Consider the following 56871-nt stretch of genomic DNA (forward strand, 5'->3'; position numbering starts at 1 on the left):
CCCGCCGCGGCACTGGCAACGAGCGAAGCCCGAGGGCGACGAACCGACTCTCGTCAGTTGCGTCGTCACCCCGGGCTTCGACTTCGCGGACTTCCGGCTCTAGGCCCTCCGGGCCCGTGCGCCTTTTTGGTTGCTGCAGCAACCAGAAAGGCGCACGGGCGGCGGAGCCGCCTACGAGCCCAGCGTGTCCGGGTCGGGGCCGATGCGCCCGTCGGCCCGGGTCAGCGACCCGACCGTGTTGATCTCGTCGGGGGTCAGCTCGAAGTCGAAGACGTCAAAGTTGGCGGCGATGCGCTCCGGCGTCACGGACTTGGGGATGACCACGTTGCCGATCTGCAGGTGCCAGCGAATGATCACCTGTGCGGTCGTCTTACCGTGCGCTGCAGCGATCTTCGCGATGGACTCGTCCTCGAGGACGGTGCCCTGCCCGAGCGGGCTCCATGCCTCGGTCGCGATGCCCTTTCCGGTGTGGAAGGCGCGCAGGTCGGCCTGGTTGAACCGCGGGTGCAGCTCGACCTGGTTGATTGCGGGCACCTCGCCCGTCTCGGCGATCAGCCGGTCGAGGGTCTCGGGGGTGAAGTTGGAGACACCGATCGACCGCGCACGCCCGTCGGCCTTGATCTTCTGGAAGGCCTTGAACGTGTCCACGTAGCGGTCCGCGGACGGCACCGGCCAGTGGATGAGGTAGAGGTCGACGTAGTCGAGCCCGAGGCGGTTCAGGCTGGCGTCGAACGCGCGGAGCGTGGAGTCGTACCCCTGGTCCTCGTTCCACAGCTTGGTCGTGACGAACAGCTCGTCGCGGGCAATTCCGGAGTCCGCGAGCGCGCGGCCCACTCCGGTTTCGTTCTCGTAGATCTTGGCGGTGTCGATGCTGCGGTACCCGGCCTTCAGCGCCTCGGTGACCGCGGCGTGGCTCTCGTCGTCCGGCACCTGCCACACGCCGAAGCCGAGGGCAGGAATGCTGTTCCCGTCGTTGAGCGTGACCGTAGGTACAGGACTCTGTGCATTGTTGAAACCCATGAGACTGTCCAACCGGGGACCCGGACCAGATGTTCCCGCGTCTCAGGATGTGGACTTTCGCGTGTCGTTTCGGTGCGACCGGGTAATCCGACGGCATCGGCGTTCAGGTGGTGACGCGCCCGGTGGAAGGGGCGGACATGGGCCTCGGATACACATTGGCCTATCGGTTCAAGATCACGCCCTGGGTGAAAGCGGGCCGCGTGTTCGGAAGCCAGATCGAGACGTTGCTCGATCCCTTCGACGCCCCACCGGGAGAGGTCCTCGACATCGGATGCGGCACCGGCGACCATGCCATCGAGATGGCCCGGCGGGGGTGGCAGGTGACGGGGATCGACACCGTCCAGCTGGCCCTCGACAAGGCGCGGTCCAAGGCCCGGAAGGCGGGCGTCGACGTGCGTTTCATGCACGCGGACGCCACCGACCTCGAGCACGCCGTCGGTCGCGGGTACCACCTGATCCTGGATGTGGGGTGCTACCACGGGCTCAGCGACCACGACCGGGTCGCGTACGCCGAGAACGTCACGACCGTGAGCGAACCGCACGCCACCCTGCTGATGTTCGCGTTCGGGCCGGGGCATCGCGGCCCGCTGCCGCGCGGGGTCTCCCGCTCCGACGTGGAGCGGACGTTCGAGAAGTGGAAACTCGTGTCGGACGTCGACGCGGACACGACCGGCATGCCGGGACCGCTCAAGAAGGCCGACCCCCGCTGGTTCCGCCTCGTCAAGCGCTGAGTGGATAATCGCCGGGTGACTGCAACACTGCGCATCAGCGGACTGTCGGCTTCGCGCGGTGAGCGCACCCTCTTCTCCGGCCTCGATCTGACCGTCGCCCCGGGCGACGTGACCGGACTCGTGGGGGCGAACGGTGCCGGCAAGTCGACGCTGTTGACTGCGCTCGCGGGGGTCGGCTCGGCGGACGTCGAGGGCAGTATCGTGCTGAGCCCGCCCGACGCGGCCGTCGGCTACCTCGCCCAGGAACCCGACCGGATCTCCGGCGAGACGGTGCTCGACTTCCTCGGTCGCAGGACCGGCGTCACCGAGGCCGAGCACACCATGAATGCGGCCGCGGAAACGCTCGGCGAGTCGGATGAGGATCTCTACTCCCCCGCCCTGGAACGCTGGCTGGCGCTGGGCGGCGCCGATCTCGCCGAGCGCGCGGAGAAGGTCGTGAGCGAACTCGGGCTGGGAGTGCCGCTCGACGCGCACATGACGTCGCTGTCCGGTGGGCAGGCCGCGCGCGCCGGATTGGCGTCGCTGCTGCTGTCCCGGTACGACGTGCTGCTGCTCGACGAGCCGACCAACGACCTCGACCTCGTGGGGCTCGAGCAGCTCGAGCGTTTCGTCGCCGAGAGCCGGGCTGCGATGGTGGTGGTGAGTCACGATCGAGAATTCCTGGCGCGCACCGTGACCGGCATCGTGGAACTCGACCTGGTACAGCAGCAGATCGCGGTCTACGACGGCAGCTACGACTCGTACCTCACCGAACGGGAGATCGCGCGCAGGCATGCGCGGGAGGCGTACGAGGAGTACGCGGGGACCCGTTCGGACCTCGAGGACCGCGCGCAGATGCAGCGGAACTGGATGGAGCACGGCGTCCGGAACGCGCGGCGTAAGGCGAAGGACAACGACAAGATCGGCAAGGGCCTGCGCACCGAGTCCACCGAGAAGCAGGCCGCGAAGGCCCGGCAGACGCAACGCCGGATCGAGCGGCTCGAGGTGGTCGAGGAGCCGCGCAAGGAGTGGGAGCTGCGGATGGAGATCGCGGCAGCCCCACGCAGCGGATCGGTCGTGGCGACGGCGAACGGTGCCACCGTCGCATGGGGCGGGGACCGCGAATTCACGTTCGGTCCGGTCACCACTCAGGTGGACTGGGGTGACCGGATCCTCATCACCGGCGCCAACGGGTCCGGCAAGACGACCCTGCTGAAGGTGCTGCTCGGCAAGATCGCCCTGGACGCGGGCACCGCGTCACTCGGTTCGGGTGTGGCGATCGGCGAGATCGATCAGGCCCGCGGCCTGTTCGAGGGCGGCGAGAAGGTGGCCGACGCGTTCGCGGCGCAGATCCCGGACTGGCCGGACGCCGACGTGCGGACACTGCTCGCGAAGTTCGGGCTCAAGGGACACCACGTGCTGCGGCCGGCGGCGTCGCTGTCACCGGGCGAACGCACCCGCGCCGCCCTGGCCCTGCTGCAGGCGCGGGGCGTCAACCTGCTGGTGCTCGACGAGCCCACCAACCACCTGGACCTCCCCGCGATCGAACAGCTCGAGCAGGCCATGGAGAACTTCGACGGCACGCTGCTACTCGTCACCCACGACCGGCGGATGCTGGATTCGACTCGCAGCACGCGCCGGTGGCGGATGGACGGCGGCCGGCTGTCCGAGGAGTAGTCAGTCGCCTTCGGCCATCGGCGGCAACGCCTTGACGAACGGCGGGTCGTAGTCGACCTTGCCCAGCTTCGCCGCGCCTCCGGGGGAACCGAGGTCGTCGAAGAAGTCGGCGTTCGCCTTGGTGTACTCCACCCACTGGTCCGGGACGTCGTCCTCGTAGAAGATCGCCTCGACGGGGCAGACCGGCTCACAGGCGCCGCAATCGACGCATTCGTCGGGGTGGATGTAGAGCATCCGACCGCCCTCGTAAATGCAGTCGACAGGACATTCTTCGATGCATGCCTTGTCCAGAACGTCGACACAAGGCTCTGCGATGGTGTAGGTCACGTCAGTAATCCTGTCCTTTCCTGCCGTCCCGCGCGAATCGCCTCCACTCTGCCACTCAATTTCCCGAGGTCAACTTGTCGGCGTGCGGCCGGCGGCGAGGGGGGTGGACGGTGGTCTGCGACACCCACTCCGTTGTATCCCATTGACAAACTGTTGGGTTTTCACAACACTTTGTTGCATGAGCCCAGTACGGCGGGGGGACGCCCTCCCCATCTACAACCGCATCGGCGTCCTTCGCGCCGAACGCGGGATGAGCCGGGCTCAGCTGGCGGGACTCATCGACGTCAATCCCCAGACCGTCGGCGCGCTCGAACGGGGCGACCACTACCCCAGCCTCGACCTGGCGTTCCGTATCTCGTGGGTGTTCGAACTGCCCGTGGAGGCCATCTTCTCCCGCACCGAGTTCGGACCCCTGTCCACCGAGCTCTACCGCACCGACCGACCGCCGTCCACGACAGGAAACGGGGAGAGCCATGCCTGAGACCAATCTGATCGAGCGGTACCAGGGGTTCCGGACGCGCAGATTCCTCCAGAACGAACGCCGGTACCGGACGTGGCTACCGAGGTGGCGGACGCGCAGCCGCAGACGAATCCTGGTGATCGCTCTCGGGGTGACGTTCGTGTTCATGACCGCCGTCGGCATCGTGTGCCATTTCGACATGGTCGTCGGGCCGCTGCTGTGGTTGCCCGCGTGCCTGCTGTTCTTCCCGCTGTGGACGATGCTCCAGATCGTGTCCGGGCGGCAGGGCGACGCTCCGCGCGACGCTCTCGACGAGTGGGAGATCCAGCAGCGCAACAGTGCCCGGTCGATCGGACTCACGGTCACCCAGCTACTGACGCTCGTTCCCGCGCTCTACCTGATCTTCGTCGGCGCGCTGGACGGCGATCACGGCAACGTGCCGTACGCCGCGGGACTGCTCGTCGTCACCGCGCTGATGGTCGGGGGGTGCACGCCCGCCATGATCCTCGGCTGGACGCAACCCGATCCCGACCCCGACGACCTCGCTTCGTAGGAACACCCGCACTCGAGAACGGGAAGGACCCATGTCTCACACCCTCACGATCGACGGCATCTCCAAACGGTACGGCGAGGTCGTCGCACTCGACGACCTGTCCTTCGAAGTCCGCCCCGGTGAAATCTTCGGTTTCGTCGGCAGCAATGGTGCCGGCAAGACCACCACCATGCGCATCGCGCTGGGCGTCCTGTCCGCCGATTCCGGTGAGGTCCGGCTCGGCGGCAAGCCGGTGGACCTGGATGTGCGGCGCACCATCGGGTACATGCCGGAGGAACGCGGGCTGTACCCGAAGATGAAGGTGGGCAAACAACTCGAATACCTCGCCGAGCTGCACGGCATTTCCCGCTCGGCGGCGCGGGAGGCGGTCGGCCGCTGGACCGAACGCCTCGGCATCGCGGACCGTGTCGGCGACACCGTCGACGCACTCTCGCTCGGCAATCAGCAACGCGTCCAGCTGGCCGCCGCGCTCGTCCACGATCCGGCGGTGCTGGTCCTCGACGAACCCTTCTCCGGGCTCGACCCCGTCGCGGTGGACGTCATGAGCGAGGTGCTGGTGGAGAAGGCGAACACCGGGGTGCCGGTGATCTTCTCGAGCCATCAGCTCGAACTCGTCCAGCGCCTGTGCCACCGCGTCGGCATCATCAGCCACGGCCGGATGCGTGCCGTCGGCACCGTCGACGAACTCCGCGGCGGCGGCAACGCCCAACTCGAAGTCCACGCTCCGGAGGCGCCGGTCGGCTGGGCTCACCACCTCGAGGGCGTCACCACGATCAGTCACCTCGACGGCCGGACCCTGCTGTCGCTCGACACTGACGTGGACGACCAGCTGATCCTGCACACCGCCCTGAAGACCGGACCGGTGCACGAATTCTCGCTGCACCGGCCGACCCTGACCGATCTGTTCCGAGAGGTGGTCACGGCATGAGTGCCCCACTGAGCCCCGCCCGCGCGATCGGCCTCGTGGCCCGCCGCGAATTCCTGACGCAGGTGGCGAAGAAGAGCTTCGTCATCAGCAACGTGATCATCCTGCTGGCCATCGTGGGCGGCATCGTCGCGTACTCGCTGTTCTCGGGCGGCGACGACGAACGCGCCACCATCGGACTCGTCGGCGACCAGTCGCTCGCGCCGGCTCTCGTCGCCACCGGTGACGCGGTCGGGACGCCGGTCGACGTCGTCCCGGCCACGGACGAACAGGCCGCGCGGGACGAGGTGGGGAACGGTGACCTGGACGTCGCCCTGATTCCCGGCACCGACGGATCCGTCACGGCCGTCACCGAATCCGAGATCGGCTCCGGGCTTCGCACCGTGATCGACGCGGCCGTGGTGCAGCAGGCTCAGTCCGGTGCGCTCGCCGCGCAGGGCGTGGATCCCGCGCAACTCGCCGAAGCGACCGGCCGGGCGGTGGTCACCGTCGATGCACTCGATCCGCCCGACCCGGAGAAGGGCCAGCGCGTGGCCCTCTCGATCGCCGTGGTCGTCCTGCTGTACATGCAGATCATGATGTTCGGCATGTACGTGGCGATGGGTGTGGTGGAGGAGAAGTCGAGCCGCGTCGTGGAATTGCTCCTGTCGACCCTCCGTCCGCTGCAGCTGCTCTGGGGCAAGGTGATCGGCATCGGCGCGGTGGGTCTCGTCCAGTTGACCGCCTACGGTGTGGTGGGTGTCGCCGCCGGGCTCGCGACGGGCGCGCTCACCGTGACGGGGACGGCGATCGGGGTGCTGGCCGGAACGCTCGGCTGGTTCGTGCTCGGATTCGCGTTCTTCGCGGTCCTCTACGCCGCGGCCGGGTCGATGGTGTCGCGGCAGGAGGACGTCAACGCCACCGCGTCACCGCTGATGGTGCTGATCGTCATCATGTTCTTCAGCGCCTTCTCCTCGGTGAGCAACCCGGACGGCACCCTCAGCAACGTCCTCAGCTGGATTCCGCCGTTCTCGGCGATCCTGATGCCGCTGCGCATCGCCGCCGGCGTGGCGTCCCCGGTCCAGGTGGTCGTCACGGTCGCTCTGATGCTCGCGGTGACCGCCGCACTCAGCGTGCTGGCCGCGAAGATCTACCAGCGCTCGATCCTGCGTATCGGCAAGGTCGTGTCGTGGAAGGAGGCGCTCGGCAGGTAGCGAATTCCCAGCGCACGGCCAAGTTCCCTGTGTAGTCTTCGAATCGTCGATCGATGCTGCTCAGCTGCCGTCGTGGAACGGGGAACACCCATGGTCGTCCGTCGCGGGAAGCCGATCGTCGTCATCGCCGTCACCGTGGTCGCGTCCATGACGTTGATGCTGACGGCCTGCACGTCCGACGAGCCGGCCACTGCGCGCGGTGGCAACGCCGGCCCCGACGGCACCCCGGTCGCTTACCAGGAGCCGGTGAAGCTGTCGAGCGAGAACGGGGTGCTCGAGGTTCGGCTGTCGGCCCATCAGGGCACGGTCGACCTCGACACCGTCTCGGAGCCGGTGTCGGGCTTCCTGGTCTTCGGATACGAGGTTCTGCGGGGCACGAGTTCGGACGGTTCGACCACGGGCGACGACGTCTACCCGGCACCGACGTTGCGCGTCGACCCGGGTGAGCGCCTGATCATCCACTACGACAACGATCTCCGGAACCTGACGATCGAGGACTTCTACGACCCCGCGTTCACGCCGGCGGGCGGGGAGGTCCCGATCTATCCCCCGGCCCTCGACTCGGCGCCGCTGAACCTGCACACCCACGGTCTTCACGTGAGCCCGGACGGCAACGCCGACAACGTGCTGCTCGACATCCCCGCCGGGATGGGCAACGTCTACGACTACGCGGTGCCGAAGGACATGCCGAACGGCCTGTACTGGTACCACAGTCACCGTCACACGATGACGGCGCAGCAGACGTATGCGGGGCTCGCGGGACTGCTCGAGATCGGCAGGCCCGACGGCAACCTTCCGCTGGTGACGCAGAACGACGTTCCCATCCGTGACATGGCGTTGCAGTACAACTTCGTCTTCGACCGTAAAGGCAACGGCCACCAGCTGAACGACCCGAACTGGCCACAGTTCGTGAGCACATTGAAGCCGCCGGAGGGGACTCAGCTCGCCGACGGAACGTACGAGCCGAGCCTGGCGCCCGTGAACTTCTCGGAAACCACGGAGGGCTCCCAGTACGTCACCAACTGGTATGCCGGGCCGCTGTCGCCGGCGAATCATCGCGGGCAGAACCAGTTCGTGCCGGGCAATCTCCAGAGCTTCAGTAGTGATTCGACGAACATTCCCGCCGACCCGTCGCTGCCGGACAACGAACGCGACGTGCAGTACACCGTCAACGGGCAGTTCCAGCCGGAGCTGAAACTGAAGCCGGGCCAGACGGAGATGTGGTCGCTGGCGAACATCAGCGATTTCGCCTACATGCCGCTCAGGCTCACCGAGACCGCGACGGGCAACCACCCGAAGTTCGCCGTCGTCGGCCAGGACGGAAACCCCTTCACCCAGGTGCAGTTGCCCGTCGGTGGTGACGGCACCCGGCTCGTCATCCCGCCGGGGTCGCGGTACGCGATCGCCGTGACGATGCCGGACACCGGCGATCTGGTGCTCGACATGCCACCGCTGGACGGGGCGAAACCCGTCACCAATCCCGGCGTGCTCTACACCAACAACGGCACCGACAATCCGCCGGCCGAGCTGGGCACGGTGACGGTCGACCCGTCGGTGATCAGTTACGCCGACGGCTTCTTCACCTTCCCCACCCAGACCCTCCTCCACGTCACACCCGACAGCGGTGAAGGCCGGACCACGCCGTTCGAGCCCGGTCAGAACCTCGACGCGTACACGTCGTTCGTGGACACGTCGGTGATGACACCGGACGTGAAGCGCACCCTCACGGTCTCGGGCGGATTCGGCAACGAGAAGGCCAGCAACAGCGACCCGAAGGCCTTCACCTACGAGTTCGACGACAACACGTTCCCGAACATCCCGCTGATCCAGCCGCGCCTCAATTCGGTCGAGGAATGGTTGATCACGAACCTCAACAACGACGAACATCCGATGCACATCCACGTCAACGACTTCCAGGTGATGGAGATCGTCGATCCGATCGCGGGCACCCGGACCGGGGTGCAACCGTGGGGTGAGGACAACGTGAACGTGCCGGCGCCCGTCACCGACGCGAACGAGAACCCGCTCGTGCCCGCATCGGTGACGCTGCGCACGAAATTCACCGAGTACACGGGCACTTTCGTGATCCACTGCCATCGCCTCAACCACGAGGACAACGGACTGATGGCCACCGTCAACGTCATCCCCGAGGTGTCGACGTACGCGGTGGCGGTGCCGGGTTCGGCGGGCACCCCCGCGACCGTGCAGGTCCACGACGGCAACGGCGACAAGGTGATCGCCGCGGTCACACCGTTCCCGTCGTTCGAGGGCACCCCGACGGTGGCGATGGCCGACGTCAACGGCGACATGATCCTCGACCTCGTCGCCGGGACCGGTGCGGGCGTGTCGCCGGAGGTCGTCGCGTACGACGGCAACGATGTCGGCTCCGGCCCGTTCACCGCCGAGCTGACCCGGTTCGCCCCGTTCGACGACGGCTACCGCGGGGGCGTGAACGTCGCGGGTGCGGACATCGACGGAAACGCACTGGCCGACAACATCATCGCCGGAACCGGCCCCGGCACCGAATCGCAGGTGAAGGTGTTCTCGTCCACCCTGCCCACGGAGAAGGGCACGGCACCCGAGGTCTTCTCGAGCTTCACCCCCTACCCCGGATCGCAGTCCGGGGTCACCGTCGCCACCGGCTTGGTCGACGCCGGCTCGGGCCGGGCAAGTATCGTCACCGCCCCCGGCCCGGGAGAAGCGCCTCGCGTGAAGACGTTCCGCTACGACCTGTTCGAGCCGACCGCCGCCGCGGCGGCCGACGGCACCGCGGACGAACACGCCGGCCACACCGATGGACCGCGGATGACGTCGGAGTTCCTGGCGTTCGACGAGAGCTACGTCGGCGGTGTCTCACTCTCGACCGGGTGGGTGGCCGGCGCCGAAGGCGGAGCGAAGAGCATCGTCACCGGCATGCTGGGCGGCGACGGCACTGTTCGCGTGTGGTCGAGTGGTTCACGACTCGACGGTGAACCGGGCATGTATCTCGAGAGTCCGAATCACCACTCCGGCGACGTCGTGTTCACTCAGATCGCGTCGTTCGCACCGTTCGCCGGCGGCCCTCCCGGCAGCGGGGTCCAGGTGGGAACCACCAGCACCACAAGCGGCGCCGACCTGCTCGTCAGCGGCCCCGGGCCGGGCGGCACCGAGGTGCGCAAGTTCGGACTGGGCCGCGCCGAACCCCAATCCACCACGCTGGTGCCGCTGCCGTTGGGCGCCATCCCCGCCCTCCCCGCAGCGCAAGGGTCCGTGCCACTCGGCGGGCGGTAGGTGCAGTCGGTCAGCCGGCCCGCTTCTCGGCGGCGTCGGCGATGTCGTCGAGATCGCGCCGGATCGCCTTGGTGGTGGCCTTCAGCGCGAAGGAGCCGAACACTTTCATCATGAACTTCGACACTGCGCCGAGCCCAGTTGCTTCCGCTGAGAAGTGGAACGTCAGGGTGGTGCCGTCACCGGCAGGCTCCAAGGTGAACACCGTCGTGTAGTCCGCGCCGTGGGACGACGCCTTCACGACGGTGCGCTTCTCCGGGTCGATCTCCGTGACCCACATTTCCTCGGTCGACGACTTGCCGAACAGCACCCGCGTCTCGCGCCACCGCGTGCCGACTTCGTATTTCGTCGAGTCCAGCCTCTCGAGCTTCTCCACACCGCTCAGCACCGATTCCGCGTTGTCCAGATCGGTGACGACCGCCCAGACCGCGCCGACGGGCGCATCGATCGTTCGGCTCACGCGGATCTCCGAGGCTGACATGGGGCACCCATTTCTTTCTTCTCAGGGCAGGGTCCAGAATTGGCGGGTCATCAGGTAGAAGACGATGACCCAGAACACCATAACCCCGGCGACGATCGCGAGCCCTCGACGGTTCGTTGTCGCTTCCGGAACGTCCGGGGGTGGCCGCAGCCAGCGCCCCAGCACCCGGTTCACGTAGTACGGCATCGTCACGAAGCTCATGATGAAGCTGGACAGCAGGTTTCCGACGAGCAGACCGAGCCACAGCGGCATCTTCAGCGGCGACAACGCGAGGGTGAGAATCACGACGGTGGGATAGAGACCGACCCACACCGCGATCGACGTCTTGGTTTCGGACGGCGGCGGCGCCTCGTTGCCGTTTTCGTCGAACGCGAACCAGCTCCCGAAGGAGTTGTCGATGGTGCGCAATTCGAAGTCGTGGAACTTCTCCCCCTCGGCGAGAAGTTCCTGACGCTTCGCCGAGGTGAGCCACCTGTCGAGGTCGGCGGCGTTGTCGTAGCGGTACAGCGCTGTCCACTCGTCCTGGATTCCCTCGATGGGCCGGAAGAGTTCGCTGCCGCGGAAGCCGTCGAACTTGCTCTCTTCCAATCGCAGTCGATCCTGCCACGCGAGGAAATCGTCGACGTGCTCCGGACCGACACGGTGCGTCACGACGACCGTCACGAGTGGATCCGACTCGCGTGCGCCCCCGCTGATGACCTGCTGGGTGGCGGGGCCGTCGAAGTACTGCTGCCCCTCGTCCAGCCGCTGCTGCCGGGTGGCGCTGTTGATCCAGGCCTGCACGTGGGCGACGGAGTCGAAGCGGTAGACCACGACCCAGTCGGGTTGCACGGCGGTGGGCGCGGAGATCTCGGCGCCCAGGAACCCGGGGTAGTGGGACGCGGCGGTGTTCATGTCCTGCTGCCAGGCCTCGAACGCCTCCTCGGCTCCGGCGCGCACCTTCTGGCCGATGATGACCGTCGCGGCGTTGCCGGTGGACTTCTCGGTGGGCTTCTCGGTGTCCATCGCCCTCTCCTCACGGCTCAGGTCGTCGGAACCGATCGGTTCTCGCCGATTCGGTGGTAGATCCGCTCGGGGGTGAGCGGCAACTCGCGAAAACGCACGCCCGTCGCGTTTTCCAGGGCGTTGGCCAGCGCGGGCGCCACCGGGTTGATGCAGCACTCCGCCATTCCCTTCGCACGCATCGGTCCGACGGAATCCATCGAATCGACCAGCAGCACTTCGGTGCGGGGAATGTCGGCGTAGGTGGGGATGCGGTAGTTGCGCAGGCTGGGGTTGATCATCACGCCGTTGTCGTCGACGTGGAAGTTCTCGGTCAGCGCGAAGCCGATGCCCTGGGCGACGCCGCCCTCGATCTGGCCGCGGACCTGCACCGGGTTGATGATTACCCCGGCGTCCGTGGCGTGGACGCTGTAGAGGATGCGGATCTCGCCCGTCACGCGGTGGACGGCGATGCGGAAACCGTGGGTGTTGGAGACGACGCTGCGCGGCGACCCGTACGCCTTGCGCGCCTCGGTGAACCGGATGCCGCGCCGGCGGGCGGCGTCGAGGAGTTCGGTCAGCGGCACGCGCGTGCCGTCGCAGAGCACCCCGTCGTCGTCCATCGAGCAGGACGCGACGTCGACCCCGGTGTGCGCGGCGGCGAAGGCCAGGATGCGGTCGCGCAGGGCCTCCGACGCCCGCGACACGGCGTTGCCCGCGACGAAGAGGCCGGCGCTGGCGAACGCCCCCGTGTCGAAGCCCGTACGGTCGGTGTCGGACTGCACGAGACGCACCCGCGACGGGGTGGTGCCGAGGTGGGTGGCCGCGATCTGCACGTGTGCAGTCGACGTCCCCTCACCGAATTCGACGGTGCCGACGGCGAGTTCGTACACGCCGTCGTCGCCGAGCGTCGCCCACGCCTCGGAGATATGTTCGGTCGGGGGCGCCGTCTCGTGTAGCGAGCTCGCGGTGCCCTCGCCGACGAGCCAGTCGTCGCCCAGCACCTGCCCGTTCGCGGTCCGCCTCAGTGCGGCGTCGACGAGGTCGATGCACTGCCCGAGCCCGTCCTCCGCGAACACGACGTCGTCGGGACCGTCGTCGATCGCGACGAGTGAGTCACCGGGGCGGACGATGTTGCGGCGCCGCAACTCGAGCGGGTCGATGTCGAGCGCGACTGCCAGCTCGTGCATGGCGGACTCCACCGCGAAGGCGGGCTGGGTCATGCCGTACCCGCGCAGCGCTCCGCTGGGCACGCTGTTCGTGTAGACGGAATACCCATCGAACTTCTTGTTGAGACACCGGTACGCCGAGATGGCGGCACCGGCGGCGAACAACGTCTCGCCGCCGTGGTTGCCGTACGCGCCCGTGTTCGACACGTTGCGCACCTGGAATGCCGTGAGTGTGCCGTCGGCCCGGGCGCCGAGCGTGATCGTCAGCTTCATCGGGTGCCGCGGCGACGCCGTCGTGAACTCTTCCTCCCGAGTGAACTCGAAGCAGACGGGCCTGCCCGTGTCGAGGGTGGCGAGCGCGACCAGATCCTCCGAGATCACCTCCTGTTTGCCGCCGAAACCACCCCCGACGCGCATACAGAACACGCGCAACTGGTCGGGGCGCAGGTCGAACAGGTGAGCCAGCTTGACCTTCGCGATCGACGGCGACTGCGAACTCGTGCGCACGTGCAGGCGGCCGTCCTCCATCCAGGCGATCGACCCGTGCGTCTCGAGATGAGCGTGCTGCACGCGCGGGGTGAAGTAGGTGCCCTCGTGGATCACGTCGGCCTCGGCGAACCCCGCCTCGATGTCACCAACCTCCCCGTGGAGCTCGAGCAGGATGTTGTGCACGGGATCCCGCACGAACGGGTCGTCCGAACCGTGCAACTGCGGTGCACCGTCGGCCATCGCCTCCTCCGGGTCGAACACCGCGGGCAGCACGTCGTATTCGACCACCACCCTGCGGCACCCCTCCTCCGCGGCGCCGACCGTGTCGGCCAGCACCGCGACCACCCGCTGACCGACGAAGCGGACCGTGTCGTCGAGGATGTACGTGTCGTCGGGGTCGACGAGATGATCGGTGTGGATGGCGGTCGTGAACCGCTTCCGGGGCACGTCCTCCCACGTGTACACGCGGTGCACGCCGGGGACGGCGAGCGCCGCCGTCGTGTCGATCGACACGATGCGGGCGTGCGCATGCGGAGAATGCAGCACCTCGAGGTGCAGCATGCCCTCGATCTCGGTGTCCATGGTGAACTCGGCGCGGCCGGTCACCACATCGGTGGCCGCGGGTGCCCCGACGCTGGTGCCGACCGCGCGCCCCGGCTCGGCGACCTCCACCGCGGCGACACCGTTCACGGCATCTTCGATGGCCCGATAGCCGGTGCAGCGGCAGAGATTGCCCTTCAGCGCGCGTGGCAGGTCTTCCTTCTGGGCGTCGGTGAACGTCGCCGACGTCATGATCATGCCCGCGGTGCAAAATCCGCACTGGAACCCGGGGGCGTCACGGAACTGCCGCTGCAGCGGATGCAGGTCGTCCGGCGAACCGAGGCCCTCGATGGTGGTCACCTCCCGCCCCTCCGCGCGGAACGCGGGCGTGATGCAACTGTGCACGGGATCGCCGTCGAGCCACACCGTGCAGGCTCCGCAATCGCCTGCGTCGCAACCCTTCTTGACGCCGTGATGACCGAGCGACCGCACGAACGTGCGCAGACACTGCCCGGGATTCGGTTCCTCGTCGAACGCCCTGCCGTTCACGGTGTACGTCATTGCCGGTCTCCTGCGGTGAACTCGGTCCGGATCTCCTCGGCGAAGTGCTTCGTCAGGTGGCGACGGTGGTCGGGGGTGCCGTTGGGATCGTCGAACCACACGTCGTCGGGTATCGCGTCGATGCTGTGCTGGAGCGAGCCGGCGTCGGGTACGGCGTCGAAGGCCAGCCGGACCGGACGGGTGGTGCCCGCCGTGATCGTGAGCAGCAGGTCGTCGCCGCCGGGCGCCTGGGTGCCGATCATGAACACCGTCGAACGGCCGAGGCGCGTGAGGGTGAAGCGCCGATGCGTGTGACGCTTGCGGAGGGCACCGATCGGGATGTCGATGCGGCGCAGGATCTCACCCGGTGTGAGCACGTTCTCGCGGTTGCCCGTGACGAAGTCGGCGGCGTCGACGGTGCGCTCGGACCCGTCGGCGGCCCACAGTGTGTACGTCGCCTCGAGCGCGACCGCCATCGTGATCATCGGGCCCGCGGGAAGCGACATGCAGATGTTGCCGCCCACCGTCGCCGAATTCCAGACCTTGAACGACGCCAGGAAGGCCTCGCAACTCGTTCCGAACAGCGAGGCGGCTCTCCAGTCGTCCGGCGGCGCAAGCGCATACAGCTCACGAATCGTGCACGTCGCGCCGATCTCGAGGCCCGCGTCGCTCGGCAGCAGGGTCTCCCAGCCGAGCGTCGTGAGATCGACGAGACGGCGCAGGTCGGGCTGAGGCTCGGAGAACAGCCACGTTCCCCCGGCCAGCCACGCGTCGCCTTCCCGCCACGCCGCACCCGGACGGTCGGCTGGACGCCGAACGACATCGGTGATGGTGTTGAGGTCCATATGACTGCTCCACTCGGGAAATGTGTCGTCGTTCTCGTACCCGACCTGCGTCAACCCATCTGACTTTAGACACCGCGACAGCGGTCTCGGTGTCAATTGCCGGGTTCCACCCGGGCGCTGTTTGCGGTGTTCCGGCTGTGTGGGCGGCCGGGTGGGCGACCGTCACCCGCCGTAGCAGACATCTGCCGCCCCGGACCGACCGCTACTCTCAGGGCCATGGCCGCCAAGATTTCCGCCCACGACGTGCTCGAGTTGGTACTGGACGCAGGCAGCTTCGTCTCCTGGGACACCACACCCGTCGATGCGCGGCCGAACGAGAAGTACCGCGCCGACCTGCAGAAGGCCGCCGAGAAGTCGGGTGTCGACGAATCGGTGATCACCGGCGTCGGCACCGTTCGCGGGCGCCCGGTCGCGGTGATCGCGTGCGAGTTCGCGTTCCTGGCCGGTTCGATCGGCGTAGCCGCCGCCGAGCGGATCGTCTCCGCCATCGAACGCGCCACCCGTGAGGGTCTCCCCCTGCTCGCCTCGCCCACATCGGGCGGCACGCGCATGCAGGAGGGCACCGTCGCCTTCGTGCAGATGGTGAAGATCGCGGCGGCCGTCGCCACTCACAAGGCCGCCCATCTCCCCTACCTGGTGTACCTGCGGAACCCGACCACCGGCGGCGTGTTCGCGTCCTGGGGTTCCCTCGGGCACATCACGGTGGCCGAACCCGGTGCACTCGTGGGGTTCCTCGGACCCCGCGTCTACGAGGCCCTGTACGGCGAGAAGTTCCCCGAGGGCGTGCAGACGTCCGAGAACCTGTACCGCAACGGCGTCATCGACGGCGTCGTCCCCGCCACGCGCCTGCGCCGGCTCGTCCACCGGGCGTTGCGGGTGCTGATCGATCCGCCGACGTCGACCGCCACCGTCACCGAACCGGCGCCGGACGTCGACATTCCCGACGTGCCCGCGTGGCAGTCGGTGATGCTGTCGCGGCGCGCCGACCGGCCCGGCATCCGACACCTGCTACGGCACGCGGCCACCGAGCAGGTGCCCCTCAGCGGCACCGGTCAGGGCGAAACCGAGGGGACGGTGCTGCTGTCGCTGGCTCGTTTCCGAGGCGCGCCGTGCGTGTTGCTCGGCCAGGACCGCGCCGGGCAGTCGGCCCTGAACACAATGGGGCCCGCCGCCCTCCGCGAGGCCCGCCGCGGCATGCGGTTGGCCGAGGAGCTGCAGATCCCCCTGGTCCTGGTGATCGACACCCTCGGTGCAGCGCTGTCTCAGGAAGCGGAGGAACGCGGCCTGGCCCCTGAGATCGCCCGCTGCATCTCCGACCTCGTGACGTTGAAGACGCCGACCGTGTCCGTCCTGCTCGGTCAGGGCACGGGCGGCGGGGCGCTCGCCTTCCTCCCTGCCGACCGGGTGCTCGCCGCGCAGAACGGGTGGCTGGCCCCGCTTCCTCCCGAAGGCGCCAGCGCGATCGTCCACCGCGATACCTCGCACGCCCCCGAGATGGCGGCCGCGCAGGGCATCCGTTCGCTCGACCTGCTGCGCGACGGCGTCATCGACGCCATCATCCCCGAGCATCCGGACGCCGCCGACGAGGCCGTCGATTTCTCCAAGCGGGTCGGCGAGGCCATCTCCCGGGAACTCCGTGCCCTGACCGGGGTTCCCGAGAGCGAACGCTTCGCGGCCCGGCTCGCCCGCTACCGGAACCTCGGCCTGGACTAAGACAGTTTGATCGTCGGGTTGTACATGTCCATCCACAGCGCGAGGTCGAGCGTGCGCTCGAGTCCGCGACGCGACACCTGATTGATCTGCGGGGTGTCGACGGACACCGCCCGAGACAGCCAGTCCGCACTGACCAGGCCGAACACCGGGTGCGAGGGATCGCTGAGCAGGTCCTTGCCGTGCTGCTGCAACGCCACCGCATACTTCGGGTCCTGGGTGGACGGGTACGGCGACTTCACCCGGTCGATCACCGACTGCGGCAGCACATCCCTGGTCGCCGCCCGCAGCAACGATTTCTCCTTGCCGTCGAACGTCTTCAGCGACCACGGCGTGTTGTAGACATACTCGACCAGCCGGTGATCGCAGAACGGCACCCGGACCTCGAGTCCGACGGCCATGCTCGCGCGGTCCTTGCGGTCGAGCAGCACGCGGACGAAACGCGTCAGATGGAGGTAACAGATCTTGCGCATCCGCCACTCGAAGTCGGATTCGCCGTCCAGCCGGTCGATCCCGGACACGGCTGCGTCGTACGAGTCCTGCACGTAGTCGTCCATGTTCAGCCCCGCCGTGACCTCCGGGGTGAAGATGTTGCTCTCGTCGCCGAAGTGCTCGGCGACCTGCACGAGCCACGGGAAGGTGTTCGCCTGCTGCGCCTTCGGGTCGAAGAACTGCTTGTATCCGCCGAACACCTCGTCGGCCGACTCACCCGACAGCGCCACCGTGGAGTGCTGACGGATCGCCTTGAACAGCAGATACAGCGAGGCGTCCATGTCGCCGAGGCCCATGGGGATGTCGCGTGCCCGGATGACCTTCGCGCGCACGGCGGGGTCCGCGAGTGCGTCGGAGTCGAGGACGATGTCCTGGTGCGCGGTCCGGGACCGCCGGGCCACGTCGTGCACGTACGGAGTGTCCGGGGTGCCCCGCAGTTCGTCGGCCACGAAATGTTCGGTCTGACCGACGAAGTCGACGGCGAACGTGCGGACCGTCTCACCGACCTCGGCGAGCTGCTCGGCGGCGATGCCGGTCATCGCGGACGAGTCGAGACCACCGGACAGCAGGGTGCAGCGCGGCACGTCGGCGACCAGTTGCCTGCGCACGATGTCGTCGAGGAGTTCACGGACGTGCGCGACGGAGGTGTCCCGGTCGTCGGTGTGCGGACGGGTCTGCAGGGTCCAGTACCTGTGCGCCCGCAGTCCGGTGCGCGAGACGGTGACCACCGTGCCCGGTTCCACCTCACGCATGCCGTCCCACACGGCGTGTCCCGGTGTCTTCACGAACGCGAACAGTTCCCGGATCCCGTCCATCGTGACGGTCGACTCGGCGATCGGATTAGCAAGGATCGCTTTGGGTTCCGAACCGAACAGGACACCGTCTCGGGTCTCGTAGTAGTAGACCGGCTTGATGCCCATCCGGTCGCGGATCATCACGAGGGTGTCGGTCCGCGAATCCCAGATGGCGAAGGCATACATGCCGTTGAGCCGCTCCGCGACGGCCTCTCCCCACTCCAGGTATCCGTGGAGCACCACCTCGGTGTCGGAGTCGGTGGCGAATCGGTGACCGCGCCCGTACAGCTCCTCGCGCAGTTCACCGAAGTTGTACACCTCACCGGAGTAGACCATCGCAACGGTCCCGCCGGGGGTGTCCACGCTCATCGGCTGATGCCCACCCGGCAGATCGATGATCGCGAGCCTTCGATGCCCGAGCGCGGCGTGTTCGACGACCCAGGTGCCGCGATCGTCCGGCCCCCGGCAGTTCATCGTCTCGGCCATGACATCCACGGTGGACTGTTCGACGCGTAGATCGCGTTCGAACGAGATCCATCCGGCGATTCCGCACATGTGTTCCTCCGACTGTCGCTGGCGCCTTCCTTCAGCGCGTGGTCAGTTGCGAGGTGGCGAACCGAGTCGGAACCGTAGCAATCACATTGACAGTTCTTTACTCTTGCTAACCACCTACATTCCACGGTAACCCTTTTCGGCGCGCAGGCGGTGGGCCCGGAGCACCGCCGGTCAGAACGGCGCGGGTTCGTCGGTCGCGTAGGCCTCGGATGCACGTGCACCGGGCGACCGGTGCCGGACCGCATCCAGGTGCGCCTGCCGTCGGCGGCGCTCCGCCCGAATCCGGGCAGCGGTGTTCTGCGCACGGGTGCGGCGGCGGGCCGCGGTCTTGGCATGGCCACTCGCGGCCGCGGCCGGGTCACTTCCGGCACCCAGGAGACCCGACGGCCGCGGTCGGTATCGGTGACCGGTGGGCGCGACCAACTCGATTCCACCGCCAGCGGTCACCCTCCAGTGACCGGAATGTTTGAGCCGGTGGTGATTTCGACAGTAAGCAGTCATGTTCCCGGCCACTGTCGGACCTCCGGCCGCGGGATCGGAATGGTCGAACGGCCGATGATGATCGAGGTCCGTGTTCCAGGCCGCCACATCGCAGTGCAACCATTCGCACCCGCCGACCAGCACCCGCATCCAGGTGTCGAGCACGGTGCCGGGACGGTACATGGTCGGGACGACAGAGCTCGGTGCCCGCACCGGTTCGACTTCCGCGACGGCCGCGATCTCGCGTGCGTGCGCCGCGTCGACGATTCCGTAGCCGTCGAGGTAGGCCGGTTCGTCGTCGCCCGCAAGTGTGGAGTCGAGCATGATCAGGTGCACGAGGGGCTTGCGCGCGGTCGTCGCGATGCGGGAGTCCTGGCCGCAATCGACCCGCCCGCATTCACAGTGCACGAACCCGACCCCGTCGATGAGCGCGGACAATCCGTCGGCCCGCCTCTGTTCGTACGTTCGAAGGTCGTTCGGGCACACAGTGTTTGCCAGTTCACGCAATCTCGCGTCGAATGCGCGACCCTGCGCCGCAGGGATGGATCCGAGGATTCGGCACATGCCGTCCTCGGCCGCGCCGACTCCGACGAACCGGTCTGCCTGCGCCTTCTCCCGCTTGGCCTGCACCCCTGCCGGGTCGAGCCTTGCGATGATGCGGTTGGCGGCATTCGTCAGCCTGCGGCCGGTCAACCCGGTTCCACCGGAGCGTAGTGGGACCAGAACCTGTTCGAGGAGTTGATGTTCGACCTCGCCGATCTGGCCATCGCTGACGTTTGCCGTCGCGTCCTCGATCAGGCGCACCCGGTACATGTCGAGATCACCGCGCGCCATGGCCTCGCGTGTGGCGTGCAACCGGGTACGTAGCGACATACCCAGGCCGATCAGCCGACCCGCCGCCGCTCGGCCCATGGTGAGCGCGGCACCGATCTCGGCCTCGACAACTTCGTGCGCGGTCGACGTCCACGCCCCGTCGGACTCGACCTCGGCAGTGCGGCGCACGAAAAGCTCGGCGATGACCGCCAGCTTCCGTTCGGCCACCACCGATTCACTGCGATGCAGGTCGGTCATCAACTCGACCAGACCCACATCGGATTCCCCGTCGACGAGACAGCGCACCGTCTCGCGAACCCCCCGATCGAATACCCCCGTATCGAACATGTGTTCTATCCTAGCGAAATCCCTTGCGCTCCACAAGACCCCGAAGAAGAGCCCACCGCCTAGCCACTCCCCGCCACGATGACAGGCACGGTGGCGGCGACGATGATTGCGGCGTTGACGGCCTCGACCGACTTGCGCACGGCAGTGCCTGCCCAGTCCCCTTCGGCGATCTCCTTCGCCCGTTTCTTCACGGCGCGACGGTCGGCGTCCGGGAACAGCTTCGGGGCCGCGTCGACGGCGGACAGCAGCGAGACGAGCGCGGCGGTGCGTGGAGTGGGAGCGACCCCGTCGAGGAGCGCGGCGCCCAGTTCGGACCGCAGCGCGCGTTCGTGGCTGCCGTCGACCTCCGGCCACCGGGTGGTGGGGAAGATGCCCAGCACCTTGCCCTTCTCCTCGCGGACCCATCCCGCGTCGACGATGCGCTTCACGAGTTCGTCGCGCAGGTTCTTGGCGAGCTTCTCGATGGCTGCTTCCGGTTTCATCGGCTTGGCCGTACCGATGAGGTCGACGGCCCGGGCGAGCAGCGGATCCTGCGGGCGCGCTCCGTCCCGGACGACGAGACGCCCCTTCTTCACATCCTCGCCGGGTTCGGCCGGGGTGACGACGTCGCCCAGGGCCAGTTCCAGCAGAACGGCGCCGGCGAGGACGCGCGGCATCCGGGTCCCGTCGACGACGGGCTTTCCCGACGTGTCGTCGAGCAGCAGCAACAGCAGGTCTTCGGCGAGCAGCGTCATGCTTCCACGATAGGGCCGACGTCGCGACGAAGTCCGGTGTCCGTTCAGCCGCCCCGGGAATGTTTGCCGGTTACCGTGAAGGGGAAATGTTCTGAGTATTCACCGGACGGTTGTCGGGCACCGCAGTCAAAGCACGAGGAGCGGCTATGAGCGCGATCGGACACTGTCGGGCACTCCTGGCGGTCGCCGTCGTTGCGTCGTCGGCCATGTTCGGTCAGGTGGCAGCGGCGTCGGCGGACGAGTGGCGGGCCCTTCCCGCCGACAAGCCGGCGTCGGCAGACGGTTCCGTCCTCGACCACGTCGAGGAGATCGACGACCGTCAGCTGAACATGTACGTCTACTCGGCGGCGATGGAGAAAGTGATTCTCCTCGAGGTGATCCGCCCGGCCGACACGAGCGTGCCCCGGCCGACCCTGTATCTGCTCAACGGCGCCGGCGGCGGCGAGGATTCGGCAACCTGGCAGGCGAGGACCGACGTGGTCGACTTCTTCGCCGACAAGAACGTCAACGTCGTCACTCCCGTCGGCGGGGCGTACAGCTACTACACCGACTGGGAGAAGCCCGATCCCGTCCTCGGCGTGAACAAGTGGACCACCTTCCTCACCGAGGAACTTCCCCCGATCGTCGACGCCACACTCGGAACGAACGGTGAGAATGCCATCGCGGGTCTGTCGATGTCGGGCACATCCGTCCTGAGCCTGGCCGAGGCGGCCCCGTCGCTGTATCGCGCCGTCGGCGCGTTCAGCGGGTGCGCCGAGACGAGCACCAAACCGGGCCGGGACTACGTCACCTTCGTCGTCAGCTTCCGAGGCGGCGACGTCGAGAACATGTGGGGACCGCCCGACGACCCCGCGTGGGTGGCCAACGACCCCGTCGTCAACGCCGAGAAGCTGCGTGGCATCGACCTGTACATCAGCAACGCCACCGGGCTGCCCGGCGTCCACGAGAACCTCAACGGCCCGGACATCAACGGAGATGTAGGCACGCTGGCCAACCAGGTGATCATCGGCGGCATCATCGAGGCCGGAACCAACGAGTGCACCCATCGGCTGGCCGACAGGCTGAACGCTCTGGGAATCCCGGCCACGTACGACTTCCGGCCCACCGGCACCCACTCGTGGGGCTACTGGCAGGACGACCTGCACAACTCCTGGCCGATGATCGCCGGTTCCCTCGGCCTCTGACCGCATCATCGCGCGCCGACGTCGCATAGGGTGTTTCGGGTCACACGACGACGAGAGGACGTGCATCGATGAGCTCCCCGGGGACCCCGCCTTCGAGCGACAACCATGGCCAGAACTACGCCGAGGTGTACCGCCGGAGCACCGACAGTCCCGAGGACTTCTGGCTCGCCGCCGCCGAGGCCGTGGAGTGGGTGACGCCGCCGACGCAGGCGCTCGACGACTCCGCCGCCCCGATGTACCGGTGGTTTCCGGACGCGACGCTGAACACCTGCTTCAACGCCCTCGACCGGCACGTGCGGGACGGCAACGGGGACCGGGCGGCGTTGATCTACGACTCGGCGATGGCCCCCGCTGCATCCCGCACCTACACCTACGCAGAACTTCTCGACGAGGTGTCCCGGTTCGCCGGCGTCCTGAAGGACCAGGGTGTGGTGGCCGGTGACCGGGTGATCGTTTACATGCCGATGATCCCCGAGGCGGCGATCGCGATGCTGGCCTGCGCCCGCATCGGCGCCGTGCACTCGGTGGTGTTCGGTGGTTTCGCTGCGAAGGAACTCGCGACCCGCATCGACGACGCCGGGCCGGTGGTGCTGGTGACGGCGTCGGGTGGCCTCGAGCCGGGGCGCACCGTCGACTACCTGCCGATGGTGGCGAAGGCGCTGGAGTTGTCCGGAACCCCTCCGCACACGGTGATCGTCAAGGACCGGGAGCAGGTCCCCGGTTCGGCCGCCGACTACCGGGGTGACGGGGCTGCGTGGTTCGACTGGGATGCGCTGATGGCGGATGCGGCACCCGTGGAACCGGTTCCGGTGGCCGCGACGGACCCGCTGTACATCCTCTACACGTCCGGCACCACCGGGAAGCCGAAGGGCGTGATCCGCGACAACGGCGGGCACGCCGTCGCGCTCACGTGGTCGATGCGCAACATCTACGATATCGGCGCGGGCGACGTGTGGTGGACCGCGTCCGACGTGGGCTGGGTGGTCGGGCACTCGTACATCGTCTACGGGCCGCTGCTGGCCGGTGCCACGTCCGTGCTCTACGAGGGCAAGCCGGTCGGGACCCCGGATGCGGGCGCGTTCTGGCGGGTGATCTCCGATCACGGTGTGTCGGCGCTGTTCACCGCCCCGACCGCGATCCGCGCCGTCCGCAAGGCCGATCCCGACGCGAAGGAGATCGAGAAGTACGACATCTCCTCCCTGAAGACGCTGTTCGCGGCAGGCGAGCGCCTCGACCCCGACACGTACGCGTGGGCCACCCGCGTCCTCGGCCGTCCCGTCGTCGACCACTGGTGGCAGACCGAGACCGGCTGGGCGATCTGCTCCAACCTGCGCGGGCTCGAACCGATGCCGCTGAAGGCCGGCTCCCCCACCGTCCCGGTGCCCGGGTACCGGGTCCAGGTGGTCGACGCCGAAGGGAACACGGTTCCCGCCGGGGCCGAGGGCAACATCGTGATCGGACTGCCGCTGCCCCCGGGCACTCTAGCCGGGTTGTGGCGCGACCCTGAGCGGTACGTGCGGTCGTATCTCGCCACGTTCGAGGGCTACTACCTGACCGGCGACTCCGGTTACATCGACGAGGACGGGTACGTGTTCGTCCTCGGCCGCAGCGACGACGTCATCAACGTTGCCGGACATCGGCTTTCGACGGGCAGCATGGAGGCGGTGGTCGCGGGACACCCCGCGGTCGCCGAGTGCGCGGTGGTCGGGATCCGCGACGAACTCAAGGGCCAGCGGCCCAGCGGTTACGTGGTACTCAAGGCCGGGGTCGAGATCGACCCGGAGACACTCCGCAACGAACTGGTCGCGATGGTGCGCGAGCAGATCGGCGCCGTCGCCACGTTCCGCGACGTGACGGTCGTGCAGGCGCTGCCCAAGACCCGCTCGGGCAAGATCCTGCGCAAGACGATGCGGCAGATCGCCGACCACGAGGAGTACACGGTGCCCTCCACCATCGAGGACGTCGCCGTGCTCGACGCGCTGAAGAAGCAGCTGGGCGGCTGACCTCTCAGACCCGGACGGCCGCGTCGAGTGCGTGATCCACCAGTTCCTCGACGCGGTCCGGTTCGAGGGGGTCGAGGTCGAACAGGATGCGGTAGATGATCGGCGCCACGACGTGGTCGATCACGTGCTCGACCACGCCCTGCACGGGTTCGCCGCGTCCGAGGATCGTCTCGATCTGGGTGCGGCAGAACGTCGCGCACTTGAACTGATTGGTGCCGTCCTCGGACCTGAGGGTGTCGGCGCTCATCACGACGTCGCGCAGTGCCGCCCGCCCAACCGGCGAGGACATCTCCTCGAGGTAGTCCTGCGCCCAGGCGACGAGGTCGCCTCGCACACTGCCGGTTTCACGTGGGGGCGCGTCGGGATGCAGACGTTCGAGCGCGACGTCCGCGAACAATTCGGTGATGTCGCCCCAGCGCCGGTAGATGGTCGACGGGGTGACCCCGGCGTCGGCGGCGATCATCGGGACGGTGATGTCCGCACGGTCGCGCTCGTCGAGAAGTTTGCGCGTGGACGCGTGCACCGCCTGCTGGATGCGGGCGCTGCGACCACCGGGGCGTGGACCTGGAGCCGGACTCATGCCCCCATGCTAACGCAAAGACGTTGCATTAAGAATGGTGGCGGCGTAGCGTCCATTAACGCAAACCTTTTGCATTAATGTTTCCGGGAGTACGCCATGACGACGCTTGCCGCGCCCGAAGCACCACCGACGTCTCGACCCGCACTGCGCCGAGGAGCCGCCTTCACGCTCGTCGCGGTCGTGATCGCCACCCTGCTCGGCGCGTCTGCCGCACCCACCCCGCTGTACGAGGTGTACCAGTCGAACTGGGGTTTCTCGTCGCTGCAGTCGACCCTGGTCTTCGGCATCTACGCCGTGAGTCTGCTGCTGGCGCTGCTCACCGTCGGGTCGCTCTCGGACTACGTCGGCCGTCGGCCCGTGCTGATCACGGCACTCGTGGTCGAAGCCGCCTCGATGATCATGTTCGCGACGGCCGAAGGCATCGGCCTCCTGCTGTTCGCCCGGGTCGTGCAGGGTTTCGCCACCGGCGCCGCGATCAGCGCACTCGGTTCCACACTCCTCGACCTCGAACGCACGCCCGGACGCGGCGCCACCGTCAACAGCATCGCGCCCACCGTCGGCCTCGCACTGGGCGCCATCGGATCGAGCCTGATCAGCGAGCACCTTCCCCTGCCCACCAGCACCGTGTTCCTGGTGTTCTTCGCGCTGTTCCTCCTCGAGATCCTCGGCATCTGGGCCGCACCCGAGACTGCGGTCCGGCAGAGGGGGGCTCTGGCATCGATGCGGCCGACGCTCGCGGTCCCGTCCACCGCACTGGGCATGCTCGTCCTCACCGGACCCTGCCTGGTCGCCGTGTGGGCGCTGGGCGGCTTCTACCTGTCACTCGGACCTTCGCTCGCCCGCAACGCGCTCGACGTCCACACGTCGCTGATCGGCGCCGTCATGGTCGCGACGCTCACCGGGACCGGCGCATTCGCGGTGTTCCTGCTGCGTAACGTGGCGGCACGCCGCATCCTGTACGTCGGCGCGTCCGCCCTCGTCGCCGGCGTCGCCGTCACCCTGATCGGCGCCGAAACGTCCTCGGCGCTGTGGATTCTCGCGGGAACGGCGGTGGCGGGCATCGGGTTCGGCGCCGGCTTCCAGGGCACCATCCGCACCGTCATGCCGCTCGCCGAACCGCACGAGCGCGCGGGCCTGCTGTCGAGCATCTACGTGATCGCCTACCTCGCCAACAGCGTTCCGGCACTGATCGCCGGATATCTCGTCGGAAAGGTCGGCCTCGTCGACACCACCCGCATCTACGGCGGACTCGTCATCGTCCTCGCCGCGGCAGCGTTCCTCGGGCTCCTCATGCGCAAAGCGCCTGTGAGTACTTGTTAACCGCCCGCGGTTAATAAGTACTCACGGGGCCTTGATCTCGCCGTAGCGGGCGAGGGCCTCCTGCCGTTCGTGGGCGTGGTCGACGATCGGCGGCGGATAATCCTCGGGGCGACCGTCTTTCAGAGCGTGAACGGCCTTCCCCGGGATGCCACGCAGTTCGGGCACCCACCGCCGCACGTACTCGCCGTCGGGGTCGAACTTCTCCCCCTGCGTCGTCGGGTTGAACACCCGGAAGTACGGCGACGCGTCCGTCCCCGATCCCGCGGTCCACTGCCAGCCGTGCTGATTGTTCGCCAGATCCCCGTCGACGAGCTGGTTCATGAAGTAGCGGGCACCCCGCCACCACGGCAGGTGCAGATCCTTGACGAAGAACGACGCGACGATCATCCGCACCCGATTGTGCATCCAGGCTTCGGCCTTCAGCTGACGCATCCCGGCGTCGACGATCGGGAACCCTGTGCGGCCCTCGCACCACGCCGTGTACGCCTCCTCGGCGTCGGGACCGCTGTCGTAGCGGATGTGGTCGAAGCGGCGATCGTAGTTTCCGCGGGCGCTGTCGGGACGCTGGAAGAGGATGTCGGCGTAGAAGTCCCGCCACGCGAGCTGCCGCCGGTACTGCTCGGCGCTCTTGCTACGGCGGCGCGCGAGATCGCGGAGCATCGTCCGCGGATGAATGTTGCCGTACTTCAGGTACACCGACATCCGGCTGGTCGCGTCGAGACCGGGACGATCCCGCGCATCCTCGTAACCGGCGAGGTCGTCCTCGCAGAACTCCGCCCACCGCTGCAGCGCCGCCGCCTCACCCGCGGGGCACCCGTCGGATTCCGGTTCGGGGATCGTCACCCGCCGCGCCTTCACGTCGTCCGGGTCGACCCACTCCACCGTCGCAGGCCCGGTGTCGATCGGCGCGCGCCACCCGTGTTCGAGCCACTGCCGGAAGTACGGGGTGAACACGCGGTACGGCTCCCCGTCCGTCTTCGCCACCCGGCCGGGCGCCACCGCGTACGGCGAACCGGTGGCCACCAGATCGACATGCTCGGCGACGGCGGCATCGCGCTCGCGACCGTAGGGCCCGTAGTCCGCGCTCACGTGCACTTCTTCGGCGGATACCTTCTTCGCGACCCTCGGAACCACGTCGACGGGATCGCCCTTCACCACCAGCAACCGGCCGTCGAGTTGGTCGTCCAGTGCGGCGAGACTGCGGAACAGGAAGTCCCGGCGAGCACCGCCCGATGTTTTCAGCAGCCGGTCGTCGAGGACGAACAGCCCGAGCGCCCGCGCCCCCGACTCGGCCACCGTGTGAAGCGTCGGCAGATCACCGAGCCGGAGGTCGCGCCGGAACCAGACGAGTGCGGTGTCCATACCTGCCACGGTAACGAAGCGCGGGCCGATCAGTTGGTGGAGCGAGCAGACGACAGCACCGACAGGTACGGCGCGTCGATGTCGTAGTGCTCGAACGCCGACAGCGCCGCGCGGGCGAACGTCCGCTGCACCGCCCACTGCCTGCCGGGCTTGGTCCGCGCGGTGATCCGCAGTGTGACCGATTCCGCGGTCACCGAGTTGACGCCCAGCAGTTCCGGGGGTTCGAGTACGTCGGCCGCGATCGCCTCACCCTTCGCCGCCTCGGTGACGGCCTCCAGCGCCACCTCGCACGCCCGCTGCACGTTGGCGGCGTGCGCGATCGGCAGATCGACCACCGCGACCGCGTAACCCTGGCTCATGTTGCCGACGCGGACGATCTCACCGTTGCGGCAGTACCAGAGGGTGCCGTTGACGTCGCGGATCGTGGTGACCCGCAGACCCACCGTCTCGACCGTTCCCACGGCCTCGCCGAGGTCCACGACGTCCCCGACCCCGTACTGATCCTCGAGCAGCATGAAGATGCCCGACAGGAAGTCCCGGACGAGGTTCTGCGCACCGAAACCGAGTGCGACACCGATCACACCGGCCGACGCGATGAACGGGGCCACGTTGACGCCGAGGACGGCGAGAACCTGGAGCACCACCCAGATGAGCACCACGATCGATACCGTCGATTTGAGGACGGACCCGATCGTCCGGGCGCGTTGCGCGCGGCGCTCGTTGACCATTGCCTCCTTGACGCCGCGCGGGGCGCGTTCCCGCAGGGGTCGGAGCATGGCCGGTTTGTCGGAAGGCTCCCGGGGCCGCGTCATCCGGTCGATCATCCGGTGCAACGCGAAACGCAGCACGAGCGCCAGGACGACGTAGGTCGCGATCTCGGCCGGGCGGTGAATCAGCCAGTCACGGTTGGTTTCGGTCAGTTCGAATGCCTGCAGCGAAGAAAACATCTCCAACGAGTGTACGGACGAGACACGCTCCCACAACTGCCATCCGCACGCTCAGTGGTCGCGCTCACGGCACAATGCAGGAGTGACCGTCACCGACTCAGCCAGTGTCCTCGTGGTCGACGACGACGAGGACGTGCGGACGTCCCTCGAACGCGGCCTGCGGCTGTCCGGATTCACCGTCCTCACGGCCGTCGACGGCGCCGACGCGCTCCGGGTGGTCAGCGAACGACGTCCGGACGCGATGGTGCTCGACATGAACATGCCGGTCATCGACGGCACCGGCGTGGTGACCGCCCTGCGCGCGATGAACAACGACATCCCGATCTGCGTGCTCAGCGCCCGCGACACCGTCGACGACCGCATCTCCGGCCTCGAGTCGGGCGCCGACGACTACCTGGTCAAGCCGTTCGTCCTCGCCGAACTGATCGCTCGGATCCGGGCGATGCTGCGGCGGCACGGAACGACGGCCGCCGCGCCGGCCGACTCGCCCGCGACCCCACCGATCCGCGTCGGTGCGCTGGAGATCCGGACGTCCGCACGCAGGGTCTTCATGGCGGGCGAGGAGGTCACGCTGACCAAACGGGAATTCGAACTCCTCGAGGTTCTCGCCCGCAACGTCGGCATCGTCCTGAGCCGTGAGCGACTCCTCGAACTGGTGTGGGGTTACGACTTCGTCGCCGACACCAACGTGGTGGACGTGTTCGTCGGCTACCTGCGTCGCAAGTTCGAAGTCGGTGGTCAACCGCGCATCCTGCACACGGTCCGCGGAGTCGGGTTCGTGCTCCGGGAACCGTCGTGAAACGGTCGTTCTCCCTCCGGACCCGCGTGGCCGCCGCGACCGCACTGGGGGCGACGATCATCGTCGTGGCCCTCGGCATCCTGGTGTCGCTGGCGATCAACCGGAACAACCTGTCACAACTCGACCGGCGGCTGGAGACGGCGTCGGACGTCCTGGTTCCCAACGCGGCCACCGCGGGACTGTTCCTCGGCGCACTGGGCGACAAGGGTGCGTTCGCCATCACCATCCGTTCGGCCGACGGCGACACCGTGCTCGTCAGCACCCCCACCCAACTGCCCGAACTCGACCCGGGCCAGCAGACCGTCGAGGTCGGTGACACGAAGTACCGGGCGTACACCGCGACCGTTCCGCTCCTCGGCACCCGGATCTCCCTGGCCGTGCCGTACGCCGAAGCCCAGGACGTGACGTCGGAGCAGCAACGACAGGTGGCCCTCGTCGGAGTGCTCGCCATCGCCGCGGCCAGCGGTCTCGGCTGGTTGTTCGGCGGTCGGGCCGTGCGACCGCTGGTCGACTTGACCGGCCGCATCGTGCGCCGCGAACCGAAGCTGACGCCCACGACCTCCGGTGTCCGGGAGGCGGACGAACTGGCCTCCGCTGCGGAATCGATGCTGCGCGACGTCGCGGAGGCGCAGGACGCGACCACCGCCGCGCTCGCCACCGCACGCGACTTCGCGGCCGTCTCGGCACACGAACTCCGGACCCCGCTCACCGCGATGCGCACCGACCTCGAGGTCCTCACCACTCTCGACCTGACGCCGGATCAGCAGCACGAGATCCTCCGCGACCTCGCCCGCTCACAAGACCGGGTGGAATCGACGCTGTCCGATCTCGAACGCCTCGCCCGCGGCGAACTGTCCACCGACCAGGACTTCGTGGACTGCGACCTCGTCGACATCAGCGACCTCGCCGCCGAGGAGGCGATGCGTCACAATCCGGGACTGCAGGTGACCGTCGACGCGACCCCGGTGACGGTTCGGGGCATGCCCGGTGGGCTGCGGCTCACCCTGGACAACGCCATCAAGAACGCGGTCCGGCACGGCGGCGCCACCGCGGTGACCATCACGCTGAGAGCGGCCGACGGCATCACCACCGTCATCGTCGACGACAACGGGTCGGGGGTGCCCGAGGCCGAACGGGCCGTGGTGTTCGAACGGTTCCACCGCGGTTCCAACGCAACGAAGAGCGGGTCGGGCCTCGGCCTCGCGCTCGTCGCGCAGCAGGCGGCACTGCACAACGGCAGCGCACGTTTCGAGGTCAGCCCGCTCGGTGGCGCGCGCCTCGTCGTCGAACTCCACACCGACACCGCACACCAGCCCCCGAAAGCGGAAGCAGGAAAAGCGGAAAGCCCCGCGTCACCGTGAGGTGATGCGGGGCTTTCGGTGCTGGGGAGACTATTCCTTCACGTCCAGCAGGTCGATCATGAAGACCAGCGTCTTGCCGGACAGCTGATGTCCGGCGCCGGCGGGACCGTAGGCCAGCTCCGGCGGGATCGTGAGCTGACGACGTCCGCCCACCTTCATGCCGGGGATGCCGTCCTGCCAGCCCTTGATGAGGCCGCGCAGCGGGAACTGGATGGACTCGCCGCGGCTCCAGGAAGAGTCGAACTCCTCGCCGGACTCGAACTCGACGCCGACGTAGTGCACCTCGACGGTGCCCCCGGGTACGGCCTCGGCGCCCTCTCCGACCACCACGTCCTTGATGACCAGGTCGGTCGGGGCAGGTCCGTCTTGGAACTCGATCTCGGGCTTGGTCATATGTCCTCCTCGGTGAGGCCTCTATGGTTCGGCACAGGAATTCGCGATCAGCGACCTGTGACGTCCTTGTAGTCACGCTCGGTGTAACCGGTGTAGATCTGGCGCGGACGGCCGATCTTCGTAGCGGGATCTTCGTGCATCTCGCGCCAGTGTGCAATCCACCCGGGCAAGCGGCCCATGGCGAACAGAACGGTGAACATGCGCGTGGGGAAACCCATCGCGCGGTAGATCAGACCCGTGTAGAAGTCGACGTTCGGGTACAGCTTGCGCTCGACGAAGTAGTCGTCGGTGAGCGCCGCCTCTTCGAGCGCCATCGCGATGTCGAGCAGCTCGTCGTCGCCGCCGAGCTTCTCGAGGATGGTGTGTGCCGTCTGCTTGACGATCGCCGCGCGCGGGTCGTAGTTGCGGTAGACGCGGTGCCCGAAGCCCATGAGCTTCACACCGTCTTCCTTGTTCTTGACCTTGCGGACGAAGTCGTCCGCGTTGCTGCCGCTGGCCTTGATCTCGTCGAGCATCTCCAGCACGGCCTGGTTGGCGCCGCCGTGCAGCGGGCCCCAGAGTGCGTTGATGCCACCGGAGATCGAGGTGAACAGGTTGGCGTCGGACGAGCCGACCAGCCGCACCGTCGACGTCGAGCAGTTCTGCTCGTGGTCGGCGTGCAGGATCAGCAGCATGTCGAGAGCCTTGGCGATCTCGGGATCGATCTCGTAGGGCTCCGCGGGGAAGCCGAACGTCATCCGGAGGAAGTTCTCGACCAGGTTCAGGGAGTTGTCCGGGTACAGGAACGGCTGCCCGACGGACTTCTTGTACGCGTAGGCCGCGATGGTCGGCAGCTTCGCGAGAAGTCGGATGGTCGACAGCTCGACCTGTTCCGGGTCGGCCGGGTCCAGGGAGTCCTGGTAGTACGCGGACAGCGCGTTGACGGCGCTGGACAGGACCGGCATCGGGTGTGCGTTCCGCGGGAATCCGTCGAAGAACCTCTTGAGGTCCTCGTGCAGCAGCGTGTGGCGCCGGATCCTGTCGGTGAACGACTCGAGCTGCGCCGTGGTGGGCAGCTCACCGTAGATCAGCAGATAGCTGACCTCGATGAAGGTCGACTTCCCGGCCAGCTGTTCGATCGGGTACCCGCGGTAGCGGAGAATCCCGTGCTCACCGTCGATGTAGGTGATCGCGGAGCTGGTGGAGGCGGTATTGACGAAACCCGGGTCCAGGGTGGTGTACCCGGTGCTGGCGAGCAGCTTGCCCAGTTCGATACCGTCATTGCCCTCGGTTGCCCTGGCAATGGACATCGTGTGCTCACCACCAGGGTAGGTAAGCGTGGGCTTTGTGTCATTGTCAGGCACGAAGCATCCCTCTCAAGCTCAAACCAATGAGTAACAACTTCATTCAGGTAGAAACTAGTCCCACTCTGGCCTGCGTGCCGAAGGCGGGTCCGCTCAGAGCCCGCGATCCGGGTCCGCCGCAGGATGCGCGGCGACCACCGGGAAGGGTCGCCGAACGGGATCGGCGAGTGTCCGATTTGCCCGCACGGCACGGGAGTGGAATCGGTGAGGGCCAGTTGCCCGAGACTGGACTGGCCGCGTTACCTGCACAGATACCGAAGACTGCGGAGAACGCACACCGCGATGCGCGACGCGGTGAGGGAAGAACAGAAGGTGACACAAAGCGCCGCAGCCGCGACAGAAGAACCCCCGCCCGACGTATCGGCCGGACCGCGACCGGTGTTACACCGTCTCACCAAGTGGGCACTCGATGCTCGAAAGTTGAACCGCTACGCCACCGCGGACATGCCCCACACACCCGTCCACTGCTGCCCCGGAGCGAGCACCAACTGATCGATCCCGGAGTTGAACGCGTCCGGCGGGCACGTCATCGGTTCGAGCGCCAGCGCCCGCCCGCGGCCCGGGTACGACTTCCCGGCGTCCGGATCCGCGACGAACGCCTGCAGCCAGCCGAACTCACGAGCCGCCCACAGGATCGTTCCGGTGCCGTCCGGCGCCCGCAATTCGTGCCGCGACCTGCCGTCCGCGTCGACGTCCAGTGCACTGAACGGGGTGTCGAGCGCAACGCCCGCCAACGTGCGCGGGCTGGTGAAGTCGTATTCGGTGCCTGCCACGGGCTGCGAACCCCCACTCGGCAGCATGCGCTCGTCGAGAGGCAGCCGGGTGCCGGCGGACAGTCGCAGCGTGCACTCGTCGAGCGGGAAGTCGCCGGCGCGGACGTAGGAGTGGAAGCCCATCCCGAACGGTGCCGGGATGGCTCCCGTGTTGGTGGCGGTGTGCGTCACGGTCAGGCCGTCGTCGCCCACGACGTAGGCAACGGTGAGCCGCAGCGGGTACGGCCACCCCTTGTGGAGGCCGACGTCGATCGACAACTCGATGCGGTCGTCGGCGTGATTCACGACACGCCAGTCCCGGCGTCGGACGAATCCGTGACTGGCATTGCCGAATGTCGGTTCCGTGATCTCGAGCTGATGGTCGATGCCGTCGAAGACGAACTGGCCGTCGCGGATCCGGTTGGGCCACGGCGCGAGGATCAACCCCGCCGACAACGGTGGCCGGGTTCCGATGTCCCACGTCTCGGTGAGCGCCATCGGCCCGTCCGGACCGTCCCATTCGAGTAGCCGTAGTCCGGCGCCGGTGGCCGCGATACCGGCCCGGTAGCCGCCTCCCCGGATCTCGAATCCGGCCGTGGCAGGCCTGTCCGTCTTCGAAGACTGCGGTTCACCCATGCACTTCAGTGTGCCCGAGATGGGCACGAGATATGTGATGGCGCACAGGAACCTAGCGGGTGACCTTGTACCGCACCAGTGCCGGGAACGCGAGCGCGGCGATCACCACACCGACGACGACGAGGACGCCGCCGCCCGCGGCCGCCACACTCGTCCCGACCGCCGCCGCGGCCGCGCCGTGCACGACGTCACCGATCCGCGGGCCCCCGGCCACGACGACGATGAAGACGCCCTGGAGTCGTCCGCGCATCTCGTCCGTGGCGACCTGCTGGAGCATGGTGCTGCGGAACGCGGCGGAGACCATGTCGACGGCACCACCGAATGCGAGGAACGCGAGAGCGATCCACAACAGGACCGGACTGTCGCCGGGCGACGCGAGCCCCACCACGACGCCGAAGCCGACCATCGCGAGACCCCACAACACGATGCACACGATCACGGCGAGGCCCTGGCGCCGGACCCTCGGCAGCCAGCCGGAGAACACCCCACCGGCCACCGCGCCGAAGGACATCGCCGCGAACAGCAGTCCGAGCGCCACACCGCCCGATGCCGGGTCGCCGAACGTGTCGTGCGCGATCTGTGGGAACAACGCCCGCGGCATGCCGAACACCATGGCGATGATGTCGACGACGAACGACGCGAGCAGGACCTTCTGCGTCGCGAGGTAGGCGAACCCGTCGAACACCTCCCGCAGCCCGGCCCGGCGCGACTCCCCCGTCGGCGGAATGGCAGGCAGCCGGAGCACCGCCCACAGCGTGGCCAGCAGGGCGATCGAATCGACGAGATACAGCGTCGACAGACCGACCGTCGGAATCATCACGCCGGCGAGCAGCGGTCCGGCGATGGCGCCGAACTGCATGACCGTCATGTTGAGCGAGTTGGCGGCGGCCAGCTGTTCCGCGGGGATGAGCCGCGGGATGATCGCACTGCGGGTGGGCTGGTTGACCGCGAAGAACGCCTGTTGCAAACCCAGCAGTCCGAGCACCAGCCACACGTTGTCCAGGCCCAGCGCCGCCTGCACCCAGAACAGCACGGACGTCACACCGAGTCCGACGGTGGTGATCGTCAGCAGTTTCCGCCGGTCCATGACGTCGGCCAGCGCGCCGCCCCACAACCCGAACACGATCAGCGGTACCAGCGCGAAGACACCGGTCAGACCCACGTACGCCGAGCTGCGGGTGATCTCGTACACCTGCTGCGGCACGGCGACGACACTGAGCTGCCCGCCGATCACCGTCACGATCCCGGCCGCCCACAGGCGGCGGTAGTCCCGGTTCTGCAGCGGCGCCGTGTCGGCGAGCAGCCGCCGCTTCTTATTCTCGGTGACGGTCTCGGTCATTCTTCCCTTAGCTCGTTTCCCATGCTCACTATTCCCAGGCCGTCACGGCTGCAGTCGCTCCACCGTCCACGAGCCGTCGACCAGCGCCGTCCGGATTCGGTTGTGCATCCGGTTGGCGCGGCCCTGCCAGAACTCCACGACCGTGGGGCGGATCAGGATTCCCCCCCAGTCCGGCCGGACCGGGATGTCGACGTCGACGGGGAAACGCTCCGCCGCGTGCAGCAGCGCGGCGTCCAGTTCGGCCCGCGAACCGATCGGCTTCGACTGCTCGGAGGCCCACGCCCCCAGCCGGGATCCGCGGGGCCTGCTGTGCCAGTACTCGTCCGTGACCTCGGCGCTCACGCGCTCGACTGGACCGCGGACGGTGATCTGCCGGGCGACGGGCACCCAGGTGAACGTCACCGACGCGTAGGGCACCGCCTCCAGCTGGCGGCCCTTGTCCGAGTCGTAGTTGGTGAAGAACAGCACACCGTCGGCACTCAATCCCTTGCAGAGGACGGTGCGGGTGCACGGATGTCCGTGCTCGTCGACGGTTCCGAGTGTCATCGCGTTGGGTTCGGGAACCCCGGCCTCCACGGCGTCCTCGAGCCACAGGCGCATCAGGGGAAGCCAGCCGTCGCTCAGCTGGTCGGCGTCCAGATCGGAGTCGACGTACCGTCCGTCAGCGCCCTGGTGTGCGTAACCGACGCGCATGGCCGCGAGGTTCTTGTTCACCGGTTTCGGCTGTTCTGCATCTGGAGACACAGCCGAGAACGCTACTCCCGGGTATGCACTGATCAACTCTCCGGTGACACCGGCTAAAGTTTTGGGGACCGAACCCGTCCCCTCGGATTGCAGCCGCGATCGTGCGATGCCCGGGGAAGGGAAGTCGATTGCGCGGACGAAGGTGCCTGCCCATCCCGCATGCACGCCGAGCGCAATTGTCGAACGCCGAGACAGTGCCGCTCTGACCGGGGGCACTCGAACGAGGAGAGTCCACGAGCTATGTCAGCTAGCGCGGCAATACCGGACGATTTCGTCAGCGGACTGGAAGGCGTGGTCGCGTTCACCAGCGACATCGCCGAACCCGACAAGGACGGCGGCGCCCTGCGCTACCGCGGCGTCGACATCGAAGAACTCGTCTCCAAGCACGTCACGTTCGGCAACGTGTGGGCCCTGCTCGTCGACGGCCGCTTCGGCCCCGGACTACCCCCGGCCGAACCGTTCCCCCTGCCCGTGCACACCGGCGACGTCCGCGTCGACGTCCAGGCCGGCCTCGCCATGCTCGCCCCCATCTGGGGATACCAACCCCTCCTCGACATCGACGACGACACCGCCCGCGAACAACTCGCCCGCGCCTCCGTCATGGCCCTGTCCTACGTCGCCCAATCCGCCCGCGGCATCTACCAGCCCGCCGTCCCGCAGAAACGCATCGACGAGGCCAAGACCGTCACCGAACGGTTCATGGTCCGCTGGAAAGGCGACCCCGACCCCGCCCACGTCGCCGCCATCGACGCCTACTGGGTCTCCGCCGCCGAACACGGCATGAACGCCTCCACCTTCACCGCCCGCGTCATCGCCTCCACCGGCGCCGACGTCGCCGCCTCCCTGTCCGGGGCGATCGGCGCGATGTCCGGCCCCCTGCACGGCGGCGCCCCCGCCCGCGTCCTGCCGATGATCGAGGACACCGAAAAGTCCGGCGACGCCCGCGCCCTGGTCAAGGGCATCCTCGACCGCAAGGAAAAGCTGATGGGCTTCGGGCACCGCGTCTACCGCGCCGAAGACCCCCGCGCCCGGGTGCTGCGCGCCACCGCGAAACGCCTGAACGCCCCCCGCTACGAGGCCGCCGCCGCCCTCGAGCAGGCCGCCCTCGCCGAACTGCGTGAACGCCGCCCCGACCGGGCCATCGAAACCAACGTCGAATTCTGGGCCGCGGTCATCCTCGACTTCGCCGAGGTCCCCGCGCACATGATGCCCGCGATGTTCACCTGCGGCCGCACCGCCGGCTGGTGCGCCCACATCCTCGAGCAGAAGCGTCTCGGCAAGCTCGTCCGCCCCGCCGCCATCTACACCGGACCCGCACCCCGCACCCCCGAATCCGTCGAGGGCTGGGACCAGATCGCCCACACCAGCTGACCGTCTCCCCCGCCAGAACCAGTAAGGAACAGAAAGTAGCGATGACCTCCACACCGATCATCCCCGCAGACCTCCTGCCCGCCGACGGACGTTTCGGCTGCGGACCGTCGAAGGTTCGGCCCGAACAGCTGCAGTCGCTGGTCGAGGTGGGCTCCTCGGTGTTCGGCACCAGCCACCGCCAGAAGCCTGTCAAGGACGTCGTCGCCAGCGTGCGGTCCGGCCTCGCCGATCTGTTCTCCCTGCCCGAGGGCTACGAGGTGGTGCTCGGCAACGGCGGCACCACCGCGTTCTGGGATGCGGCCGCGTTCGGCCTGATCCGGGAGAAGTCGCTGCACCTCACGAACGGTGAGTTCAGCTCCAAGTTCGCGTCGGTCGCGAAGAACAACCCGTTCATCGGCGACCCGATCGTCGTCTCCGCCGACCCGGGCAGTGCGCCCGAGCCGGTCTCGGATCCGTCCGTCGACCTCATCGGCTGGGCGCACAACGAGACGTCCACCGGTGTCGCGATCCCCGTCTCGCGTCCCGCGGGCTCGGAGAATGCGCTCATCGCCATCGACGCCACGTCCGGCGCCGGCGGCCTGCCGGTGAACGTCGCCGACGCCGACGTGTACTACTTCGCCCCGCAGAAGTGCTTCGCCGCCGACGGTGGACTCTGGATCGCGCTGATGAGCCCGAAGGCGCTCGAGCGCGTCGCGGAGATCAGGGATTCGGGTCGCTGGACCCCCGACTTCCTGTCGCTGCCCATCGCCGTGGACAACAGCTCCAAGGACCAGACGTACAACACCCCGGCGGTCGCGACGCTGCTGCTGCTCGCCAACCAGATCGACTGGCTGAACGGAAAGGGTGGCCTCGACTGGGCCACCTCGCGTACCGCCGATTCGTCCTCGCGCCTGTACCAGTGGGCCGAGGCCAGCGACTACGCCACCCCGTTCGTCACCGATCCCGCTCACCGCTCGCAGGTGGTCGGCACCATCGACTTCGACGACAAGATCGACGCGGCTCAGGTGGCGAAGATCCTGCGCGCCAACGGCGTCGTCGACACGGAGCCGTACCGCAAGCTGGGCCGCAACCAGCTGCGTGTCGGCATGTTCCCGGCGATCGATCCCGAGGACGTCTCGCAGCTCACGAAGAGCATCGACTGGGTCGTCTCGCAGCTCGGCTGAGTCCCGGCACCCACGTCCGTCAGCCTCCGGCACCTCGGTGCCGGGGGCTGACGGCGTTCGGGGGTCAGTCCGTGTCGAGGAAACGGTGGAACGGTGCGAGCGCCTCGTCGCCGAGATGCGGTCCGCTGACCTCGATCTCGACGCTCGCGGATTCGAGCACGTCGGAGCAGCCCAGCGTGAACCGGGGACCGTCCGGGAGTATCCGGGAGAAGTCCGCGGACGACGCCGCGTAGACCACCCGCGTGATGCCGGCCCACACCATCGCTGCACTGCACATCGGGCACGGCTCACCGCTGGCATACATGGTGGCGCCGACGAGGTCGCCGGTGCGTCCCTCACCGCAGGCTGTGGTGATCGCGTCGAGTTCCGCGTGCTCGGTGACGTCGGCGGACGTCGCGACGGAGTTGGCGCCCTCGCTGATCACGTGACCGTCGGCCCCGACCGCCACCGCACCGAACGGTCTGTTGCCCGCGTCGCCCGTCTCGTCGGCGAGTTCGATGGCTCGCCGCAGGTGCGCAAGGTCCACGTCGTCGACATCGCTCTGGCTCATCGACTCAGATCCACTTCTGTTCCGACGCCCCGTTCCCGGGCTCTGTCGATCAGTATGCGCGCCGCGGCGAGGTCCTGGAGGCCGATCCCGACGGAGTTGTACAGCGTGATGTCCCTATCGGAGGTGCGGGCGACGGTGCGGCCTGCGATCACGTCGCCCAACTCCACCGCGACGTCGTCCTCGGTGATCGCGCCCTCGGCGAGCGCCAGCAGCGTCTCTCCCGATTTGGTCATGGTGGTGGCCACCGAGTCGACGACCACCCGGGCGCGTCGCATTCCCTCGCCGTCGATCTCCCGGTGGTCCGCGCGCGGGGGCGCACCGACGGCGTTGACGTGCAAGCCTTCGCCGAACCAGGCGCCCCGCACGATCGGGTCCCTCGACGGCGTGAGTGTGCAGAGGACGTCGGAAGATCGGGTGACCGCCTCAGGCGAGTCCATCGGCTTGACCGAGATTCCGAGATCCTCTGTCCGGCTGCGGAATTCCTCGACCGTCGCGTCCGAGCGCGACCACACCAGCACCGTCTCGACGTCCGACACCCGGGTGATCGCCCGGGCGTGTTCGACGGCGAGGGTCCCGGCGCCCACCAATCCCAGCACCCGGCCGCCTCGGCGGGCGAGGTGTTTCGTGGCCACGGCGCTGGCGGCGGCGGTGCGCACGGCGGTGATCAGGCGGCCGTCGAGCAGGGCCTCGCACTCGCCGGTGTCCGCGGACGTCACGAGCACGGCTGAGCGTTGGACGGGCAGACCGCGGGCGGCGTTGCCGGGAAGATCGACGAGCATCTTCACCGCGGCCGCGCCGGCCGACTGCGCCGCCGCGACCATCGGGACGAAGGCCGCGGACTGCAGGGTCATGGCGGGTGGGGCGGGTGCGGACGCCGTCCCGGCGGCCAGGTCGGCGTGCGCCCGTTCCACCGCGGCGAACACCTCGGCGCGGTCGATGAGGCCGGCCACGTCGGAATGGGAAAGGATCAGTGTCACAAGGGTTTCCTCGCTGAGATCGATCAGGACGCGCGCGCGAACGCGACGGTCAGGTTTGCGGGTGAGCGGCTGTTGCGGATGAATCCACTGACCGCGACGATCGCGATCACGTAGGGCAGCATGACGAGCACGGCGAACGGGACGCTGACACCGAGCGCGGGCAACGCGAACTGGAGCGCCTGCGCGATCCCGAAGAACACGGACGCCCAGATCACGCCGAGCGCGCGCCACCTGCCAGCGATCACGGCCACGACGGCCAGGTACCCGATTCCGGCGGTCATGTTGTCGCTGAACGACCGCACCTCGGAAAGCGCGAGCTGCGCGCCGGCCAGTCCCGCCGTCAGTCCCGCGACGAGCACGCACAGGTAGCGGATCTTCCGCACCGGCAGTCCACTCCAGTCGGCCGACTTCGCGTCCTCCCCGACCGCGTCGACGACGAGACCTGCCCGCGTCCGGCGCGACAGCGTGACGGCCAGCAACCCGACCACCGCGAAGCAGAAGTAGCCGAGGGCCGTCTGCGAGAAGAGTGCCGGTCCGAGGATCGGGATCCGGTGCAGCAGCGGGATCTCGAGTGCCGCGAAACCTGGGGCATTCTGCCCCTTGCCGTCCGCGAGCAGCAGCCGGGCGCCGTAGGTGGTGGCACCGAGCGCGAGGGCGTTGCTCGCGATGCCCACCACGATCTGGTCGGCCCGCAGCGTGACGCTCAGCAGTGCCTGCAGCAGTCCGAACAGCACCCCGGCCGCCAATCCGGCCGCGAGACCGCCCACCGCGGATCCGGTGGCGCCGGCGCCGAGCACGCTGGCGAACGCCCCGGTCAGCATCATGCCCTCGAGGCTGAGGTTCAGTACGCCCGCCCGCTCGCTCACCAGTTCCCCGCTCGCCGCCACCAGGATCGGGAGTGCGAATCCCACGCCGCTGACGGCGATGTCCGACACCGTGTTCATCATTGCTTCGCTCCAGCCAGGTCGGGGACGTCGTGGGTCTTCGCCGTCGTCGCGGTCGCGGCTCTCGATCTCCCGCCGGCCGCGGTCCACAGCACCGCTCCCGCGATCAGGATGATCATGAGCGATTCCACGATCGACACGGTCGATGCCGGAACACCGGCTGCGAGTTGAAGATTGATTCCACCGGACACGAGGAAGCCGAGCAGTAGCGACACGGCGCCGACGGCGAGCATGGAACCGCGCGCCAGGAGTCCGACGACCAGCCCGGAGAACCCGTAGCCGGAGGAGAATCCTTCGACGAGCACGAACGGCGCCGTCGCGACGAGGATCCCGCCCGCGAGCCCGGAGAACGCGCCTGCCGAGGACAGGCTGAGAAATCGCAGCCGTCCGACCGGCAGTCCCAGCCGCGCCGACGCGTCCGGGTTCAGGCCGACGGAGCGCAGTCGCACGCCGACCGCCGTCCGGCGCAGGATCACGCCGACGATCAGCACCGCGACCACGGCGATCCACAGCGCGATCGTCCCCGGCGAACGCTCGATCCCCAGCAACGGCAGGTGCGCGGTTTCGATCAGCGGCGCGGACTGCGGCAGTGTCTCCGACGACGTGACGGGCTGGCGGAGGAGGCTGGGCTCGTGCACCATCAGCAGCACCAGCGCGAGGCCGACGAAGTTCAGCAGCAGCGTCGTGATGATCTCGCTCGTGCCCCGGCGGACCCGCAGGTACGCGGCGATCGCGGCCCATGCCCACCCGGCGCCGGCCGCGGCGAGGAGTACCGCGGTGACGGCGATCGGGGCGGGGGTGTCCTCCCCGAGAGCGGTGCCGACCGCGGTCGCGGCGATGCCCCCGACGCACAGCTGGCCCTCGCCACCGACGTTCACCAGTCCGGCCCTGTGTGCGACGGTGAACCCGGCCGCGACGAGAGCCAGCACCGCGGCAGTGTTGAGCGAGACTCCGATCGCGTAGCTGCTGCCGAACATCCCCTCGGACAGCGCGTCGACGGTCTCGGGCACGGTGGCACCCGCGGCCGCGGCGAGGAGCAGTCCGACGAGTCCCGCGACCGCGATCGCGGCGATTGCCACCGGAAGTGGGTGATGCACCCAGATTCGACGTCGAGTCATGCCGCCGTTCCCGTCATCAGTTCACCGATGCGCTGCCCCGCAGTGGCCGACGCCGTGTCGACGGGCCCGAGCAGGGCCCCGCGGTAGCTGACGAAGATGCGGTCGCAGAGCGCGAGCAGTTCGGGGATCTCGCTGGACACGACCAGGACTCCGTTTCCCGCGGACGCGCAGCGGCGGAGTTGGTTCAGAACGAATTCGACCGCCCCGATGTCGAGTCCGCGGGTGGGTTGCGCCGCGACCAGACACTGCAGGTTCTCCGTCGACAGTTCGCGGGCGAGGACGACCTTCTGCTGATTGCCGCCCGACAGCGCACCCATGGAGGTTCCCGGTCCGGGTGTCCGTACCGAGAACTGCTCGATCAGGTCGCGGGCCGCGGCATCCATCCGACTTCGGTCGAGCAGGCCCATCCGGCGGAAGCGGTGCAGGCGGCCGAGGAAGAGGTTCTCCGACAGGGACAGTTCCGCCACCATCGCCTCCCGGTGGCGGTCTTCCGGCACCACCCCGAGACCGAGCCGGGTCCGTTCGGCCGGGGACGCCGACGTGATGTCGGCGTCGCCGAGCGTGACCGTGCCGGACTCGGGTCGGGTGGCACCGGAGAGCACGGCGACCAGTTCGCTCTGCCCGTTCCCCTCGACGCCCGCGATCCCGACGATCTCGCCGGCCCGCACCTCGAGCCCCACGCCGGACAGGGCGACACTGCCGTCCGCCCGGGTGGCGCGGACGCCGCGGAGCCCGAGGACGACGGGGCCGGTCGCCCGCCGATCGCTCTCCGCGCCGACTCCCGCGGCGAGCACCGGACCGAGTTCGGACACCGGTCTTCCGACCATCGCCGTCGTCAGCTGGGGGATCGTCAGCTCCGACATGCGGCCCCCGCCTGCCACCTCACCCCCGCGCAGAACGGTGGCGGCGTCCGCGACGCGGGCCACCTCACCGAGTTTGTGGGTGACGAGGACGACGGCCTTGCCTGCCGCCGCGACGGCCTGGCACGTCTCGATCAGGGCGTCGATCTCGCCGGGGTCGAGTACCCCGGTCGGCTCGTCCAGCAGGATCAACGCGGGGTCGGTGAGCAGGGCCTTCACGATCTCGACCTTCTGCCGCGCACCGATCGGCATGGCGGAGACCAGCGCGTCCGGATCGATCCTCAGGTGATAGTCGTCGGCGAGTCGATCGAGGCGGGTCCGCAGTTCCGCGCGGCGCAGTCGCAGTCCCCGTCCGGTGAGCAGCAGGTTTTCGGCGACGGTCATCGTGCCGATGAGACTGAAGTGCTGGTGCACCATCGCCACGCCGTCCGCCATCGCGGCCGCGGGCGAACCGGGCGCGTATCGGCGACCGGCCAGGGTCATCGTTCCGGTGTCCGGCCGCAGACCGCCGTACACCACGTTGCAGAGCGTCGACTTCCCGGCCCCGTTCTCCCCGAGGATGCAGTGCACCGTGCCGGGTTGCACCGACAGGTCGACACCGCGGAGGGCCCGGACGTCGCCGAAGCTCTTCCCGATTCCGGTGAGTTGCAGTGCTGGTGTGCTCATGTCAGCCCGCTCGGTAGGGCTCGACGGCACCGGTGGCCAGGGCGGTCTTCGCCTTGCCGAGTGCGTCGGCGACGGCGGGGTCGGCGCTGCAGAGCAGGAAGTCGGTGCCGCCGTTCGGTGACGTCAGGCCGAACGCCACGTTCTCGGCCTTCCACGTTCCGTCCAGGGTGGACTGGACGGCGTACTCCACTTCCTTGCCGATGTCGGTGTGCACGTAGCCGACGTAGGCGGGGTTCGAGCAGTCGCCGGGAATCGGGCCGCCCACCATCAGCGCGCCCGACTGCGCGGCGGCCTGTTCCAGCCCGGACTTGCCGAGGTTCACGATCTGCCCCACCGCGCCTGCGCCGGCGCCGTAATTGGCGAGCGCGGCCTGCTTCGCCTTGGCCGGGTCGTTGAAGTCGCCCAGGTACTGCGGGGTGAGCACCTGGGTGCCGGGCCGTGCGAACTCGGCGCCGTTGCCGAAGGCCTTCGCGGCGTTCACGATGGCGGGCAGTTCGACACCGCCGACGAACGACACGGACGGGGTCTCGGACGCCGTCGCCGCGACGGCTCCGCTGAGGAACTCGGCCTCCGCCTGCTGCGGGTCGTAGTAGGCGAGGTTCGGCAGCGGGGACGCGTCGGCGGGTCCACCGATCTCGACGAATTTCACGTCGGGGAACTGGGGTGCGACCTTGCGGACGTCGGCGTCCGTCTGCCCGCCGAGCGAGACGACGAGGTCGTTCGCGGTCGCGAACCGCACCAGGGCCTGCTGGTAGTCGGCGGCGGCGACCTGCTCGACGTAGCTCAGTTCCACCCGCTCACCGAGGGTTTCCTCGAGACGTTGGTAGCCGAGGTATCCCGATTCCATGAAGCCCGTGTCGGAGACGGAGCCGGGGAAGAACACTCCGACGCGGAGGGTGTCACCGGAGGCGGTGCCGGCGTCCGACGACCCGCAGGCTGTCAGGGTCGCCGCGAGAGTCGCGGCCGCGCACAGCGCTGGGACGAGGGTTCGGGCTCGGGCGGAGAAGGTCGTGTTCACGCGCTGGACTCCTTGACTCAGGAACCGCCACAGTTAGCGGTATACCGTTATTTGAATCTTGGGGGCGCGTCATTTCCGCCGTGTTACACAGACGTAAGGACCCGCATCCACCCGAGGGCGGCGCGCGGGTGCGCTCTACGGTGGCTGACGTGGCCACCATGACGACAGGAGACCGCGTGAACGGTGCAACCGACGCGTCGGCGCCGAAGTCACTGCGCGAGACCGCGTACGAAGAACTGCGCAGGCGCATCGTCAACCTGCAGCTCGCGCCGGGCCAGCGCCTGATCGAACGCGACCTCGCCGCGGAACTGCAGGTGTCCCGAATCCCGCTGCGCGAGGCCCTGCAACAGCTCCAGACCGACGGACTCGTCGTGATCGTCCCGCGGCGCGGAGCGATCGTCGCCCCGTTCGGCGTCGACGAGGTCCGCGACCTCTTCGACGTCCGCGAAAGCCTCGAGGTACTCGCGGCCCGGCTCGCCGCGCAGCGAGCGGACGACTCCCATCTCACGGCACTGCGCGACCAACTCACCGCGGCGCGTTCGGCCACAGCGCGCGACGACAAGCCCGCCATCGCCGCCGCGAACGCCGCATTCCACGCCGTCATCGTGGAGATGTCCGGCAGTCCCCTGCTGCAGTCGATGCTGCAACCGCTCGCGACGCGCGTGCAGTGGTTGTTCCACCTCACCAAGGAACGCGATCCCGGACAGCAATGTGACGAGCACGCCGAGTTGTACGACGCGATCGCGACGGGCGACGCCGACCGCGCCGCCGAGGTCGCGTACCGGCACGTCGCGTCGGGCCGCGAACCCAGCCTCGAGCTGGCCGAACACTGGTCTGCACCGGCGATCGACCCGGTCGAGGCCACCCGCACGAGGCAGCGCACACCCCGCAGGACGGACCGATCACGAAACGAGGAAGCGTAACGCGCACGCGACGCCGGGACGGGATTTACCCGCGCGTGTCCTGCCGCGCGGGCTGTCACGAATGAATTACAGTTGCCCAGGTGCAAAGTCGCGAGCCGGCGCGATAAGGAGGTCAACGTGCGAGAGCTTCGAGTGATCGGTCTCGAGCCAGATGGATCGCACGTCGTGTGCGCAGATGCCAGTACCGGCGAAAAATTCCGGCTTCCCGCCGATGACAAACTCCGCGCCGCATCCCGCGGGGACATCGCTCGACTCGGCCAGATTGAGATCGAAATGGACAGTCAGCTCAGGCCCCGTGAAATCCAGGCCCGCATCCGTGCCGGCGCCTCCGTCGAACAGGTGGCCGACGAGGCCGGTATCCCCCTGGCGAAGGTGGAGCGGTTCGCGTATCCGGTCCTGCTCGAACGTTCCCGTGCGGCCGAGATGGCGCAGGGCGGACATCCGGTCCGCGACAACGGCCCCGCCGTTCCCACTCTCGCCGAGATCGTCACGCAGGCGTTCCGCGCTCGGGGACACAACATCGACGACGCCACCTGGGATGCGTGGCGCGACGAGGACAATCACTGGGTCGCCCAGCTGCAGTGGCAGGCCGGGCGGACCACCAACGCGGCGCACTGGCGGTACCAGCCGGACGCGCACGGTGGCACCATCGTCGCGCTCGACGACACCGCGTTCGACCTGATCGATCCCGACTTCGGCCGTCCGCTCCGCGGATTGGCGCCGGTGGCGTCCGACGAGCCGGAGCAACTCGAACTCGCCGAGTTCCCCACCGAGGTGGAGGTGCCGACGATCGAGCCCGAGGAGATCATCGAGGCCGACGTCACCGAGGAACCCGAGGACGAGCCCGCCCCGTCCGAGGAACCCGCCGCACCCAAGATCGCCCCGCACCAGACGAACAACAAGGACAAGCGCGGCAAACCCGCCCTCCCGTCCTGGGACGACGTCCTGCTCGGTGTCCGCAGCAGCGGACGCTGACCGTCTGCGCGGTGAGCAGGCCGGAAACACGGTCGGGGTCGTACTCTTTCAGGAAGACACCGGAAGAGAGGGATGACCGTGGGGGCCAAGGTATCAACGATCTGGTACGTCGAAGTCCCCGACCCTGCGGCTGTGCTGCGCGGCCACCCGGAGCCTGATCCGGGCGCGGCGCAGCAACTCGCCTCCCGTCTCTATCCCGACCTGGTGGCCACCCCCACCGGCCCGGTTCCGCTGGCCGAGGCCGCACGGCTCGACGCCGCCGGGACCGTGCACATCGGTTCCTACCCCGGCGTCACCGTCGTGTGCGGGCCCGATCTGGCCGTCCCCCGACCGTCGACACTGCCCGAAACACGCGTCCGGCCCACCGAATTCGCGAAGACGTACTACGTGGCGTCCAAGCCCGACATCGCGTGGGGCTCGTTCGCGACGTGGGAGGACGGGCACCTGACTCGATCGTTCAGCGCGACGCCGGTCCACATCCACGAGGACCTCGGCCTCCCCCTGGTGTGGGAGAGGCCGTTCTGGGCGGGCGACTTTCCGCTGAAACATCCGGCGGGTGTCCTGCCCGACCCGCAGTCGCTGCCGTTCCACCCGCAGCAGTTCGCCGAGGGCGCCAACCGGGAATGGCTGGGCTTCCGGTACACGGGCGCCCCCGAGGGCACCGAGATCGACCCGAAGACGCTCACCGTGCTCGGCTTCACCGTTCACCCGCCCGGCGAGGGTCCCGAAATCGAGCCTCCCGCCGAGGTGGAACAAGCCGAGGTGGAACAACCTGCCCCCGCACCCGTCCCCGGCCCGGTGCCGGCACCCGCTCCGCCGCCGGCTCGCAAAGGCGGACTCCTCCGCCGTTACTTCGGTTTCTGACCACTCCGGCCGGAGTCAGGCGCAGTCAGGCGGCACCGACGAGCAGCGCCGTCCAGCCGGCGACAACGCCGGCCGCAGCCCCGTAGACCAGCCACCGCCAGACCGGCGTCCGGCGCAGCCGCCACACCGACGGCGCGACCCCGGCGACCACGACGAGTTCGAGGACCACCGCCAGGACGAGGTTGATCCGGGCGAGCTGCGAGCCGAAGGCCATGATCGCGACCGCCACCACGGCTGCGGCGAACCCCGCCACGAGAAGTCCCGTGAACCACGGTGTTCCCGTCGCCTGCGGATACGGGGAATGAGGGTGCAGCATTCTCACCGGCCCGTGCGGACGCGCTCGTAGAACGCCATCGCCGCCGCCGTCGCGACGTTGAGCGAGTCCGTGCCGGGTGCCATCGGAATGCGGGCGCGAATGTCCGTGGCCCGCATGGCGTGTTCGGTGAGGCCGGGGCCTTCCGCGCCGAGCAGCAACGCCACCTTCTCCCCCGTCATCGCCTCGGCGAGCGTCACCGCCTCGGGGTTCGGGGTCAACGAGATCAGCTGGAAACCCCGCTCCCGCAACGCGTCCAGGTCGTGCGGCCACTTCGTCACGTGCGCGAACGGAACCCGGAGAACGTGCCCCATCGACACCCGGACCGCCCGGCGGTACAGCGGGTCGGCGCAGCCCTTGCCGAACACCACGGCGTCGACGCCGAGGCCCGCCGCGTTGCGGAACATCGAACCCAGGTTCTCGTGATCGTTGACGCCCTCGAGCACTGCGACCGTCCGGGCGTGCTCGAGCACGTCCGGCAGTTCGAGCGGCGCGGGGCGGCGCGCCGCCGCGAGCACCCCCCGGTTGAGGTGGAACCCGACGACCTCGGCCATGACATCCGCCGTCGTCCGGTAGAACGGCACGTCCACGTCTGCGAGGTCGTCCGTGAGTTCCTCCAGCCGCCGGTCGACGCCGAGCAGCGCGATCGGGTCGAACCGGGACGTGAGCAGGCGCTGCGCCACCAGCACGCCCTCCGCGATCACCAGGCCCTTGCCCTCGGGAAGGTCGGGACGCCGGTCCGAGGAATTGAGATCGCGGAAGTCGTCCAGCCTGGTGTCGGCCGGATCTGTTATGTCGATGACGTGTACCACCGGTCCATCGTGCCGTATGCGGGGCGTCACAGCGTTGACTCCCCTCCACCGAGCGCGAAAGCTCGGAGGAATGAAGCAACTGCAGGGACGCACGGCTCTGGTGACCGGCGCCTCCGGCGGTCTCGGCCGCGTCGTCGCCCGGGCCCTCGCGCGGGAGGGCGTCGCCGTCGCGGTGTCCGGCCGGCGTGAGGACCGACTCGCGGAAGTCGTCGGAGAACTGCGTGCGCTGGGTGTGCGCGCCGAGGCCGTGGCCGCGGACCTGAACCGACTCGATCAGCTCGATTCGCTGATCGAACGCGCCGAGACGGCGGTCGGTCCCCTCGACCTGCTGGTGAACAATGCGGGCGTGGAGAACGTCTCGGCCTTCACCCGACTCGAGCCCGGTGAGCTCACCGCGATGGTCGACGTGAATCTCACCGCGCCAATACTTCTCACGCGCCGAGTGGTGCCCGGGATGCTGGGCCGCGGTCGTGGTCACGTGGTGTTCATCTCGTCGCTGGCGGCGAAGATCGGTCCGGCGTACTGCGCGCCGTACGCCGCGACGAAGGCCGGGCTGATCGGTCTCACCCAGTCGCTGCGCGCGGAGTACGCGGGCTCGCCCGTCGGTTTCTCCGTCGTGTGTCCCGGGTTCATCGCGGGCGACGGCATGTACCAGCGGATGACGGAACGCGGAATCAGGGCCGGCCGGATCACGGGCGAGACCAGCACCGACAAGGTCGCCGCCGCCGTGATCCGGGCGATTCGGCGTGACCGGCCCGAAATCGTCGAGAGCGGAGCGCCGATCCGCCCGCTGCTCGCGCTGGCGCAGATCGCGCCGGGACTCGTCGAACGGGCGGCCGCGAGGTTCGGCGCCACCGCGATGTTCCGGCGGTTGAGCGAGGACCGCGGCAGGGTGGAGCCGGACGGTTGACCGCCGGCGGGGTTGTCCGAGTCGCGTGTCCGGGGGCGGGCACTCACCTAGGCTCGCGGGCGTGAGTGATTCCACGCCGACGGTCGGTTCGCCAGCGGAACTGGCGCGGGCGCTCGACGCCACCGGCTACCTCGCCGACGACGGCGTCGCGATGGCCGCGTTCCTCGCCATCCGTATGGGACGTCCGCTGTTCTGCGAGGGCGAACCCGGCACCGGCAAGACGTCGCTCGCGGCCGCGTTGTCGGAGGCGTTCGGTCTGCCGCTGATCCGCCTGCAATGCCATGAGGGCATCGACGCCGCGCAGGCCCTCTACGACTGGGACTTCCCGCGGCAGTTGCTGCACCTGCGGACGCTGGAGGCGGCGAGCGACGGCACGCTCGAGGCCGACACGGTCGAACGCTCGCTGTACACCGAGCGGTTCCTGCTGGCGCGCCCCTTGCTGCGGGCCCTCACCGAATCGCCGTGTGTGCTGCTCGTCGACGAGATCGACCGCGCCGACGACGAGTTCGAGGCATTCCTGCTGCAGGTGCTCGACGAGAATGCCGTCACCATCCCCGAACTCGGCGAGGTGCGGGCGGCGACACCACCGCTGGTGGTGCTCACCTCCAACCGCACCCGCGAGGTGCACGACGCCCTCAAACGCCGCTGCCTCTACCACTGGCTCGAACACCCCGATCTGGCGCGGGAGGTCGCGATCCTGCGCCGCCGCATCCCCGGCATCGGGGCCGAACTCGCCGGCCAGGTCGCCCGGGCCGTCCACTCCCTGCGCGAGATGGAACTGCTCAAGCCGCCGGGGGTGGCCGAGTCGCTGGACTGGGCCCGCGCACTCCGGGAACTCGATCGGGACGTGCTGGACGCGGAGACCGCCGCCGCGACGCTCGGCGCGGTCCTCAAGTACCGCGAGGACCTCGAACGGGTGGCCCGTGCCGGACTGGACCGGCTCCTGGCGGGGTGAGAGGCATGTCCACGAACCCGGACATCGGTGACCCGCTCGTGGGCATCGCCGGGTTCGCGCACGCCCTCGCGGCGGCGGGACTGTCGGTCGCGTCGGACGCCGTCGCCGCGTTCGCACGGGCCCTCCGCCAGGTGGATGTGGGCGATCCGAGTCAGGTGTACTGGGCGGGTCGCGCGACGCTGTGCCGCGGTCCCGACGACATCCCGCGGTACGACTCGGCGTTCTCGGCCTGGTTCGGCGGTACCGTCCCGGCGCGCACGCCGCGGTCCGGGGAGCAGCCGCGCCGCGCCGCAACAGCGGCGCTGACCACGACGGACGGCGGCGACACCGGTGGGAACGCGCCGCATCTGCGGGTCGCCGCGGACGACACCGAGGTGTTGCGCCACCGGGACATCGCCGACCTCACCGCGGCCGAGCGCGCGCACCTCGCCGAACTGATCGCCGCCCTGCGCCCGCGGCCCCCGACCCGCCCGGCCATCCGGATGCGCCCGGCCCGCCGGGGCGCCGTGGACCCGCGGCGCACCGTGCGGGGCATGCTCGCGGCGGGCGGCGAACCGGTGCGGCCGAGCCACCACCGCAAGGCCACCCGGCCACGCCGGATGGTGCTGCTGATCGACGTGTCCGGATCGATGAGCCCGTACGCCGATGCGCTGCTGCGCTTCGCGCACGTCGTCGCCCGCGGAAACCCCGCAGGCACCGAGGTGTTCTCACTGGGCACTCGGCTGACGCGGCTCTCCCGGGCGCTGCGGGTCCGCGACCCGGAAGTGGCGCTCGCCGCCGCGGGCCGGGCAGTGCCGGACTGGGCGGGCGGCACCCGCCTCGGCGAGACGCTGCGCGCGTTCCTGGACCGCTGGGGCAGGCGCGGCGTCGCGCGCGGCGCCGTCGTGGTGATCTTCTCCGACGGCTGGGAGCGCGGTGACCCGGCCCTGCTCGCGGAGCAGATGGCGCAGCTGCGCCGACTCGCGCGCACCGTGCTGTGGGTGAATCCGCACGCCGGCGCTGACGGATACGAGCCGGTGCAGTCCGGGATCGCGGCCGCCCTGCCGTTCGTCGATCGTCTGCTCGCCGGCCACAGTCTCGCGACACTGCAGGAACTGCTCGAGGTCGCACGCCGAACGTGACCGATCCTGAACCGGTTCCACGATTTCGGGTGTTGTTCGCGCTCCGTCGGCGCAGAGTAGGACGTATCACCTGACGCTCCCGGCTTTGGAGGCGCAATGCGCATCACTGTCACCGTCGACGGAACGGCATACACGGACGAGGTGGAACCGCGACTGCTCCTCGTCCACTATCTTCGGGACCGGCTCGGCAAGGTCGGCACCGTCATCGGTTGCGACACCGGAAACTGCGGGGCGTGCACCGTTCATCTGAACGGTCACAGCGTCAAGTCCTGCTCGGTGCTCGCCGTGCAGGCCGACGGCGGCGACGTCCTCACCGTCGAGGGCCTGTCCCGGAGCGGGACGTTGCACCCCGTGCAGCAGGCGTTCCGCGACAATCACGCCCTGCAGTGCGGCTACTGCACCCCCGGCATGATCATGCAGACTCTCGACCTGCTCGCCGAGGAACCCGACCCGGACGAGCGGACGGTGCGGCTGGGGTTGGAAGGCAACCTGTGCCGCTGTACCGGGTACCAGAACATCGTCAGCGCGGTGCAGGACGCGGCGCAGCGGTTGCGCAGCGGCGGCACCACCGAAACACCGACGACGGCGGATGCGCCGAAGACCGACACCGCGCAGGGAGGCGTGCGATGACCGCCACCGCGGAACCGGAAATCGGGAAGGCCCGGAAGCGTAAGGAAGACGAGCATCTGGTCACGGGCCGCACCCGTTGGACCGACAACCTGGTGCTGCCGGGCATGCAGCACCTGGCGATCCTGCGCAGCCCGTTCGCCCACGCCCGCATCACCGGTGTCGACGCCTCCGCCGCCCGCGAGATGCCCGGTGTCGTCGCGGTCCTCACCGGCGCCGATCTCGCCGGCGAGCAGGGCAGCCTGCCGTGTGCCTGGCCGATCACACCGGACATGAAGTCGCCGCCCGCGCCGTCCCTCGCGGTCGACGCCGTCAATTTCGCGGGCGAGGCGGTCGCTGTCGTGGTCGCGCGCAGCGCGTACGAGGCGCACGACGCACTCGAGGCGATCGACGTCGAGTACGACGACCTGCCGGTCGTGCTCGATCTCGCGGCCGCGGCCGCCGACGGCGCCGACCTCGTGCACCCGGATCTCGGGACGAACGTCAGCGCCACCTGGACGTTCGACTCCGCGGAGGCCGGTACCGGAGGCGACGTCGAGCAGGCCATCCGCGACGCCGAGGTACTCGTCGAGCGCACCTTCCGGCAGCAGCGGCTGATCCCGGCGTTCATGGAACCCCGCTCAGTGGTGGTCGACCCGACCGGCGCCCAGATCACCATGTGGTCGGCCACGCAGATCCCCCACATCCTGCGGCTGATGCTGGCGATGACGCTCGACATACCGGAGCACAAACTGCGCGTCGTCGCCCCGGACGTCGGCGGCGGTTTCGGCGGCAAGCTTCAGGTGACGCCGGAGGAAGTCATCGCGCTGCTCGTCGCGCGGCGACTCGGCAAGCCCGTCAAGTACACCGAGTCGCGAAGTGAATCGATGGTCGCGGCGCATCACGGACGCGACCAGATCCAGAAACTGACACTGGCCGCCCGCCGCGACGGCACCGTCACCGGGATGAAGGTCGAACTGCTCGCCGACATGGGCGCGTACCTGCGGCTGGTCACCTCAGGGGTGCCGATCCTGGGCGCGTTCATGTTCAACGGCATCTACAAGTTCCCGGCGTATCACTTCACGTGCACCAACGTGTTCACCAACAAGGTGCCCACCGACGCGTACCGCGGGGCGGGGCGCCCGGAGGCGACGTTCGCGATCGAGCGGATGATGGACGAACTCGCGACCGAGTTGTCGATGGATCCGCTGGAATTGCGGGCGAAGAACTGGATCACCCACGAGGAGTTCCCGTTCGACACCGTCGCGGGCCTGACGTACGACTCCGGTAACTACGAGGCTGCCACCGCGCACGCGCGGGAGCTGTTCGACTACGACGGCCTCCGACGCGAACAGGCGGAGCGCCGCGAGCGGAAGGACCCGGTGCAACTCGGCATCGGGGTGTCCACGTTCACCGAGATGTGCGGTCTGGCGCCGTCGCGCACCCTCGGCGCCCTGGCCTACGGGGCCGGCGGGTGGGAACACGCGGCGATCCGGATGCTGCCCACCGGCAAGGTCGAGGTGGTCACCGGTTCCTCGGCGCATGGCCAGGGGCACGAGACCGCGTGGAGCCAGGTGGTCGCAGATCAGCTCGGGGTTCCGTTCGAGGACGTCGAGGTGCTGCACGGCGACACCCAGACGTCGCCGCGAGGCATGGACACGTACGGTTCCCGGTCTTTGGCGGTCGGGGCGATCGCGGTGGTGAAGGCCGCCGAGAAGGTGATCGCGAAGGCCAGGCCCATCGCGGCGCACCTGATGGAGTGCGCCGAGGACGATCTCGAGTTCACCGAGGGCCGGTTCCGGGTGAAGGGCACCGAGAAGGCTGTCGGCATCGCCGATGTCGCGCTCGCCGTGTTCGCCGCGCACGACCTGCCCGAGGGTGTGGAACCGAATCTGGATTCCGAGGCCGCGTACGACCCGGAGAACTTCTCTTTCCCGCACGGCACGCACCTGTGTGCGGTGGAGGTGGACACCGAGACCGGGAAGGTCGGCATCCGCTCCTACGTGTGCGTCGACGACATCGGGCACGTGGTCAACCCGCTGATCGTGGAGGGTCAGGTGCACGGCGGACTCGCCCAGGGCATCGCGCAGGCCCTGTACGAGGAGGCGGTGTACGACGAGTCGGGCACCCTGCTGTCGGGTTCCTTCGCCGAATATCACGTGCCGTCGGCGGCGGACCTGCCGACGTTCACCACGGGTCGCACCGAGACTCCCGCCACCGGTAATCCGCTCGGCGTCAAGGGCGTCGGTGAAGCGGGGACGATCGCGTCCACCCCGGCCGTCGTCAATGCCGTCCTCGACGCCGTCCGCCAGTTCGGGGTGCGTGACGTCGAGATGCCGTGTACGCCGATGCGGGTCTGGCATGCCATCCGCACCGCTCAGGGAGGTGCCCAGTGATTCCGTCGAGCTTCGATTACGTGTCCCCGACCTCCGTCGAACAGGCGGTGGCGGCGCTCGCCGAGGCCGGGGAGGACGCCAAGATACTCGCGGGCGGTCAGAGCCTGCTGCCGGTGCTGCGGCTGCGGTTGTCTTCGCCGAGCACCCTCGTCGACCTGGGCCGGATCGGTGAGTTGCGCGGCGTCCGTGACGACGGGGACAGCATCGTGATCGGTGCGATGACCACGTACTACGACGTGATCCGCGACCCGCTCGTCCACGAGCACGCGCTGCTGCTCGTCGAGGCCACCCGCACCGTCGCCGATCCGCAGATCCGGCACCGCGGCACACTGGGTGGTGCTCTGGCGCATGCCGATCCGGCCGGTGACCTGTGCGCGCCCGCGCTGGCACTCGACGCCACCCTGACCGCCGTGGGTACCGCGGGCAGGCGGAGCATCCCGGTCGCGGACTTCTTCGAGGGTTACTACGCCACCACGCTGCGACCGGACGAGATCCTCGTGGACGTCCAGTTTCCCAAGCACACCGGCTGGGAGGCGCGGTACGAGAAGTTCAACACGGTCGCGGAGGCGTGGTCGATCGTGGGGGTGGCCGCGACGATCCAGGTCGACGGCGGCATCATCCGGCAGGCCCGGGTGGCGCTGACCAACATGGGGTCCGTGCCGGTGCGGGCTCGCGGTGTCGAGGACGCGCTCGTCGGCAATGCCGCCGATCCCGAGCTGATCCGGGCGGCGGCCGAGCACGCCGCCGAGGGCACCGACCCGGTCACCGACGGCAACGCCGACGCCGAGTACCGCAGCCACCTCGCAAGAGTGCTGACCCGGCGGGCCGTGGCGACGGCGGTCGGCGTCTGAACGGTTCCGGCAGCCGTCAGGGTCGCGGGTCGCGGCTCGCTTCCACGGCCTGCTCGGTGGCGTCGCAGACCACCACGGGGTGTGGTTCGAGAACGTTGTGCAGTTCGATCACCGGGAGGTAGCTGCCGGCGTCCGGTCGGCGCACCGTCACCCGCACCCGCTGGTGCCGCATCAGGTACAGGGCCGCGCCGATCCCGCTGACCAGGGAGATCGCGCCTCCGATCACGAGCGGGGCGCGGGGGTCGAGGACGTCGGCCAGCCATCCCAGAACGGGACTGCCCAGCGGGGTGCCGCCGAGGAAACAGAGCATGTAGATGCCCATCACCCGGCCGCGCATCTCGGACGGCACGGACATCTGCAGGATGTTCATCGCCGCCGTCGTGAACGTCAGCGTCAGCGCGCCGGTCGGGACGAGCATGATCGCGACCAGCACGTAAGTGGGCATGAGTCCCACCAGGATCTCGAAGGCCCCGAATGCGGCCGCGGCCCCGAGGAAGGTGCGCAGCCGCGGCGGGGTCTTGCGTCTCGCGGCGATCGTGGCGCCGGCGAGTGTGCCCACGGCGAGAGTCGTCGACAGCAGTCCGTAGGCGTCCGCGCCGCGATCGAACGTGTTGCGGGCGAGAACGGCGAGACTGATCGGGAAGTTCAGCCCGAACGTCGACACCATGAACACCGCCACCATCAGCACCCGCAGGTCGGTGCGCCCCCACACGTAACGGAAACCCTCGCGGACCTGCCCTTTCCCGCGTTCCGCCTGCGGCGCCGTGAACAGTTCGCGGGCGTTCATCATCAGCAGGGCGATCAGCACACCGGTGAACGTGCCCACGTTGAGCAGGAACACCCACCCCGTGCCGATGAGAGTGATCAGCACACCCGAGATCGCCGGACCGATGATGCGAGCGGTGTTGAACGTCATGGAGTTCAGGGCGATGGCATTGGGCAGCGACTCCTTGCCGACCATCTCGATGGTGAACGACTGCCGCGCCGGCGCGTCGATCGCCGACGCGCAGCCGAGCAGAAACGCGATGACGTAGACGTGCCACAGGGCCACCAGCCCGCCGACGTCCAACAGCCCGAGCACCAGTGCGCACAAGGCCATCGACACCTGCGTCGCGATCAGGATGCGCCGCTTGTCGTACCGGTCGGCGAGCACGCCGCCCCACACGGACAGGAACAGGGTCGGACCGAACTGCAGTGCCATCACGATGCCGACCGCGAGTGCATTGCCGTTCGACAACGTCAGGACGAGCCAGTCCTGCGCCACCCGCTGCATCCAGGTTCCGACGAGGGAGACGATCTGCCCGGACGCCCACAGCCGGTAGTTCCGGGTGCGGAGAGCGACGAACATGCCGGTCTGCGGCTGGGCTGAGGCGGTGGACTCGGATTCGGGCGGCACACATCCATCTTGCTCCCGGGCCCGGCGCGCCATCGACCGGCCCTGGGGAGAGATCTTTCCGGATGTCGGCTACGTTCTCCGGCAACGGGTTTCCCTGCACCTCGGGGTGCGGGCAGTCGAATGCCGTTGTACGGGTGGGGACTGCAGGCAGCCTTCGGGCTACTCCGAGTCGGCGACGATGGACGTGATGATGCCGACGGCGTCGCGGAGGGTCTT

The 56871-nt window shown here is 68.6% G+C and carries 52 protein-coding genes (1 of these 52 running past the window's edge); 25 read left to right on the forward strand and 27 right to left on the reverse strand.

Annotated features, from left to right (window positions below):
• On the forward strand, positions 1-103 hold a 103-nt coding region (locus ACNJ7E_RS04985), incomplete at its 5' end, for a cupin domain-containing protein (protein ID WP_169692707.1).
• Between the two features lie 68 nt (positions 104-171).
• Here ACNJ7E_RS04985 and ACNJ7E_RS04990 read toward each other — a convergent pair.
• Positions 172-1020, reverse strand: coding sequence for an aldo/keto reductase (locus ACNJ7E_RS04990; protein ID WP_283330766.1), 849 nt, complete (start codon positions 1018-1020; stop codon positions 172-174).
• Positions 1021-1157: 137 nt separating this feature from the next.
• Between ACNJ7E_RS04990 and ACNJ7E_RS04995 the strand changes: the two genes are divergently transcribed.
• Entirely contained in the window at positions 1158-1751 is a 594-nt protein-coding gene (locus ACNJ7E_RS04995) for a class I SAM-dependent methyltransferase (RefSeq protein WP_005260540.1), read from the forward strand.
• A gap of 15 nt (positions 1752-1766) precedes the next feature.
• Entirely contained in the window at positions 1767-3407 is a 1641-nt protein-coding gene (locus ACNJ7E_RS05000; protein ID WP_418339301.1) for an ABC-F family ATP-binding cassette domain-containing protein, read from the forward strand.
• On the opposite strand, the gene fdxA is transcribed toward ACNJ7E_RS05000, so the two are convergent.
• Positions 3408-3734, reverse strand: a complete 327-nt coding sequence (gene fdxA, locus ACNJ7E_RS05005; RefSeq protein ID WP_005244047.1) for a ferredoxin — start codon at positions 3732-3734, stop codon at positions 3408-3410. It lies immediately after the preceding gene.
• 178 nt (positions 3735-3912) lie between these two features.
• On the opposite strand from fdxA, the gene ACNJ7E_RS05010 reads away from it, so the two are divergent.
• The 5 genes from ACNJ7E_RS05010 (at position 3913) to ACNJ7E_RS05030 (ending at position 10135) form a co-directional block, all read left to right on the forward strand.
• Complete coding sequence (locus ACNJ7E_RS05010; RefSeq protein WP_280778572.1) at positions 3913-4215, forward strand: helix-turn-helix transcriptional regulator; 303 nt, start codon at positions 3913-3915, stop codon at positions 4213-4215.
• Positions 4208-4747 carry a hypothetical protein gene (locus ACNJ7E_RS05015; protein ID WP_283330764.1) on the forward strand — a complete coding sequence of 180 codons (540 nt, stop codon included), beginning with the start codon at positions 4208-4210 and terminating at the stop codon, positions 4745-4747. Before ACNJ7E_RS05010 ends, ACNJ7E_RS05015 begins: the two co-directional genes overlap by 8 nt.
• A gap of 31 nt (positions 4748-4778) precedes the next feature.
• On the forward strand, positions 4779-5675 hold the full coding sequence (locus tag ACNJ7E_RS05020; protein ID WP_280778574.1) for an ABC transporter ATP-binding protein: 897 nt from the start codon (positions 4779-4781) through the stop codon (positions 5673-5675).
• Positions 5672-6865: an ABC transporter permease gene (locus ACNJ7E_RS05025; protein WP_418339302.1), complete on the forward strand. Its 1194-nt coding sequence runs from the start codon at positions 5672-5674 to the stop codon at positions 6863-6865. The genes ACNJ7E_RS05020 and ACNJ7E_RS05025 overlap by 4 nt, the downstream gene beginning before the upstream one ends.
• A 90-nt stretch (positions 6866-6955) precedes the next feature.
• A complete protein-coding gene (locus ACNJ7E_RS05030) occupies positions 6956-10135 on the forward strand; it encodes a multicopper oxidase family protein (protein WP_418339303.1) in 3180 nt (1059 codons plus the stop codon).
• A gap of 10 nt (positions 10136-10145) precedes the next feature.
• Here the strand turns inward: ACNJ7E_RS05030 and ACNJ7E_RS05035 are convergent, their stop codons facing one another.
• Genes ACNJ7E_RS05035 through ACNJ7E_RS05050 form a run of 4 tightly spaced genes read right to left on the reverse strand, consistent with a single transcriptional unit; the run spans position 10146 to position 15177 of the window.
• A complete protein-coding gene (locus tag ACNJ7E_RS05035; protein WP_144285353.1) occupies positions 10146-10613 on the reverse strand; it encodes an SRPBCC family protein in 468 nt (155 codons plus the stop codon).
• A gap of 21 nt (positions 10614-10634) precedes the next feature.
• Entirely contained in the window at positions 10635-11618 is a 984-nt protein-coding gene (locus ACNJ7E_RS05040) for an antibiotic biosynthesis monooxygenase (protein ID WP_280778577.1), read from the reverse strand.
• Positions 11619-11635: 17 nt separating this feature from the next.
• Complete coding sequence (locus tag ACNJ7E_RS05045) at positions 11636-14353, reverse strand: molybdopterin-dependent oxidoreductase (protein ID WP_280778578.1); 2718 nt, start codon at positions 14351-14353, stop codon at positions 11636-11638.
• A complete protein-coding gene (locus ACNJ7E_RS05050; RefSeq protein WP_418339304.1) occupies positions 14350-15177 on the reverse strand; it encodes an FAD binding domain-containing protein in 828 nt (275 codons plus the stop codon). Before ACNJ7E_RS05050 ends, ACNJ7E_RS05045 begins: the two co-directional genes overlap by 4 nt.
• A 216-nt stretch (positions 15178-15393) precedes the next feature.
• On the opposite strand from ACNJ7E_RS05050, the gene ACNJ7E_RS05055 reads away from it, so the two are divergent.
• Positions 15394-16890: an acetyl-coenzyme A carboxylase carboxyl transferase subunits beta/alpha gene (locus tag ACNJ7E_RS05055; RefSeq protein WP_280778580.1), complete on the forward strand. Its 1497-nt coding sequence runs from the start codon at positions 15394-15396 to the stop codon at positions 16888-16890.
• Here ACNJ7E_RS05055 and asnB read toward each other — a convergent pair.
• The 3 genes from asnB to ACNJ7E_RS05070 all read right to left on the reverse strand — a co-directional run bounded on the left by asnB (position 16887) and on the right by ACNJ7E_RS05070 (position 21103).
• A complete protein-coding gene (gene asnB / locus ACNJ7E_RS05060) occupies positions 16887-18728 on the reverse strand; it encodes an asparagine synthase (glutamine-hydrolyzing) (protein WP_418339305.1) in 1842 nt (613 codons plus the stop codon). The genes ACNJ7E_RS05055 and asnB overlap by 4 nt on opposite strands.
• Positions 18729-18899: 171 nt before the next feature.
• Positions 18900-20369, reverse strand: a complete 1470-nt coding sequence (locus ACNJ7E_RS05065) for an HNH endonuclease signature motif containing protein (protein WP_418339306.1) — start codon at positions 20367-20369, stop codon at positions 18900-18902.
• 59 nt (positions 20370-20428) lie between these two features.
• Positions 20429-21103: a GOLPH3/VPS74 family protein gene (locus ACNJ7E_RS05070; RefSeq protein WP_280778583.1), complete on the reverse strand. Its 675-nt coding sequence runs from the start codon at positions 21101-21103 to the stop codon at positions 20429-20431.
• A gap of 146 nt (positions 21104-21249) precedes the next feature.
• On the opposite strand from ACNJ7E_RS05070, the gene ACNJ7E_RS05075 reads away from it, so the two are divergent.
• Both ACNJ7E_RS05075 and ACNJ7E_RS05080 read left to right on the forward strand, forming a co-directional pair.
• The gene (locus ACNJ7E_RS05075; RefSeq protein WP_280778584.1) at positions 21250-22287 is read left to right on the forward strand and encodes an alpha/beta hydrolase; all 1038 of its coding nucleotides are present in this window, start codon (positions 21250-21252) and stop codon (positions 22285-22287) included.
• A 68-nt stretch (positions 22288-22355) separates the two neighbouring features.
• Positions 22356-24290, forward strand: a complete 1935-nt coding sequence (locus ACNJ7E_RS05080) for a propionyl-CoA synthetase (protein WP_280778585.1) — start codon at positions 22356-22358, stop codon at positions 24288-24290.
• A 4-nt stretch (positions 24291-24294) separates the two neighbouring features.
• Here the strand turns inward: ACNJ7E_RS05080 and ACNJ7E_RS05085 are convergent, their stop codons facing one another.
• The gene (locus ACNJ7E_RS05085; RefSeq protein WP_280778586.1) at positions 24295-24870 is read right to left on the reverse strand and encodes a TetR/AcrR family transcriptional regulator; all 576 of its coding nucleotides are present in this window, start codon (positions 24868-24870) and stop codon (positions 24295-24297) included.
• Between the two features lie 96 nt (positions 24871-24966).
• Here ACNJ7E_RS05085 and ACNJ7E_RS05090 point away from each other — a divergent pair, with 96 nt between their 5' ends.
• Complete coding sequence (locus tag ACNJ7E_RS05090; RefSeq protein ID WP_283351516.1) at positions 24967-26190, forward strand: MFS transporter; 1224 nt, start codon at positions 24967-24969, stop codon at positions 26188-26190.
• A gap of 21 nt (positions 26191-26211) precedes the next feature.
• Here ACNJ7E_RS05090 and ACNJ7E_RS05095 read toward each other — a convergent pair whose 3' ends face one another.
• Positions 26212-27552, reverse strand: coding sequence for a cryptochrome/photolyase family protein (locus tag ACNJ7E_RS05095; RefSeq protein WP_280778588.1), 1341 nt, complete (start codon positions 27550-27552; stop codon positions 26212-26214).
• Positions 27553-27581: 29 nt separating this feature from the next.
• On the reverse strand, positions 27582-28499 hold the full coding sequence (locus tag ACNJ7E_RS05100) for a mechanosensitive ion channel family protein (RefSeq protein WP_418339307.1): 918 nt from the start codon (positions 28497-28499) through the stop codon (positions 27582-27584).
• A gap of 82 nt (positions 28500-28581) precedes the next feature.
• Between ACNJ7E_RS05100 and ACNJ7E_RS05105 the strand changes: the two genes are divergently transcribed.
• Together ACNJ7E_RS05105 and ACNJ7E_RS05110 are read left to right on the forward strand one after the other, a co-directional pair.
• Positions 28582-29298, forward strand: a complete 717-nt coding sequence (locus ACNJ7E_RS05105) for a response regulator transcription factor (protein ID WP_005263316.1) — start codon at positions 28582-28584, stop codon at positions 29296-29298.
• The gene (locus ACNJ7E_RS05110; protein ID WP_280778591.1) at positions 29295-30659 is read left to right on the forward strand and encodes a sensor histidine kinase; all 1365 of its coding nucleotides are present in this window, start codon (positions 29295-29297) and stop codon (positions 30657-30659) included. The genes ACNJ7E_RS05105 and ACNJ7E_RS05110 overlap by 4 nt, the downstream gene beginning before the upstream one ends.
• Before the next feature lie 30 nt (positions 30660-30689).
• Here the strand turns inward: ACNJ7E_RS05110 and ACNJ7E_RS05115 are convergent, their stop codons facing one another.
• The 5 genes from ACNJ7E_RS05115 to pdxH form a co-directional block, all read right to left on the reverse strand.
• Positions 30690-31052, reverse strand: a complete 363-nt coding sequence (locus tag ACNJ7E_RS05115; protein WP_280778592.1) for an FKBP-type peptidyl-prolyl cis-trans isomerase — start codon at positions 31050-31052, stop codon at positions 30690-30692.
• 47 nt (positions 31053-31099) lie between these two features.
• On the reverse strand, positions 31100-32395 hold the full coding sequence (locus ACNJ7E_RS05120; protein WP_005244092.1) for a citrate synthase: 1296 nt from the start codon (positions 32393-32395) through the stop codon (positions 31100-31102).
• 428 nt (positions 32396-32823) lie between these two features.
• Entirely contained in the window at positions 32824-33783 is a 960-nt protein-coding gene (locus ACNJ7E_RS05125; protein WP_280778593.1) for an aldose 1-epimerase family protein, read from the reverse strand.
• A 52-nt stretch (positions 33784-33835) separates the two neighbouring features.
• Positions 33836-35122, reverse strand: coding sequence for an MFS transporter (locus ACNJ7E_RS05130; RefSeq protein WP_280778594.1), 1287 nt, complete (start codon positions 35120-35122; stop codon positions 33836-33838).
• Between the two features lie 42 nt (positions 35123-35164).
• Positions 35165-35836: a pyridoxamine 5'-phosphate oxidase gene (gene pdxH / locus ACNJ7E_RS05135; RefSeq protein ID WP_418339465.1), complete on the reverse strand. Its 672-nt coding sequence runs from the start codon at positions 35834-35836 to the stop codon at positions 35165-35167.
• A 270-nt stretch (positions 35837-36106) separates the two neighbouring features.
• On the opposite strand from pdxH, the gene ACNJ7E_RS05140 reads away from it, so the two are divergent.
• Positions 36107-37237, forward strand: coding sequence for a citrate synthase 2 (locus tag ACNJ7E_RS05140; RefSeq protein WP_280778595.1), 1131 nt, complete (start codon positions 36107-36109; stop codon positions 37235-37237).
• Between the two features lie 41 nt (positions 37238-37278).
• A complete protein-coding gene (serC, locus tag ACNJ7E_RS05145; protein ID WP_418339308.1) occupies positions 37279-38400 on the forward strand; it encodes a phosphoserine transaminase in 1122 nt (373 codons plus the stop codon).
• Between the two features lie 64 nt (positions 38401-38464).
• Here the strand turns inward: serC and ACNJ7E_RS05150 are convergent, their stop codons facing one another.
• The 6 genes from ACNJ7E_RS05150 to ACNJ7E_RS05175 are packed head-to-tail and all read right to left on the reverse strand — an operon-like array spanning position 38465 to position 44533.
• The gene (locus ACNJ7E_RS05150; protein WP_005255312.1) at positions 38465-38950 is read right to left on the reverse strand and encodes a nucleoside deaminase; all 486 of its coding nucleotides are present in this window, start codon (positions 38948-38950) and stop codon (positions 38465-38467) included.
• Positions 38947-39927 carry an ornithine cyclodeaminase family protein gene (locus ACNJ7E_RS05155; protein WP_280778598.1) on the reverse strand — a complete coding sequence of 327 codons (981 nt, stop codon included), beginning with the start codon at positions 39925-39927 and terminating at the stop codon, positions 38947-38949. The genes ACNJ7E_RS05150 and ACNJ7E_RS05155 overlap by 4 nt, the downstream gene beginning before the upstream one ends.
• Before the next feature lie 23 nt (positions 39928-39950).
• Entirely contained in the window at positions 39951-40874 is a 924-nt protein-coding gene (locus tag ACNJ7E_RS05160; RefSeq protein ID WP_418339309.1) for an ABC transporter permease, read from the reverse strand.
• Positions 40871-41989, reverse strand: a complete 1119-nt coding sequence (locus ACNJ7E_RS05165; protein WP_280778600.1) for an ABC transporter permease — start codon at positions 41987-41989, stop codon at positions 40871-40873. The genes ACNJ7E_RS05160 and ACNJ7E_RS05165 overlap by 4 nt, the downstream gene beginning before the upstream one ends.
• Positions 41986-43515: an ABC transporter ATP-binding protein gene (locus tag ACNJ7E_RS05170; protein ID WP_418339310.1), complete on the reverse strand. Its 1530-nt coding sequence runs from the start codon at positions 43513-43515 to the stop codon at positions 41986-41988. The genes ACNJ7E_RS05165 and ACNJ7E_RS05170 overlap by 4 nt, the downstream gene beginning before the upstream one ends.
• A gap of 1 nt (position 43516) precedes the next feature.
• Positions 43517-44533 carry a BMP family protein gene (locus ACNJ7E_RS05175; RefSeq protein WP_280778602.1) on the reverse strand — a complete coding sequence of 339 codons (1017 nt, stop codon included), beginning with the start codon at positions 44531-44533 and terminating at the stop codon, positions 43517-43519.
• Positions 44534-44709: 176 nt separating this feature from the next.
• On the opposite strand from ACNJ7E_RS05175, the gene ACNJ7E_RS05180 reads away from it, so the two are divergent.
• From ACNJ7E_RS05180 to ACNJ7E_RS05190, 3 genes are all read left to right on the forward strand, one after another.
• Positions 44710-45456, forward strand: coding sequence for a GntR family transcriptional regulator (locus ACNJ7E_RS05180; RefSeq protein WP_280778603.1), 747 nt, complete (start codon positions 44710-44712; stop codon positions 45454-45456).
• 117 nt (positions 45457-45573) lie between these two features.
• Complete coding sequence (sepH, locus tag ACNJ7E_RS05185; protein ID WP_009478031.1) at positions 45574-46431, forward strand: septation protein SepH; 858 nt, start codon at positions 45574-45576, stop codon at positions 46429-46431.
• A gap of 72 nt (positions 46432-46503) precedes the next feature.
• A complete protein-coding gene (locus ACNJ7E_RS05190; RefSeq protein WP_280778604.1) occupies positions 46504-47295 on the forward strand; it encodes a DUF6928 family protein in 792 nt (263 codons plus the stop codon).
• 25 nt (positions 47296-47320) lie between these two features.
• Here ACNJ7E_RS05190 and ACNJ7E_RS05195 read toward each other — a convergent pair whose 3' ends face one another.
• Together ACNJ7E_RS05195 and ACNJ7E_RS05200 are read right to left on the reverse strand one after the other, a co-directional pair.
• The gene (locus tag ACNJ7E_RS05195) at positions 47321-47611 is read right to left on the reverse strand and encodes a DUF2537 domain-containing protein (protein WP_280778605.1); all 291 of its coding nucleotides are present in this window, start codon (positions 47609-47611) and stop codon (positions 47321-47323) included.
• 2 nt (positions 47612-47613) lie between these two features.
• Positions 47614-48420, reverse strand: a complete 807-nt coding sequence (locus ACNJ7E_RS05200) for a TrmH family RNA methyltransferase (RefSeq protein ID WP_007301148.1) — start codon at positions 48418-48420, stop codon at positions 47614-47616.
• Positions 48421-48490: 70 nt separating this feature from the next.
• On the opposite strand from ACNJ7E_RS05200, the gene ACNJ7E_RS05205 reads away from it, so the two are divergent.
• The 6 genes from ACNJ7E_RS05205 to ACNJ7E_RS05230 all read left to right on the forward strand — a co-directional run bounded on the left by ACNJ7E_RS05205 (position 48491) and on the right by ACNJ7E_RS05230 (position 55259).
• The gene (locus ACNJ7E_RS05205; protein WP_418339311.1) at positions 48491-49330 is read left to right on the forward strand and encodes an SDR family NAD(P)-dependent oxidoreductase; all 840 of its coding nucleotides are present in this window, start codon (positions 48491-48493) and stop codon (positions 49328-49330) included.
• Between the two features lie 61 nt (positions 49331-49391).
• A complete protein-coding gene (locus ACNJ7E_RS05210) occupies positions 49392-50285 on the forward strand; it encodes an AAA family ATPase (RefSeq protein ID WP_418339312.1) in 894 nt (297 codons plus the stop codon).
• Positions 50286-50290: 5 nt separating this feature from the next.
• A complete protein-coding gene (locus ACNJ7E_RS05215) occupies positions 50291-51406 on the forward strand; it encodes a vWA domain-containing protein (protein WP_283351505.1) in 1116 nt (371 codons plus the stop codon).
• Positions 51407-51502: 96 nt separating this feature from the next.
• Positions 51503-52036, forward strand: coding sequence for a (2Fe-2S)-binding protein (locus ACNJ7E_RS05220; protein ID WP_280778614.1), 534 nt, complete (start codon positions 51503-51505; stop codon positions 52034-52036).
• Entirely contained in the window at positions 52033-54408 is a 2376-nt protein-coding gene (locus ACNJ7E_RS05225; RefSeq protein ID WP_280778615.1) for a xanthine dehydrogenase family protein molybdopterin-binding subunit, read from the forward strand. Before ACNJ7E_RS05220 ends, ACNJ7E_RS05225 begins: the two co-directional genes overlap by 4 nt.
• Positions 54405-55259 carry an FAD binding domain-containing protein gene (locus ACNJ7E_RS05230; RefSeq protein WP_418339313.1) on the forward strand — a complete coding sequence of 285 codons (855 nt, stop codon included), beginning with the start codon at positions 54405-54407 and terminating at the stop codon, positions 55257-55259. The genes ACNJ7E_RS05225 and ACNJ7E_RS05230 overlap by 4 nt, the downstream gene beginning before the upstream one ends.
• A gap of 16 nt (positions 55260-55275) precedes the next feature.
• Here ACNJ7E_RS05230 and ACNJ7E_RS05235 read toward each other — a convergent pair whose 3' ends face one another.
• Together ACNJ7E_RS05235 and ACNJ7E_RS05240 are read right to left on the reverse strand one after the other, a co-directional pair.
• On the reverse strand, positions 55276-56607 hold the full coding sequence (locus tag ACNJ7E_RS05235; protein ID WP_418339466.1) for an MFS transporter: 1332 nt from the start codon (positions 56605-56607) through the stop codon (positions 55276-55278).
• Between the two features lie 207 nt (positions 56608-56814).
• Positions 56815-56871, reverse strand: partial view of an Rv0880 family HTH-type transcriptional regulator gene (locus ACNJ7E_RS05240; RefSeq protein WP_005244136.1) — the 3' portion only. Its footprint extends 375 nt past the window's final position; the window shows 57 of its 432 coding nt (coding positions 376-432); its start codon lies beyond the right edge, outside the window — the gene reads right to left on this strand; the stop codon is at positions 56815-56817.

Source organism: Rhodococcus mengyinensis, from assembly GCF_048381435.1.
GTDB lineage: Bacteria > Actinomycetota > Actinomycetes > Mycobacteriales > Mycobacteriaceae > Rhodococcus_F > Rhodococcus_F opacus_D.

Excerpts from the sequence above, each read along its gene's own strand:
- ACNJ7E_RS05050 (WP_418339304.1), bottom strand. The coding sequence starts at position 15,177 with ATGGACCTCAACACCATCACCGATGTCGTTCGGCGTCCAGCCGACCGT.
- ACNJ7E_RS05150 (WP_005255312.1), bottom strand. The coding sequence starts at position 38,950 with ATGAGCCAGAGCGATGTCGACGACGTGGACCTTGCGCACCTGCGGCGA.
- ACNJ7E_RS05205 (WP_418339311.1), top strand. The coding sequence starts at position 48,491 with ATGAAGCAACTGCAGGGACGCACGGCTCTGGTGACCGGCGCCTCCGGC.
- ACNJ7E_RS05195 (WP_280778605.1), bottom strand. The coding sequence starts at position 47,611 with ATGCTGCACCCTCATTCCCCGTATCCGCAGGCGACGGGAACACCGTGG.
- ACNJ7E_RS05235 (WP_418339466.1), bottom strand. The coding sequence starts at position 56,607 with ATGTTCGTCGCTCTCCGCACCCGGAACTACCGGCTGTGGGCGTCCGGG.
- ACNJ7E_RS05170 (WP_418339310.1), bottom strand. The coding sequence starts at position 43,515 with ATGAGCACACCAGCACTGCAACTCACCGGAATCGGGAAGAGCTTCGGC.
- ACNJ7E_RS05020 (WP_280778574.1), top strand. The coding sequence starts at position 4,779 with ATGTCTCACACCCTCACGATCGACGGCATCTCCAAACGGTACGGCGAG.
- ACNJ7E_RS05225 (WP_280778615.1), top strand. The coding sequence starts at position 52,033 with ATGACCGCCACCGCGGAACCGGAAATCGGGAAGGCCCGGAAGCGTAAG.
- ACNJ7E_RS05100 (WP_418339307.1), bottom strand. The coding sequence starts at position 28,499 with ATGTTTTCTTCGCTGCAGGCATTCGAACTGACCGAAACCAACCGTGAC.
- ACNJ7E_RS05045 (WP_280778578.1), bottom strand. The coding sequence starts at position 14,353 with ATGACGTACACCGTGAACGGCAGGGCGTTCGACGAGGAACCGAATCCC.
- ACNJ7E_RS05015 (WP_283330764.1), top strand. The coding sequence starts at position 4,208 with ATGCCTGAGACCAATCTGATCGAGCGGTACCAGGGGTTCCGGACGCGC.
- ACNJ7E_RS05140 (WP_280778595.1), top strand. The coding sequence starts at position 36,107 with ATGTCAGCTAGCGCGGCAATACCGGACGATTTCGTCAGCGGACTGGAA.
- ACNJ7E_RS05160 (WP_418339309.1), bottom strand. The coding sequence starts at position 40,874 with ATGATGAACACGGTGTCGGACATCGCCGTCAGCGGCGTGGGATTCGCA.
- ACNJ7E_RS05085 (WP_280778586.1), bottom strand. The coding sequence starts at position 24,870 with ATGAGTCCGGCTCCAGGTCCACGCCCCGGTGGTCGCAGCGCCCGCATC.
- ACNJ7E_RS05055 (WP_280778580.1), top strand. The coding sequence starts at position 15,394 with ATGGCCGCCAAGATTTCCGCCCACGACGTGCTCGAGTTGGTACTGGAC.
- ACNJ7E_RS05035 (WP_144285353.1), bottom strand. The coding sequence starts at position 10,613 with ATGTCAGCCTCGGAGATCCGCGTGAGCCGAACGATCGATGCGCCCGTC.
- asnB (WP_418339305.1), bottom strand. The coding sequence starts at position 18,728 with ATGTGCGGAATCGCCGGATGGATCTCGTTCGAACGCGATCTACGCGTC.
- ACNJ7E_RS05215 (WP_283351505.1), top strand. The coding sequence starts at position 50,291 with ATGTCCACGAACCCGGACATCGGTGACCCGCTCGTGGGCATCGCCGGG.
- ACNJ7E_RS05125 (WP_280778593.1), bottom strand. The coding sequence starts at position 33,783 with ATGGGTGAACCGCAGTCTTCGAAGACGGACAGGCCTGCCACGGCCGGA.
- ACNJ7E_RS05165 (WP_280778600.1), bottom strand. The coding sequence starts at position 41,989 with ATGACTCGACGTCGAATCTGGGTGCATCACCCACTTCCGGTGGCAATC.
- ACNJ7E_RS05030 (WP_418339303.1), top strand. The coding sequence starts at position 6,956 with ATGGTCGTCCGTCGCGGGAAGCCGATCGTCGTCATCGCCGTCACCGTG.
- serC (WP_418339308.1), top strand. The coding sequence starts at position 37,279 with ATGACCTCCACACCGATCATCCCCGCAGACCTCCTGCCCGCCGACGGA.
- ACNJ7E_RS05190 (WP_280778604.1), top strand. The coding sequence starts at position 46,504 with ATGACCGTGGGGGCCAAGGTATCAACGATCTGGTACGTCGAAGTCCCC.
- ACNJ7E_RS05090 (WP_283351516.1), top strand. The coding sequence starts at position 24,967 with ATGACGACGCTTGCCGCGCCCGAAGCACCACCGACGTCTCGACCCGCA.
- ACNJ7E_RS04995 (WP_005260540.1), top strand. The coding sequence starts at position 1,158 with ATGGGCCTCGGATACACATTGGCCTATCGGTTCAAGATCACGCCCTGG.
- ACNJ7E_RS05080 (WP_280778585.1), top strand. The coding sequence starts at position 22,356 with ATGAGCTCCCCGGGGACCCCGCCTTCGAGCGACAACCATGGCCAGAAC.
- ACNJ7E_RS05095 (WP_280778588.1), bottom strand. The coding sequence starts at position 27,552 with ATGGACACCGCACTCGTCTGGTTCCGGCGCGACCTCCGGCTCGGTGAT.
- ACNJ7E_RS05220 (WP_280778614.1), top strand. The coding sequence starts at position 51,503 with ATGCGCATCACTGTCACCGTCGACGGAACGGCATACACGGACGAGGTG.
- ACNJ7E_RS05115 (WP_280778592.1), bottom strand. The coding sequence starts at position 31,052 with ATGACCAAGCCCGAGATCGAGTTCCAAGACGGACCTGCCCCGACCGAC.
- ACNJ7E_RS04990 (WP_283330766.1), bottom strand. The coding sequence starts at position 1,020 with ATGGGTTTCAACAATGCACAGAGTCCTGTACCTACGGTCACGCTCAAC.
- ACNJ7E_RS05065 (WP_418339306.1), bottom strand. The coding sequence starts at position 20,369 with ATGTTCGATACGGGGGTATTCGATCGGGGGGTTCGCGAGACGGTGCGC.
- ACNJ7E_RS05025 (WP_418339302.1), top strand. The coding sequence starts at position 5,672 with ATGAGTGCCCCACTGAGCCCCGCCCGCGCGATCGGCCTCGTGGCCCGC.
- ACNJ7E_RS05075 (WP_280778584.1), top strand. The coding sequence starts at position 21,250 with ATGAGCGCGATCGGACACTGTCGGGCACTCCTGGCGGTCGCCGTCGTT.
- ACNJ7E_RS05010 (WP_280778572.1), top strand. The coding sequence starts at position 3,913 with ATGAGCCCAGTACGGCGGGGGGACGCCCTCCCCATCTACAACCGCATC.
- ACNJ7E_RS05130 (WP_280778594.1), bottom strand. The coding sequence starts at position 35,122 with ATGACCGAGACCGTCACCGAGAATAAGAAGCGGCGGCTGCTCGCCGAC.
- ACNJ7E_RS05040 (WP_280778577.1), bottom strand. The coding sequence starts at position 11,618 with ATGGACACCGAGAAGCCCACCGAGAAGTCCACCGGCAACGCCGCGACG.
- ACNJ7E_RS05070 (WP_280778583.1), bottom strand. The coding sequence starts at position 21,103 with ATGACGCTGCTCGCCGAAGACCTGCTGTTGCTGCTGCTCGACGACACG.